Here is a 57,671-nt window from a genome sequence, read left to right as displayed (position 1 = left end):
TAAGATTCCGATTGAAGTATTTGAAAAAGCTCAAGTACAGTCCAAGGGTTGGGATTAGAATTTTTAAAGTATATTAGTCATTCATTGCTTAAAGTGTTTATTTTAAGAGAAGCATTTTTCCTGATTTGGAAAAATGTTTTTTTATGATTCGGAATTATAGAAGTCCTCTGACTATTCCTTCTTAATATAAGATTATCTTATTATAATTTTAAACTAATTAATTTTATTAGAAAAGATTGTTCTTGTATAATAAAACCAATACATATTGATGTTAGAAAATTGAAAAAATATTCGGAAAAACGAATCCAATCCTTTGGAATACTACATTTACGTCATAACTCAAACGAACGAAAAAACAATAATTTATTGCAACTGAAAAGAAATGTAATGACATAAACAAAAATTACTAAACTGAACTATTTCTAATAATGTCGGTTCATTAAGGAGGCTAAAATGTTAGTCGGAGAAATTTTCAAATTTTATCGTGAGAAAAATGGAATCAGCCAATCAAACCTAAGCAAAGAGATTTGCTGTAAAACATATATTAGTAGATTCGAAGGTGGAAAGGTGAATATATCACCTGATATTTTATCCAAATTAACAGAACGGTTAGGGATTGATCTAAACAAAGAAATGAAAGCATTACACCATATTGAACAGAGGTTAAAAGATTGGGATCTTGCCATTATTATGCAAAATTCCATTCAAATTGAGGAGATAAAATTAGAATTAGAAAATATACCGTTTATCAAAGCTTCTAAATATGCAGTGTATTATCACTTATTAACAGCAAGGTACTATCTTCATAAGAAGATGTTACCTGAAACTAAATCGATAATCGAATATGCGGAAAAAAATTTCCAGACGATTTCTGATGTTGAAAAAAATCTTCTTCTACACATTAAAGGAATGTATTGTATTAGTACATATCGGACTACTACGAGTGAAGATTATCGAACTGCCGTTAAAGTTTTAAAACAAATTAATATAGAAGAATACAAAAATGAGGAATATTACTATCACTTAGCACTTGGCTATCATTATGCAAGGGGAAAAGTACTAGCTTATACCTATGCTCAAAAGGCAAACGATTATTTCATTAAAACACGTAACTATTTACAAGCAATAAATGCTCAAACTTTAATGTTAATGCAATTTGAAAGTGAAAATGATATCGATTTTAAGGAATTAATTGAAAGCTATATGAATTTAATTCATAATTGCGAAAGTATAGGCGCTAATGAAAAAAAACGTATTCTTTTAAATAATTTAGGTGTAGAGTTCTTTAAACGAAAAGAATTCGTACAAGCTGCACATTATTTTAAGAAATCATTAATCACGACAGAACATTCATCAATCTATTACTTACGACGATTCTACAATTACATTGAATCATGCTCGGAAGGACAGTTATTGAATAAAGAAAATCTTTTAGAGGAAGTAAAAAAAGGAATTGCTTTAGCTAAGAAACATAATAGCCCGATTCATCTCACGTTATTTAACCTCTTACTTTTGAATTGTAAAAATAATCGAAGTGGGTATTATGACTATTTGGCAAAGGTTGCCATTCCGCAGTTTGCTTCAACAAATAGTGTTACTTATTATGAGCAGTACGGGAAAAAATTATATAAATACTATATGGAATTAGGTCAATATAAAGAAGCAATCGAATTGATTCAGTTCTTTAGGGATGCTGGTAATCAACGTAGTATTCCCATCGAAACCAATCAAGTAAAAGCGGAATTGAAATGGATTTAATCATAGAAATTTTAGGAGAAGTTTTAAATACTGGCTTCTCTTTTTTGTATATTAAGAAAGTATAAATTGGCAGCGGAGAAAAAACTCTACGTAGTTGCCAATTTTAGGAATTAAGTATAAGTGCAACTACGCCTCTGTCTTCGTCTAAAGGCTCGCCAATCGGCGAGTTTTCTTTATTTTGGTAATCATTGTAGCTAATTTATAAGTAGATTAGTTGATTTCTACCCTAGGTTGCTAGTTTTTAAGTGAGGAGGACGTTGAGATTCATTTAAAAATCACGACTCTAGATTCTCACATAGCCCGAAGCACCTAAAGTAAGGAGGTGAAAAAACTAGGGAAGTGTTATGACAAAACTTTCGAATAGTACAAGGAAAAATAAGACTTTATTATTAAATTTTTATAATTTTTAATTTTACCAGAAAATTCTAATTATTTATAATAATATCAATAGTTAGGGAAGGGGATCGAGTTAAGTTGGGGTTGGAAATCATGCTTTCGTTTTAATCCAAATTAGATAAAACCTCGTTATGTATTCGGATAATTTTTATAAAAATAAATAGGCACAGGGAGACTTTAGAAATGAAGAAAAAGAGTATGGTAATAAAAAGTTTTACTGTTATAGCATTAACATCAAGTTTTATAGTAGGTTCACTTGGACAAGTATCTCACAATACAAAAGCAGCTAGTCCAAGGAATGTAGACGAACTACTTGCAAATTTAACTTCGGAACAAAGAGCGGCCCTTAATCAACTTTCAACAAATGAAGAGACTGGTCTTCAAATTTCTTCAGATATTAACTTAAGCTCTTCAAATCTAACATCTGTCATTGTTGAATTTAACAATAAACCTGCTAAAATTGCTCAAATTGAAGCAAGTGTAGAGGGGCAATCATTATCTGAAACTGAAGCATCTAAACTGGTAGATCAGGACCATAAAACGTTTTCAAATGATGTAGTGAAAGTATTAACTAATGAAAATAATAAAAAAGCAAATTATAAGATTAATCGTTCATATAAACATGCTTTTAATGGTGTCTCGCTTAGTCTACCAGCAAATCAAATTAAGAATCTATTAAAATCCAAAGCAGTGAAAACAGTTTGGAGTAACGAAACATTTTCGATTGATCCTCCAACAAAAGAAGAAAATAATGAACAGTTAAAAACGGATGAAGCAAATGGTGCGAATTATACACCTTATGATGGTTTAGACCGATTACATGCTGAAGGGTATACAGGTAAAGGAATTAAAGTCGGAATTCTTGATACAGGAATCGATTACAACCACCCAGATTTAAAGGAGGCATACAAAGGTGGATATGACTTTGTTGGTAACGACAATGATCCGATGGAAACGACGTATGCCGATTGGGTAAATGCTGGAAAACCGGGAACAGCGGCGAACTATTATACTGAACATGGTACACATGTTGCTGGGATTATAGGTGGGCGTGGAGTAGCAAACAGTGAGTATAAAACAGTTGGTGCAGCACCTGGAGCAGACTTATATGCTTACAGAGTACTTGGACCTGGTGGTAGTGGTACAAGTGAAAATATTATCGCTGCGATCGATCGAGCAGTTCAAGATGGTATGGATGTCATTAATATGTCGCTAGGAGCATCAATTAATGATCCACTTTATGCAACTTCAATTGCTGTAAACAATGCTGTACTAAGCGGCGTAACTACTGTCGTAGCAGCAGGTAATAGCGGGGATCAAATGTATACATTAGGATCACCTGGTGCTGCCGCATTAGCGTTAACAGTCGGTGCATCATCAATCGCACTTGATATTTATCAATATGCAGGTGTGCAAGATGGCAAAAATTATACGTTAAGACAATTAGCAAGAAATTATAAAGATGATTTAACGACATTAAAAGGAAAAACGTACCAACTTGTTGATGTTGGTTTAGCAAATCCAGCAGACTTTAATGGAAAAGATTTAAACGGTAAGATCGCGTTCATTAAGCGTGGATCAATTGCATTAATTGATAAAATCAAAAATGCAAAAGCAAAAGGTGCGGTCGGTGTATTAATGTATAACGATGAAACAAACAAAGCTGAAGGACCAATTCAAGCATTCTTAGGTGAATCAGTCGATGCGATTCCTGCATTCTCCGTTTCAAATGATGATGGTATTACAATCGCAGCTGCAATTAAAGCTGGTAAAACAGACTTCACATTCGGCGATTTCACAAAATTAAAAACTGCTTCTGATGAATTAGCGCAATTCAGTTCTAGAGGTCCATCTCGAGTGAACTATGATATTAAACCAGAAATAACTGCACCTGGTGTATCAATCCTTTCGACTGTACCATTCTATGTAAACGATAAAACAGTTGATGGATCAAAACCAGAAGATTACAAATATGCGTATCAGCGCTTATCAGGTACTTCAATGGCTACACCTTATGTAGCAGGGGTTTCAGCACTATTACTTCAATCAAATAAAGAGTTAAATCCGGAAGATGTTAAATCAATCTTAATGAATACTGCAGATCCTTTATCAAAAGATTACAGTGTTTTTGAAGTAGGTAGTGGCCGAGTAGATGCTTATGAAGCTATTCACTCAAATGTAGAATTAGAGGTAGTGGACAAGACACCTACAATTATTAATGGAAAACAAAAATCCATTAAAGAATTAACTGGTGGAATGAGTTTTGGCTCATTTGGATTTGACAATCAAGATATCGCTGATTCACGTACAGTTACATTAAAAAATCGCAGTGAAAAAGCAAAAACATTCAATGTAAATGTTAAATTCCAAAGTGGATTAAGAAGCTCGAAGGATGCAGCTCAAAATAATGTGACATTAACTGGACCTTCAACTGTAAAATTAAATGGAATTAGCCAAAAATCAATTAAGTTCAACTTAAACATTCCAAAAACAGCAGAAAAAGGAACATATGAAGGTTATATCACTTTCACGAATACAGGGGATTCAACTGAAACATACCAAATTCCATTTGGTGGACGTGTTATAAATGAAGGTATCGATACATTTAAAATTGAAAATCCAATCTTTTCAGACGAAGGCGCTTGGCCACAAACTAGTTATCCAGATCTTGACTTTTCGATGAATCTAAAATCGCATATGAAGACTTTAGATGTCGTATTACAAGATCCAAATACAGGTGAAGATTTTGGACTTGTAGGAAGTTTTAATACACTTCTTCTAAATGAAAATCAAACATATTTTGTTGGACCAGCTTTTAACACATATTATTATCCATTTACAGATGATCCAAAAAATCCAATTAGCAGTGATCCTGTCAAAATAAATACGGGTCATTATAAATTAAGACTAGTTGGTTCAAATGAAAAAGGTAAAACATTCTCAGCGGCTTCTGATTTCTTATATGAAGTGGGAGCTCCAACAATAACTTCTAGCTTTGATTCGTTAGATCAAAAGGTTATCGAATATGATGAAAGTCAGTTAGATTCTAAGGGAGAATTTTTATATGATTTTAATATAAACGTAAAAGATCCTGAAGTTGAAGAAGCAAATAATTATGGTATCAATGTTGATCAATCAAGCAATTCAGTTGTTTCGTCTTACAATTGGGGTAGACCAACTTTACCATCATATACAGATAAAAATGGAAATTATGAGGAGAATCAAATTTTAGTTAGAAGTCAGATTCAACCTTTAACCGTTCAATTTTATGGATTAGACGCAGCGAGAAATGCAACTGCCGATGCTTCTGCTATGCTAAAAGTTGCTTTTGTTAAAAATACTTACCCTTACTATTATTTAAAAGCAAATAAAAAAACTGTAACTACAGGTGAATCGGTAAATTACAGTGTTCGTTCGAATAATATTAAAAACTTAAAAACAACAAAAATTACACTGCCAGTCGATACAAATTTAGCTGCAATTGAAAATGTTGTTGTAAATGATGCAGTTAAACAATACGGTGACGCACAAGTATCTGTGACAACTACTCCTTATTGGGATAGTGTATTAAATTATACGTTTACATTTACGTATTCTGGCACTAAACCATTACCAGAAGATTTGAAGTTATTTAATTTCGATATAAAAACACTCGATAAATATACGCGTTCAACTCCATTCTTATGGCATATAATGAATGCTACGACAATTGACCAATCAGATGTTCAGTCGGAAAATGTCTATTCTTATATGGAATGTTATACGACTAAATCGAATTTTTCATTACTAGAAGGCTCATTACAATTAGAAGGGGCGAAAGATCCGGCTACTGGTGAAAAGAATTATTCAATTGATCAAAGTAAAATCGGTGCAAAAGTAACGGTTACTTCATATGATGGAAAAACTGTTGTTGAAGCTCCTATAACATCTAAAGCTGGTAGTTATATTGCTGAAGGACTTAAAGCAGATAAAAATGCTTATACAGTAAAAGTAGATGTACCGGGTCACTTTACGATGCAAAAACAATTATATTTATCGAATGAAGTTCGTGGTGAAACAATTGGAAAGAGATTAAGATACTTACTTGAAACAGCATCAGCTGGTGATGTAAATAAAGATACTGTGATTGATATTTTAGATGCAATAGCTGTACAAACATATTGGGGGACAAATAAAGCATCTGCAGATTTTAACTTTGATAATGTTGTGGATAAGAAGGATATGGATTTCATCATAAAAAATTATGGTTTGCAAAATCCAACGGTAGCAAATGCACCAAAAGCGAAAACTTCTTATAAAGGTGTTACGTTAGACACAGTATTAAGTCAGTTAGGTTTAGAATAATAAAAATCAATTGGAAAGGGGAAGTCGTATAGCGGCTTCTCTTTTTTAATATGTCTGTTTTAGCAAAATAGGTGAAAATCTATTAATAAGATAAACTAATTTTCGACTTAGGATGTTCATTTTCTGTTGGCAGAAACTGAGCACTATACAATAAGCGAAATTCATTACGTATTTTTAGTATATTTTTCACAAAACATTTTATCAAAAAAACGTCAGTGCTGATGTGGAAATTATATCAATAAAGATTTGAGACACAAAAAATACTTCAAAAGTGTTATTTCAATTCGATAGAATACATTTCGCAAAAATAAGATTTAGTTATTAAAGTTTGATAATTTTTAATTTTACCAGAAAATTCTGATTACGTATAATGAAATCATTATATAGGGAAGGGGATAGAAACGAGTCGTAAATTGATAGATTATGCGTTCGTTTTTAAGAAAATTTGAGATAAATCGAACAATTTCTATCAAAATAAACAGTATATTTATAAGGAGATTGGAGAAATGGGGAAAAAGAGTAAATTGTTAAAAAGTTTTTCTGTTTTAGCTTTAACATCTAGTTTTATATTAGGTTCACTTGGACATGTAACTCAAAACACAAAAGCAGCTAGTCCAAGGAATGTAGATGATATTTTGGCAAATTTAACTTCTGAACAAAGAGCGGCCTTAAATCAGCTTACAACAAACGAAGAAACTGGTCTTCAAATTTCTAAAGACACTGACTTAAACTCTTCAGATCAAACTAGTGTCATAGTAGAGTTTAATAATAAACCAGCAAAAATTGCTAAACTTGAAGCAAGTGTAGAAGGTAAAACTTTATCTGAAACCGATGCTAATAATCTAGTAGATCAGGATCACGAATCTTTTTCAAATGATGTAGAGAAAGTATTAACTGGTGATGAAAATAAAAAAATAAATTATAAGATTAATCGCTCCTATAAGCATGCATTTAACGGTGTCTCAATGAGCCTACCAGCAAATCAAATTAAAAATCTATTAAAATCAAAAGCTGTTAAAACAGTTTGGAGTAACGAAAAATTTTCGATAGACCCTCCAGAAGTAGAAAATGATCAGCTAAAAACTGATGAAGCTAAAGTAGCAAATTATACTCCATACGATGGTTTAGATCGTTTACATGCGGAAGGTTTTACAGGTAAAGGAATTAAAGTAGGAATTTTAGACACTGGTATGGATTATAACCACCCGGATTTAAAGGATGCATATAAAGGTGGATATGATTTTGTTAATAACGATAATGATCCAATGGAAACAACGTATGCGGATTGGGTGAAGGCAGGAAAACCGGGATCTCAAAATGGAGCGGACTATTATACTGAACATGGAACACATGTTGCTGGTATTATTGGTGGACGCGGTGTATCAAATAGTGAGTATAAAACAGTTGGTGCGGCACCTGAAGCGGACCTATACGCTTACCGAGTACTTGGCGCAGGTGGTGGCGGGACAAGTGATGCGATCATTGCTGGGATTGATCGAGCAGTACAAGATGGTATGGATGTCATTAACATGTCGCTAGGAGCAACAATAAATGATCCACTTTTTGCAACTTCTATTGCTGTAAACAATGCCGTATTAAGTGGAGTTACGACCGTTGTAGCTGCAGGTAATAGTGGCGATAAAATGTTTACTCTTGGATCGCCGGGAGCGGCTGCATTAGCATTAACAGTTGGAGCATCTTCAGTTGCAATTGATATTTATCAATATACAGGCGTGAATAATGGAAAAAGTTACAATATAAGACAATTGACGAAAAACTATAAAGATGACCTAACTACATTAAAAGGAAAAACTGTACAACTTGTCGATGTAGGACTTGGAGATCCAAGTGGCTATCAAAATAAGGATGTAAAAGGAAAATTAGTGTTCATGAACCGAGGAGTTTATACATTAGACTCTAAAGTTGCATATGCCAAAGCACAAGGTGCTGTGGGTGTTATCATGGCTAACGATGCAGCAAACAAGGCAGAGGGAGCAATTCAGACATTCCTTGGTGAATCAATGAATGCGATTCCTTCATTCTCAGTTTCATTTGATGAGGGTTCAGTGATTTCTGCAGCATTAAAAGATGGTAAATCAGATTTCACTTTTGGTGATTTCAAGAAAATTCAAACGGCATCTGATGAATTAGCTACGTTCAGTTCGAGAGGTCCAAGTCGTGTTAACTACGATATTAAACCAGAAGTAACAGCACCAGGTGTTTCAATACTTTCAACGGTTCCGTTTTATGTAAATGATCGAACAGTAGATGGAACACATACAGAAGATTATAAATATGCTTATTCACGTTTATCAGGTACTTCAATGGCTACACCGTATGTCGCAGGTGTATCAGCATTATTACTTCAATCGAATAAAGATCTTAAGCCAGAAGATGTAAAGTCGATTTTAATGAATACAGCAGATCCACTATCTAAAAATTATAGTGTATATGAGGTAGGAAGTGGACGAGTAGACGCTTATGAAGCAATTCATTCAAACGTTGAGTTAGAAGTAAATGATAAAACACCTATGTTTGTGAATGGAAAACAAAAATTAATTACAGAATTAACAGGTGCAATGAGCTTTGGGTCTTATGGATTTGATGGTGAAGATATTTCTGACTCTAAAACTGTTACGTTAAAAAATCGTAGCGAAAAGGAAAAAACATTCAATGTTAATGTTAAATTCCAAACGGGATTAAGAGGATCAAAAGATGCAGCATCAAATGGCGTAACGTTAGAAGGACCAACTTCAGTTAAATTAAATGGAATTAGTCAAAAAACGATTAAGTTTAACTTAAACATTCCTAAAACTGCCGAAAAAGGAACATATGAAGGATATATTACTTTCACGAATTCCTCAGATCCGACTGAAACTTACCAAATTCCATTTGGTGGACGAGTTGTAAACGAAGGTATTGATAAATTTAATACCGATAATCCAATGTTTAGTACAGACACAGCATGGCCAGCAAATGCATATCCATTTTTAGATATTACATTTACGCTAAAAACACATATGAAGACGATAGATCTAGTATTACAAGATCCAACTACTGGCGAAGATCTTGGATTAGTAGGAACATTTAATGCGATGGCAGTAAATGAAAATCAAGAGTATTATACTCGTGCATTTAATACAATTTATTATCCATTTACAGGTGATTCGAAAAATCCAATTAGTAGACAACCTGTATTTGTAAAAACGGGTCATTATAAATTGAGACTAGTTGGTACAAATGATCAAGGGAAAACGTTCTCAGCGTCATCTGATTTCATTTATGAAGTTGGGGCACCAACAATGACTTCAAGTTTTGATTCGTTGGATCAAAAAGTTATTGAAGTTAAAGATAGTCAATTTGATTCGAATGGAGAATTTCTATATGACTTTAACATAAACTTACATGATCCAGAAACAGAAGAAGCAACTCGCTTAGGATTACCTGTCGATCAATCAAACAATTCAGTTGTTTCATTTTATAATGGCGGATTTCCTACAAATCCAATCCATACAGATAAAAATGGAAATTACACTGATAAAATTTTAGTGAGAAAACAAGCAGATCCATTACAAGTTCAGTTTTATGGTTTTGATGCGGCAAGAAACTTTAATGGTAATGCATCTAATATGTTAAGAGTCGTTTTTGTAGATCAAAATTTACCATATTTCTATGTAAAAGCAAATAAACAAACCGTTACAACAGGTGATAGTGTAAGCTATACCGTTCGTTCGAATAATGTAAAAAATTTAAAAACAACTAAAATTACAATGATAAAAGATAGTTATGCTTCAGTTGAGAATGTAGTTGTAAATGATGCAGTTAAAAAGTATGGTGATGCACAGGTTAGTGTAGAAAGTACACCAACGAAGTATATTTTTACATTTAATTATTTAGGTGATAAAGCATTACCAGAAGATTTACCGTTATTTAATTTTGACCTAAAAACTGCTAACAAATGGACAACAGATAGTATTAACTGGTTTGGTATGAGTGGAACAACAATTGATCAATCAAATGTTGTGACGAACAATGTTTATGCTTATATGGAAAGCTATAAAGTAAAAACAATGTATTCAAGATTAGAGGGAGCATTAAGACCAGAAGCAGCAGTTGATCCAATTAAAGGACTAAATTATGCAATTGATCAAAGTAAAATTGGTGCAAAAGTAACGGTTACCTCTTTTGATGGGAAAACAGTTGTTGAGTCTCCAGTTACAGATCGATATGGTAGCTATTTAATTGATGGACTTAAAGCTGATATAAATCCTTATACACTGAAAGTTGAAGTGCCAGGTTACTTTACGATGAATCAAAAATTTGAATTGTACAGTGATGTTCGTGGTGAAATCGTTGGAAAACGAATTAGATACAATTTACCAATTGCCGCAGCTGGAGATACAAATAAAGACAATGTTATCGATATTTTAGATGCTTTAGCTGTACAAACGTATTGGGGTACAAATAAAGCTTCTGCAGATTTTAACTTTGATAAAGTTGTAGACGCTAAAGACATGAACTATGTTGTTAAGAACTATGGTTTACAAAATCCAACTGTAGAAAATGAACCTAAAGCGAAAACTTCTTATAAAGGTGCAACATTAGATACAGTATTAAGTCAGTTAGGTTTACAGTAAAGATTTAATATAAGTGTTTGTACGCAAAGGGAAGCTGATAATTTCAGCTTCTCTTTTTTTAGAGAGTGTAAATCAGGACTGTAATAGATTACATGAAAGTGTTACCAATTTAAGGCAATGAGTAGATGCATCTCTGGCTTAGTCTAAAAGGCTCGCCAGTCAATGAGGCTACTTTATTTACTATTTAATTATAATCTGCTGATAAACCATGGGTTTTTCTTAACAAAGATAGATAAAAGGTAGGATCTAAAAAGTGATTTAGCATACTTTTTGAATTTAGGAAAAATTAGATTCTCTTATTAATCTTGAATTATTTTTAATTTTACCAGAAAATTCAGATTACGTATAATTAAGTCAATAAATAGGGAAGGGGAAAGAATTTAGTCGGAATTTGATAGATTATCTGTTCGATTCTATTCAATTAAAGAAAATCTATTAATAGATTTAGAATGATTTTCAATCAGTACAGATCAATAAACATGCAGGAGGACTGGAAAATGGGGAAGAAGTTTACAAATAAAAAAATTGTAAAAAATGCTACAGTTATTACATTAGGTGTAGGTTTGATTTCTAGTAGTTTTCATGCTTCATATTTTAATTCATCGTCAAAGGTAAAGGCTGCGACATTCGATACGAATGCAGAGTCGATTTTAGCTAATTTAACACCTGCTCAAAGAGAGGCTTTAACACAGATTTCGAAGAATGATCAATCCGGATTATTCTTAAATCCAGATGTTAATATAGATAGTTCAGAAGATGTTTCTGTAATTGTACAATTCAATCAAAAGCCACATAAAGTGGCGGTGCTTGAAGCAGCTTTAAAAGGTAATAGCTTATCTGATAGTGAGGCTAAAAGTTTAGAAGATGCCGATCATGAAACATTTGACAAAGACTTGCAAAAGCTATCAAGCGATGATGACACGACATATAAAATAAGTAGAAAATATAAAAATGCGTTCAATGGAGTCTCATTAAAGATTCCTGCAAATAAAGTTAAAACTCTTCTAAATTCAAAAGCTGTTAAAGCGATTTATAGTAATGAAACTGTTAAGGAAGATCTTCCAGTAGAAAAAGCAGAAGATTCAGCTAAAACACAAGGCCAAGGAATGGCAGACGAGCGATCATACCTACAAATCGATAAATTACATCAAGAAGGTTATACAGGTAAAGGGGTAAAGGTCGCTGTACTGGACACAGGGGTAGACTACAATCATCCGGATCTAAAAGGCGCTTTTAAAGGCGGGTACGATTTCATCAATAATGACAATGATCCGATGGAAACGACAAATGATGATTGGGTAAAAGCTGGAAAGCCGGGAGGAAGTTCTGGAGCAGCAAATTATGTAACTGAACACGGAACACATGTATCCGGAACGATTGTAGGACAAGGGAAAAATGCTAGCGAATTTGCAACTACTGGAATCGCTCCAGATGCTGACCTTTATGTATATCGTGTACTTGGACCTGGGGGCAGTGGAACGACGGATGGTATTTTAGCTGGAATCGATCGAGCAGTAGCAGACGGAATGGACATTATGAGTCTTTCTTTAGGTGCTAATTATAATGACCCAATGTATCCTACTAGTATCGCAATTAATAATGCAGTTTTAAATGGAGTAACAGCAGTTGTTGCAGCTGGAAATGCAGGTAATAAGATGTATACCGTAGGATCACCTGGTACAGCAGCTCTAGCATTAACAGTTGGTGCCAGCAGTGTTCCAATTACGACACTTGGAGGAAAAGGATCGATCGACAATGTAACTGCATCATTACTTTTGATGGCAAAAGGCGCTGGGGATGATATCTCAAAATTAAAAGGTGTTACGAATTCGGTTGTAGATGTAAATCTAGGTGAAGCATATACTGGTAAGGATGTAAAAGGTAAAATTGTTCTAATGAGTCGTGGAACTTATACATTAGATTCTAAAATCTCGGTCGCTAAGTCACAAGGCGCTGCAGCAGTTCTTATGTATAATGACAATCCAACTGAAGGACAAATTCCAACCTTCTTAGGAGATGGTGTTAATTTTATCCCAACGTTCTCGTTAACTAAAGCAGATGGACTTGCTTTGAAGCAAAAGCTACAATCAGGATCTGTTAACTTTACATTTAATGATATAGGTGAAGCGAAAACTCAGGGAGATACATTAGCAGACTTTAGCTCTCGCGGTCCTTCACGTGTAAACTATGATATTAAGCCAGAAATTACGGCACCGGGTGTGAGTGTATTATCAACTGTCCCAGGCTTTATAAACAGTCCAGATAATCCGTCTGATTATAAAAATGCTTATCAAAGAATGTCTGGTACATCGATGGCTACACCATTTACAACTGGAGTCGCAGCTTTATTAAAACAAGCACAACCTGATTTACAACCAGAAGATATAAAAGCAATATTAATGAATACTGCAGATTCATTAAGTAAGCCATATAGTGTATTTGAGCAAGGTGCTGGACGAATTGATCCTTATAACGCAATTCATTCAACTATCGAAATTAAAGTCAAAGAAAAAACTCCAACAATTATTAATGGAAAAGAAAAACTAATTAATGAAGATACAGGTGCATTGAGTTTTGGAAATGTAGCATTTGATGGTTCAGACTATTCAAACACACGTTCTGTTACGTTAATGAATAGAGGAGAAAAATCGAAAACATTTGATGTAAAAGTCAATTTCCAATCAAATCTGCGTGGTTCAAAAGATGCACAAGCAAATGATGTAACAGTTCAAACTGATTCAACAGTTACATTAAAAGGGATTAGCCAAAAGAAAACAACTATTACCTTGAATATTCCAAAAACAGCTGAAAAAGGAATTTACGAAGGCTATGTAGTGTATACAAACAAAGACAATCCATCAGAAACATATCGAATTCCATTTGGTGTACACTATATTGAGCAAGGATTTGATTACTTTAAACTTTATAAAAAATCAGTGCCTGAATCAGTTATTCAAAGTAGCCAAAAATGGAATCGAACTGATGCTGCTAACATTAACTTAAAATCACATATGAGAACAATTGACCTCTTCCTTTCGGATCCGAAAACTGGTAAAGATATTGGATATATTAATTCGTGGGACGGAGTGAACTTCAATGAAGGTGTGGATTATTCACTACCATTCGTATATTACGGCTACTACTATCCGTTTACAAATGATGCGAATAACCCAATAGATTTGAACCCAGATAATGTTGTCTTACCAAAAGCGGGGCAATATGTATTAAAAATGATTGGTACAGATGATAACGGAAAACAATATGTAATCACTCAAGATTTATTTGTAGATGGTTCAAAACCAAAATGGGATGTTCATGTAGACGGAGAGGTACCAGGAAAAACAATCGTTGAATATAAAGATGGACAAGCTACAGTCGGTGTAACAGGGCATATTACAGATGATAATGTCGCTGCAAAACAAGCTGCTGGAATTACTGCTGATCAGACACAAAATCAACTTTTACATTATTATAATTCATTTTTACCAACTGGAAATATGACACTTGATAAAGACGGTAATGCATCTGATGAAATCCAAATGACGCCAAATCAAGTATTAAGTGTGAAATTTGAAGGGATGGATGAAGCAACAAACGGTAATCTTCAAAGTCAATATTATTTCGTAAATGAGCATACGCCTTATGTATATGGTCAACCAAATGTTCCGTTAAACCAACATCGATTAGTAACAAAACCAGGGGACACAGTAACAATTACGTTAACAGCAAATAATGTAACTAAATTAAAGAAAGCGAACTATAAGTTCACAGATACTTCAGGTACAAAAATTACAAATATTTCATTGAATCCTGAAGCTCAAAAGCTTGGAGCGACATTAGACGTAAAACAAACTCCTTCAGGAAGCAATACATCATCTGATGTTACTGTAAATTTTGATGGAACTACTGGCGTTGATGGCGATATTCCAACGGTAGATTTAACTCTGAAAATTCCTAAACCGATTACGCCATCTCAAGCTATAGCGTTTGTCCCACTAAGTGCATTTAATAGCCCGGTTACATCAACGTTTACAAATGTAGATAATGTAACTTCAAATGCTTTTACAGACTTACCAGGAATGATGATCTTAAATGACCAAACTGAATTTGTAGGCTATATTCATGCAGAAGGATTTAAAACTGCTTCTGGTTCTCTTGATTCTACAAAAGATTACTCAAAAGCTGGGGCAACTTTAACAGTAATTGATAGTAACGGAAAAGTAGTAAAATCAAATGTAGTCGCAAAAAATGCATCATTTACTATTGCAGGAATTGATCCATCAAAAGATGACTATACGTTTATCCAAGATATTCCAGGTCATTTTACAACTTATTATAAAACGCTTAAAGCTCGTTTTGAATTAGATGGTCAATTATATGGTAACGGTTATAGAGTAGGTGTAGAAACGACTCCATATGGAACTGCTGGAGATGTAAACAAAGACGATGTAATCGATGTGATGGACGCATTAGCAATCCAAACATATTGGGGAACAAATAAACGAAGTGCAGATATTAACTTCGACGGTACGGTAGATGCGAAAGACTTGGCATTTGTTGAAAAAAATTATTTAATGCAAAACCCTTGGATTCCAGCTCCTCCAAAACCAGTTAAAAAGTATAAAGGAAGTACTTTAGAATCAGTTAAGAGTCAATTAGGAGTACAATAAAAGTAAGCCTGTTCTCTACATTTTGAGAACAGGCTTTTTCTAACATATAATACCATTAACATTAACTAGATATATTCATTTGAAATTATGTTAAAATATTACTAATGTAATATGAAGGAGAAGAAAATGAGTATCAACAGTACGAATATTTACAGCATGAATATACAAAAATTAGAGTATCTAGTTGAAGTTGCAAAAACCGGTTCCTTCTCGATTGCTTCACAAAATCTATTTGTAAGTCAGTCTGCTATTAGTCAATCGATTGTAAGTATCGAAAAGAAATTAGGGATAAAATTATTCGAACGAACAAGAGGAGGAAATAATGCGATTCCAACAATTGATGGAAAACAAATTATACCTTTAGCGAATGAAATCGTTCTAAAATATCAAGAATTAATCCAGAATGTACAATTAATTAATGATAATATGACCGGTAATTTAAAAATATCTACAGTACCGGGGTTTATTACACAACTTTTAAATCCAATTTCAGCTATAAAGGAAGAGCATCCTAATATCACAATTGATGTCTTTCTTAAACCGGGCCAAGAAATTATTGAAGATGTACTAGAGGGCCGTAGTGATATAGGGATTGTACCATTTATTAAACATTTACTAGAAAGTAATGAATCTCTAATTTATCAAAATTTATTCACAGCTAATATGAAGTTATTAGTAAGTAAAAAGTCTCCCTTAGCAAAAAAATCATTCGTTACGCCACAAGAAATCGTTAAAGAAACTCTTCTTGTATATAACGGTGTATATATGCAATGGTTTAAAAATAATTTCTATAAACAGTTTGGACAAATGAAGGAATTATTTACATCCACAAATGTTGATACAATTTTTAAGGCTATTAGTGATAACTTAGGTGTCTCATTTGTTCCGTACATTTCTGAAAATTACAACATTAACGAAGAGATTAAGGTTTTAGATATTGAAGGTTACGAGGATATACAAATTCAATATGTGTGGTTAATGTCTAGTAAGAAAAGATATTCAAAATTGATAGATGACTATATAACGAAATTAAAAGATGAGTTAAATGTAAATGATGATAATTAAGGAAGTGGATGATCATTCATCCACTTTTTTATTTTAGTCGATCAATTAAAGACACCCTGCCTCCTTAAAACCATTAATTATTTATTGCACAAAAATTCCACAGACTTTTTAGAAACAATGGAATTAAAAGATTTGAACAAAGAGAATCAATCGTCCTTTTCTAGATTGATAGATAAGTAATAATACCCGATTTTTTTACCACCAATGCAAAAAATTCCACTTAACGAATAAGTTAAGTGGATCAAATGAATAATTATTTAATGCCTAGTGATGTTTTAATATCTTGTAGTGTATTGCCTTTATACCTTTTAACTGGTACTGGTGCATTTGAGTACAATGACAGCCAACTCGATGCAAATGGCAAATATGAAATTGAGGATGCAAAACGCTTCGGCATTATGCAGGATCAATCACAAAACTTATTTAGCGGACTAGCTTTCAGACAGCCAATTTTCCCACGACCAGTTGGTCCAAACGGTGATGTACACGAGCAAGTGTTAGATGATAGCAAAAGTGCATTCTGGCCATTCTCATTATTTGGAATGGATGTCGCACAAAACCAAAGCGATATGGTCCGTGTCGTTTTTGCGAAAAATACGATACCTTATTATTATGCAAAAGCTAATAAACAAAATGTAACAACAGGCGATACAGTCAATTATAAAGTTCGCTCCAACAATACAAAAAACTTAAAAACATCGAAAATCACTATGACAATTGATAACGGTCAAGGAGTGATTGAAAATGTAAAAGTAAATGATGCTGTGAAAGCGTACGGAGACGCAACAGTAACTCTCCAAACGGCACCAAGTGGAACAGCAAATACAAACTATACAATGACATTTACTTATACAGGTGACAAACCGTTACCAGAAGATATGGATCTATTTAATTATGATCTAAGAACACTTGATAAATCGTATTTCGCAGCTGGCAATCCAGTTATTTCATCGACCGCGACAACTACGGACCAATCAAACGTGGTGACAGCAAATGCAAATTTATATGTTGAGTATTTTAATTACAATGCGACTGTATCACGTGTATCAAGTTATATGAATCTTGAAGGAACGATTGATCCAGCTACTGGCGGACTTAATACAAAAATCAACCAAAAAAATGTTGGGGAAAATGTGAGCATAACATCGGATGATGGGCAAATTAATTTGCAAACTCCGATAAAAAGTTCGGGTGGCGATTATACGTTTGATGGTTTAAAAATCAATCAAAATTATACAATTAAAGTAGATGTACCGGGTCATTTTACGATGTATAATACTGTGAAACCATATGATGTAATTCGTGGAGAAAAACGCGGGATTAATTATGTAATTACTAAAGACTTACTCCCAGCAGCAGCAGCAGGCGATACAAACAAAGATAATGTCATCGATATTATGGATGCATTAACTGTACAAACTTACTGGGGAACTAGTAATCCATCAGCTGACTTTAACTTTGATAAAATCGTTGATGCTAAAGATATGAATTATGTAGTGAAAAATTTTGGTTTAAAAAATAGTACTGTTTCAAATGCTCCAAATGCTAAAAAGACTTATAAAGGTGCAACGTTAGATAATGTATTAACTAAATTAGGATTAAAATAATTGATGTTAAATTACTGATATATATTTGGGGGAATAATAAATTTTAAGAGAATCCGATCTATTGGATTCTCTTTTTTTTGTCTATTTTAGTTTGAAAAGTAGTATGATCTGCCATTTAGTTATTTAAAAAATGAACAAATTGATTTTTAAATGAATCAGATTTGGTAATTTAACTAACTATGATTAAGTAATAGTTATTTTACATTGTTGAGTTTGATGTGAATTTCCTCCCTTTTAAGTGGATATATGCCCAGTCTGCTAGTAATTAAAAAGTCTAATTGCTATTTAATAAATATTAACAAATGACCTTACTAACTTAGAATAGTTACTTGAAATAAAATAATGAGAAGAATAATGGAGACACTAACTAAAAAAAGGAAGGAGTTTATTGGTGAACCACATAGAACAACAATCTACTTTATCGGTAAGTTTAAATAAAAACCTTAATCGTTTGAAAGAGCAACTCCATATTTCAACTGATTTAAAAATACGATTATTGACTATCTATGATGACATTGAACGGGATGCTGCTATTATCTATATCGATGGAATTACGAATACCCAAAATATACAGGAAAATATTCTCTCACCTTTGTTACAGATACATAAAATCGAAAGTATTGAAACGCTAATATGCCGTAATTTATCAATCATTGATGTTAGTTCTGTTACATCTTTTGATGAAATCTTGACTGGGTTATCTAAGGGTAAAACACTTGTCCTTATTGATGGTTTTAAAGAGGGAATTTTAGCGGATTCTTCAGATTGGCAAAAGAAATCAGTGACTGAACCTGATACACAAAGGGCTATAAAGGGTCCATTGATTGGATTCAATGAAGATCTGAAGGTGAATATTAATATGATTCGTAATATGTCTCAAACGCATAAGCTTAGTGTCGAAAATATACAAGTTGGAAAAGAGACAAAGACAGATGTAGCGATTCTCTATATGGAGGGGTATGTCGATGAAAAAGTTTTAGAGGAAGCGAGACAAAAAATAAAAGAAATTGATGTAACTTATTTAATGGAGTCACGAGTCATTGAGGATGCATTAGAAGGGAAAAAGACACTATTTCCACTTGCCTTTACGTGTGAGCGTCCTAGTGTGGTAGTTTCAGCGTTATTTGAAGGTAGAGTTGCCATAATAATCAATGGGACCCCTTATTCGATCATCGTACCCACTTTATTTCTTCATTATTTTCAACAACCGGATGAATACTATACAAAATCAGGGAGATACGCAAACAGATTGGTCCGTTTTTTAAGCTGGTTTCTGTCAATTATGTTGTTGGGTCTCTATGTGACGATGGTACGCTTTCATCATAACTGGGTTCCTCACCAATTTGTTGATTCATTTTTCAAAAAATCAGATACCGTCTTTCCGATTCTGGTGGAGATCTTTTTCGTAGCGCTGTTGTTCCAATTACTTGTAGAAGCCTCCTTACGAATACCTAAGTCAACCGTTATTATCGTCTCACTAATTGGAGCAATTGTTGTCGGACAAACTGCTGTAACTGCGAAATTGATTCATCCAATAACATTAATTATAGTAGGAGTTAATTTCTTAGCAAGCATAGCCATTGCAGCAGGTGGACTATACGGTACAGCGATGACAACTCGAACTGTATTTCTATTTTTAGGTTATTTTTTTGGTCTAACAGGGTTGATAGTTGGAACAGTGATTATGATTGTTTATATGGCATCTCTTAAATCACTTGGAGTTCCATATTTAGCGCCTTTTATCCCGTTTCGTCCAAAAGAAATGAAAGACGCTTTATTCCGAGGTGATTTGAAAAAGTTAATTAATAGTAAACATACATATCCACATAAGAATAAATGAAGACAATTAAAAAATTGCACCCTACCTCTTGAACGTAATACTGATTATCATTGCACAAAAATTGCACAGACTTACTAGAAACAATAGAAATATCAGACTAGTAGTGTATAAAATTACAATGACTACTTGATTTAATGGACTTAATCGACCTAAAATATTCAGTAATACTGAATAATCTTCGTACGCTGTAATTGACAGGGTAGGGGTCGCTGGTTCAAGTCCAGTTGGGAACAAACCTAAACCTCTTATATATCAAGAGGTTTTTTGTTTTATAACACAACTTTAATTTGAATGAAACAAACCTAATGGGGCAGATGTGGGGCAGAAAATAATTTTTTACTGTTTTTGTTTCATGAATTTGGTTTTGAAAATTTTATTATAAAAATTTTAGTTATTTTTGTCAGTAGTTAACCTATTCATCTTCTTCAACTTTTACGTCCACAAATAAAAGTTTATAATTTACTTTAAAATTTACAAAAATAAATATTGATTTTTTTATTGAATAATTTGGTTCCTTTACATATTTTTTACCGTATAAGATGGGAACTATGATAATAAATTTTTGAGATAAATTATAAATTTGTTAAAAAGTATGTATGTCCCCTAGTTTTTCTTTTGATAAATAGAATTTAATTCAAATATCCTAGCCAACTAAGGAAATTAAATTCGATTGGGGATAATTTTGATGACAAATTATAAGATAGATTTAAAGTTAATAAATGGAGATGCTTATTCAGAAATTAATAAGATTGCTAGTAATTCAGTTCATTTAATTTGCACAGATCCGCCATATTTTATATCTAGAAAGACAAACTTTAGTAAAGGAGGTGGTGATCAAAAAAAATTTGGTTCCATTTCAATGGAGTTTGGGGAGTGGGATTTAGAAGAAAATAGAATAAATTGGTTTAATCTTTTACAAGAATTTAAGAGAGTACTAGTTCCGGGTGGTACAATGATAATTTTTTATGATATTTTCAAAATGAGTGATATAAGGCTTAACGCTGAAAAATTGAAGTTAAAGCAACCAAGAATTGGAATTTGGGAAAAAACAAATCCTGTCCCAATTAATGCAAAAGTAAATTATTTATCTAATTCCAGAGAGTATTTTATTTCCTATACTAAGGGCAAGAAAAGAACGTTTAATGCCTATTATGATAAGGCTTATTTTGAAGCACCAATTGTAAGTGGAAAAGTTAGATTTCACCCTTGTCAAAAGCCTGTTACTCTACTAGAAAAAATTATCTCCACTCATACTAATGAAAGTGAAACAGTTTTAGATTGTTTTATGGGATCCGGATCCACGGGACAAGCTGCTATAAATCTAAAACGTAATTTTATTGGGATTGAATTAGATAGTATATATTTTAACAAAGCTTCCAATGTTTTGAACAAGGCAACAAAAAGTTGAAACTATTTCTTATAAAATGGTAAGCATTTGAAATATCACAATATAGCAATAAAAAGCTTTTTGTTTTAATAATAATTTAACCTCTCTAAAAAAGTTTAATAAAGAAATAAGCTATACTTTGTCTTATATCTAATGGCTTTGCATAAGTCAATTTGAAGATTTATTGCTATGAGTTGAAAAATACATTTGTATAAATCTTGTAAGCTCCAAACAAAAAGTAATTTTAAACCAAATGGACCGATTTGTTTTGGTAGATTGATATTTTCCCTTTATAGTAGACATGATAAAAAGCCAATCTCATAAAATGGATTGGCAGTCTACTATTGGGGGATTTTATTTTACCATCAAGGGAATAAAATTTAATCACTAATCAACTGAACTAAAACACAAGGTAGTAAAGCAATGAAAAATAAGTCTACTATCCATACCACACCACACGTAACCGAACCGCGGCGTACCTAACCGCACCCAACCATACCAGATTTGACCATATTCTCATCAGCAATAGGTAGGTCAATCCTATTGAACAGTAATCACTGTTTCGATATTTTACTGATATGTGCTCTCAAAATGGTAGTTCTATATTATTAATCCCTTTTTATTATATTATTATCTGCTTACTCACAGTTTACCATACCGTACCTTAATAACTTTAGCATATCAAAACAAAAGAATAACTTAAAAACATTTACTTTTTTAACTTATCCCTCCCAGGTATACTTTCTCCAATCAGTCGGGATAATTTCATCTCTCAAAGCACTAGCAATCATTCCTAAATGATTTTTATCATCTCTTAAAACATGGCATCTCCTACATAATGTCCTTAGATTCGTAAAATAGTTATTTGCGAATTTCCCACTTTTAATATGGTCTATATGACATTCATTAAGAGATAAATTTATTCTACATCTAACACATTTTTTTCCATCCCTTTTCCAAATGAGTGGTCTAACGTTATTTACCCAGGTTTCTTTAGGAACTCTTACTTTAGGCATTTACAATCTCCTCTTGTATAGTAAATGAACATATTTCAAATCTGCCATAACCTAATTTTCTTGCATCACCAATACCAGCAAAGAGACCTGCATCGATGCAAATTGATTGCATTTGATTTCTTGCGATTAAGGTAGATTCCCAGGCGATATCAAATTCAGCTTCCCAACCAGGACTTACTGCTAAACGATAACGAATGTTTTTTACTTTATTTCTAGTTACAGGACGTACATCAATATAAACATCTTTCTTATGATCATCATCTATTGCATCAATTGAAATATGTCTATTTATTAGAATTATTTCATCTAATATATGTAATGTAGCAGAAACGCTTGGCTCGAGTGAACCTAATCCTTTTTTTGTATGTTTTGCACCGGATCTTATAGAAGAAAATAAGTAATCGGGTTTTAAATAAAGTTGACCATTTGAGGTCGCTAAATACGTGTTTTTCCATTCCTCCGGATTATTTCCCGGAACTCCAGATTTTTCTTTTCGAAAGGGAGATATGGCATCTAACCTCATATTATTATAAAGTAGTGGCCTTGTACCTCTTATTTTTATTCTAGCCCTAAGAAAAGTCATTGTTTTTACCTCCTTTTAATACTTATAAGTATTAATATTGACATTTTTTTCTAATTTATACTACTGTAATCCTTTTTTTTACTCTTCTACCATAGAAGAGAGGTGAAATTTATGACCGAATTTTTAAACTTGGTAGGTACCAAAGTTCGATATTTCCGCAAACTTAATGGGTTAACTCAAGAAGAACTTGCTGAAAAGGCAGATGTTCATTATACCTATATCGGAGGGATAGAACGTGGCGAAAGAAATATTTCATTAGAAACCCTTGAAAAAATATGTATTGCTTTAAACGTTTCTCCATCCTTAATTTTTCATCAAGACAGTCTAAGTTTCTCTGCTAACGATTTGGATAGGGGCTGGCTTTTAAAGTTGCATATAGAACTTTTAGAATCCAGAAGTACAAAAGAAATAATGTTAATTCATGAAACAGTTCAAAGAATAGTTAATTTCATTGATAATAAATAATATATAACTGTTTTTATTTTTGAAAAATACAAAATTTTAACTGTTGATAAAAGCTCCTATTATTACTTTTTAAAATAATAAAAAAAATGAGCTAATTTTGGCGTGATGGCAATACACGGCCCGGTTAAAAACTATTAGAAAAGAGGAACCTTATCTTCGTCGATTTAACGAGTCTTAGGATAAGAAAAAATCCTAAATGACAGTATACAGATCAAAGTGGTGTTAATTTTTATCAATACTAAATTAATGAAAAAGTATATAACTATTACTTTTATTGGTCGTACTAATATATACATCTATAAAGATTTTATTATTTTAAATTCGTTTCAATTAAAAAGAGTCTAAAACATTAGATTCCCGTATTTCTTTTCAGTATTTCTTAATTCTACTCAGGGAATATATTGAAATTTTTGGTAACCCTAACTAACTAAACTAACAATTAGTAAATAAAAGACTGCAGATGCAGCCTATCGATGTTCAACTAATGCATGCATTAGTTGCTTAAGAAAATTAACAACAACAATAAAAGTCACTGCTCTTGAGCAATGACTTTTTCTCATTTCATTCTCTAATACCAATTGTTATGTTACTTATATTTCTAAATCAAAATATTGATATTTTTTAAGTTTTATCCCCATCATTTGAACCCGAGTGCTTTTTTAGATATAAGTAACAATTTTCAGACTAAAATCAGTCGTTTTACGTTGTCAAAACTCTCGCCGAAACCTAAAATTCTCCTGAGTTTTAATTGATGATAGCTGTTTAATGATTAATTTCTGATCCCTCATACGCTCTAAAATTTGTTGTTTTAATAGCTCCTGACCTTGGTGGTAACCATCATTAAATCCTTTTTGATAACCGGATTGGTAAGAGTTTTGCACGAAATGTTTGTTCTTATCGTCCATTAATAACCGCCCCTTATAAAAAATATATGTTCTTTTTTAAGAGTCCACTCTACGACTTGATAGATAGGAATTTAAAGAAGTCATAATACGCTTGTTATGAAATCTTTCTAGGATTTGTTGCTCAACATCTAAAGGAAGTAAGTGAAATGAAAGAAGAATGTCTATGACAATCCTGTATTGATCAAGATCTCGTTCAGACAAAATTCCCTTTAATATGTACTCTTGCAACTTTTCAAGGGAAACCTGTCCATAATTTATTAATAATTCAGCACCCAAATCATTAAATATCATATTGGAGTCATATACAGGTTGGCATTTAACGAGAGAAAGGCTCCCATACTTAAAGTTGATTTTTTTTTCTTTTTGAAGAATTGGACAATGTAACATTCTTTGCTTGGCCATATCATAAAAATATTGCATTTTCTTGTGGATTTCATAGAACCTGTTAAACAAAACAGCAAGACTATCTATATCCAAATTTTCAAAGGGAGCAATACTATGTGCAATTATATCTATTCTTCCCTCAGGCTTCAAAGTAGGTCTTACATAGAATGTATCTTTTTGCCGGAAAGGTTCTAGCTGTTTTACTAAATTCGGATTATCTTTAATACATTTATGAGAGATCTTTATAACAGCAGGAAGGATACCTATGTTATGCAAATAATCATTTAAAGCAACTTGATCTGTATAATGATATTTTTTTCTTCGAGTAAACTTCGCCACCAAATTATGTTTGATAAATTCAAATCTGCTCCCCTCGTAAGTATTTAATCGATTACGGAATTCTTCCTTTATTATTTTTAAATGCTTTTCAGCTTCCTTGTATTCCTGAAATATCCCCTGTTCAAGTAATTGTAAAGCGATTTGTTCTGCATTTAATTCCATTATAATTAGCCTCCCTTTCTTTACTCTTAGAATAACCGAACGTATGTTTTTTATTCTGAAAATAAGAACGAATGTTTCTAATGGTTCATTAAAAACAATTTGATGGTACTAATTAATTTTGATCAATTACTCAAGGAAAATAGGGGTAACTTTTGTTTTTCCGCATAGATTGTTCCGTCTGTGAAACGCGTAAGCCATTCTGTTTGATCCGCAAAATTGCTCCACTTTTATGGTCATAGTTGTTGATGCCGGATTTAGAAAAAATGGAGCGAATAGAGTAACAACATCTTACAGTTAAAAACTTAAAATTCAAAATATAGAGCCATAAAACAGAATGGTCCAATTTCTTTAAACAGATAAATCATCTTTATCTTAAAGTCAACATATTACAGCTTTCAAATCATCAATATGAAAAAACTTTTGACTATCCTTACTATTATTTATGTCGTAAGTATGCAATTTACATGGAAAATTATTTTTTGCAATTTGGTAGTTAAGTGAAGTTCGAGGAATATTTATATATTTAGCAGTTTGAATAATATTTAAGAATGGTTCTTCTTTTCCCTTTAATCTACCAATAATATAAGATAAACAATTAGACTTAGTAGCACCCGTTAGTAGTGATAATAAATCTATTCCTTTATTTGTATACTCACTTAAATTTATCAGATAAGGGGTCGTATCAATATTATTTTGAACATTCGAATGGATATGAATTAAGTTAAAGGCGTCATACGATTCACTATTTAAAAAGATTGTTTGTAATTCATATTGGATTTTAGCGTCAACAGAAATTGGATTAAACGATTGTAGAAATTGTTTTTCTGAATGAGAAATGAAAAATTTAACCCTTTTTGTTACAGTTGGATAACTAAAGGTCTGTTTTTCTTTTAGAAACAAAGCTACTTCCTTTTCACTATCTTTAAGGTATTCTTGCAGTACAGCTAATTTTCTACTCATGCTTTTAAATTCATACATAAGTATAATTTTACATAAATGAATGACATCTCTAGTACGATAAATATATAATTCTCCATATTTTGTTACAGTTACTTTCACATTAAACTTTTCTTCTAAGAATTCAGCTAGCCAAATTACGCCTGCTTCGTCATCTACAAACAACTTTTGCAATGAAAAAACCATATTCAACGAACCATTAACTAGTTTCAAATGTCCATCATCATAAAATAATATAGACAGTGAAAATTCATCAAAATATGCTTTAATGAAGTCTCTAGGAATGACTTTTTTCCACCTTACACGTGAAATGTTTTTTACTGTTACATACCATGAATCATGAAGAACCGTAAGATACTTACTTCGTAATGACTGAATTTCAACTGCTTTATAAGTTTTTTTTTTCTTAGAATGATGACAATCTCTTTCATTAACGATATTATCTTTATTTTGAAGAGGAATTAAATCAGGATAATTTTTAATAAAATCAAGTTTTTCCAATATGTATGCTTTATCGGACGCAGTATGTTTTACATAATATCTTGCACTATGTGTAGGTTTTGCTCGGTTTAAATTTGAATCTCCAATTAATCCTCCTGCCATAAAGCTGTTGATTTTATCGTTGTTTGTACCAACTTGTAAAATGTTCTTTAGTATCATATTAACGCCCCTAAACTTTTTAAGAACAGTCTAGACGGCAATGTCATTCTATATACCTTTTTCAAAAAAATAGTTGTAAATAGAAAAACCTTACAATTTGTAAGGTTAAATCAATCAAATTGCCTTTCTTTCAATGATGATTAAATAAACATATGGATAAAATATTGTTAAATTTAGACAAATGTTCAGAAGTTTAAAAAACACTTTTAATAGATTTGTAACAAAAAATTTTGTGTGGGTATTCTCATTACCACAATAAACACTTAATTCGGCATTATCCTTCGATTAACTTATCATTATAGTAATTTTGCCAAGCAGCGGATAATAACATTAGAAAATTCTCTCCAATAATCCTTTCTTAAAAATATTATTGAAGAAAATCTTAATTAAAAGCCCGTTTGATCAGTTCATTGCTGCTTTTTTAATTTAAGTATTTGGCAGTAATGTTTATAAGCAAGTCGTAGATTCATAGTAGACCATTACTACGCATCAAAGTTCTTAATAGATGATTTTTCTGCTCCACTTTGAAAGGGAAGAGAAGCAGATGATAGGGAATTGATACATTAGAAAATAATAGTGAGGGAGGGATATAGGGAATTTGGTGATTTTCTAAGAATGAATTATCCCATTTGGTAGAAAAATCTGTAAAAGATTATATTAGTCGGTGGAGGCGATTCTTAACATAGGTTTATATAATGGAGAAACAGAGCTTACTCCTTGTTGATGGAGCGAACTTGATAGTCATAAGGTATACTATAAATTGCAGAACATTAAGAAAAAGGAATGAGGTTAAGTTATGTCAGATGAATTTGAAATAACTAACGAAATCGCTGAGAGGAAAAGAGAAATTGTAAAAGCAATGACAGATGTTGAATGTTACCCTGCCATTATAGAAGAACAGATCTGTGTAGCTAAATACACAAAGCTGCCTCTATCGCGAGTTACAACACTCGGTACAGCCTTTGAACCTTTGACAGCGGCTTTTCGAAATGTCATAAATGGTGGTGGAACTACAAGCGGATTATATCAAGTAACGATACCAAAAGGTGCTCACCTAGCAGAATTCAAAAATGGTTCTGGATACTTAGGAAGTGTTTTGAAGGAAAACGGTGCAGTAGGTGGCGGACAGGCTGTGTTGAATCCTCTTGTCTTTAATCCAACAATGCTGTTTATGGCTACGACTCTAGCCACCATTGACAAAAAACTCGACAACATCCAAGAAATGCAGCGAGAAACCCTTGATTTTCTTGTACAAAAAGAGAGGTCCGATCTTAGAGGTGATCTCAATTTTTTGACGGATGTTCTTAGTAATTATAAATACAATTGGAACAACGATAAATATATAGATAGCAATTATAATAGTGTCCTGGGTATCAGGCAGGGGGCAGAAAGAAAAATTGAGTTATATAGAGAGCGGATAACAACTAAAATAAATAAAAAGTCTTTTTTTTATTGGGATCAATGGGTAAAAAAGCAACTTGAAGAATTTTACTCTGAGTTTAAAGACTACCAACTTGCTTTATATTTGTATTCCTTTTCTTCGTTCCTTGAAGTAATTCTTTTAGAAAACTTTAAGCCTGAATATCTTGATGGTATTTCTAAAAAAATAGAAGATTATTCACTTAAGTATAGTGAACTCTCCACTGAGTGCTATGACCAAATAAAAAAATATGCTCAGTCCTCATTACAGTCCAAAATGCATAAGGGATCGATAAGCGTTAGCAGAGGAATAGGAGATAATTTAGCAAAGGACGGAGACATTAAAAAAATTTTTGGTATGACCACTGTGTTGATCAGCAACAAACTGGAAATGAAACGTTCAGAGAGAACAGAGCAGACTATGAAAAATTTTAAACAATTTATAGAAATGCAGAACGATTACATCCGACCTTTCGTTGAAAACATTAATACAGTTAACAAACTATATAATCAGCCAATCGACCTCATTTTTGATAAAGAGAACATATACATTGGAACGACAGAAGTGCAATAACGATTGTTTTATGTTTAATATGGACAACGAAATTATTAAGGCTTTAATCTAGAAGTAATTCTAAAACAAGGTCATTGCTGAACAGTACCAAAATACTAGCTATACACAAGCATTATGAGACGATTAGCCCGAAAGTAATCGTCTCTTTCTTATTCAAAGGATAAAATTAAAGACAAAAAAAGGTCCATACTCACTCAGTTGGTATTTTTGCTGTTTGTATAGGTAATCCTTAGTTACTAATAAGAACTAAGGAGAGTTGATTATTATGAATCTAGGTGAGCAAATATTATCAGATTTAGTTGCTACTTTAAAGATTTGTATCCTAATATTGAAGTGGAAACTACAAAGAATAAATTATCTACTGTTCTATCAGAGTATTATTTTCAAAGAGTTGAGTTAGGTGAGGTACATCCTGACCTTGAGGATAAAATACAATTGTTCATCTCGGCAAAAAAACTAGAAGGTTTAAGTTCTATTACTCTAGACAACTACCTCATGGAATTAAGTATGTTTGCTGATATCGTAAAAAAGAAGGCAGAGGACATAACTACAGCAGATGTTCGAATATATTTAAATCAAGATGGGACCTTGAAAACGAGCACAATTAGAAAGAAATTATCTGTTTTAAAGAGTTTTTTTAGTTGGTTAGCTTCAGAAGAATATATCAAACGTGATCCAACGACCAAATTAAAAGCTCCAAAAGAGGAATACCGACTTCCTAAATCATTATCAATTCAAGAACTAGAAATGCTAAGGGAATCCTGCGATACAGTCAGGCAGCGTGCTTTTCTAGAAATATTATATGCGACGGGTTGTAGATTGTCTGAAGTTCATGGATTAGATACAGCTGATATTAATCTACAAAATATGAGCACATTAGTTATTGGTAAAGGTGATAAACAAAGGGAAGTCTATTTTTCGATTAGAGCAATGTATCATTTAGATAAATATTTAAAAGGAAGAAATGACAACTGTGATGCTTTGATGATTACGGAGAGAAAACCTTACAGAAGGTTATCAAAACGAGGAATACAAAGAGAAATAGGTATAATCGCTCAAAAAGCAGGTTTACAAGACAAAGTAAGTCCCCATGTTTTAAGACACACTTTTGCTACTTTAACCTTAAATAATGGTGCTGAATTGGTTGCGATTCAAGAGCTCTTAGGTCATAGTTCACCTGATGCGACACTATGGTATGTAAAGATTACTCATGAGCGAAAGCGAGAGCAGCATAAAAGATATCTAATTCAATAATTGACATTAGACCATTACTACGCAACTACGTTATATATAAAAATGGAAAGTGTTAACAACAATTCGTTTTCTTCAGGTAATGCAAAAGGAATTACATACTGTGATACAACATAAAAAGTTTTTTGAAGCAGATACTTTAAGATTAGATGCTTACCAACTGTTTAGTGAAACATTATTGTATCAATCGGAAACAGTGGCGGAACTTTGTGAAAAAATAGTTGGAGAACAAAGGCAGTTATTATTAGAACATGACTGGTACAGAGAAGAAGTTGAAATAGGAGAGAAAAAAGAAATTAGAGAGAAAATAGAGCTTCATAGAGAAAGGCTTGAAGAATTGCGAAAAGAATTGTTGGAGATAATGAAGGAAGAATTGACTGTTGGGTATTATGAAAATCCTGAAAAGAAATCGTTATAAAATTCAAAGAGGAACCTTAATTGGCTCCTCTTTTTTTTATTTGGTTACTTCTTTTATAGGTAAGTGTTTTTCAAGCACTTCAAATGTTGCCTTGATACTTCTAAGCAATCCAATCATTGCTGCTTTAATTTCACTTGAAGTTGTGTATTTCCCCACACCAAAAGTAGTTACTCCATGTGATTTTCTTATTCCTGAATCTATGTGGTATGGAGGGTGATTGTGTGCAATGTCATTCCTCATTTTCACACCAATTTGGAAGTCATTAGAGTATTTAACTTTGTTTAGGTCTTTGTACAATGCACGGTTCACGTTTTTTAGTTTAAAGATTGCACTGTTGAAACTCACTTGGTCTCTTGGATCGACCTCATTGATTTCAAAGTCGTAAAGTTTGAACAACAAATGTCCAATCGTTTCATACAAGGTGTAAGCCTTTAGAAAGAACGTGTCCACAAAGTAAGTGAAGTTGTAAAAGGTACTGTAATGTATTTCTTCAAAGTGAGGGTAATATTGGACGGACTTTCCGTTTTTCCCAGGGGACATATACCATTCAACATCTGGAATGCCTTTGTAATAGTAAAACATTGTGTAACCAAAATTGCGATCCACCGAGAGCAACCTATTTTCCAAGACTGTTTCCCAATGTTGTGTGTCCCAATTATCTAAGTTCATTAAATGATCGTCTTCTTTTTCAAACATTCCTTTTGGAAGTTCAAAGTCTTTCAAGGGACTCTCTTTTGTACACTTATTGAGATCAACTTCTGTTATTCCTTCAAATGGATTGATATTGATTTTCCCCATATTACTCCCCATTTCTTTTTGTTTTCTTGATTCAATGATAGTTGAACAAACCAATTTATTCCATTAAAAACTCACACTTTCTTTTCAATGTTGTTACTCTAAATAGGAGAATCAAATGTCCTCATAAATTGTACCAAGGAGGAGACAACATGGAGAAGACTATCATTGAGGGATATACGAACGGAAAAGAAGATTCAGAGGAACACACGTTTGAAGGTGTTGGAACGGTGAAAGTATTTGGAGAAATAGACGTGGAAAAGTTAGTTCAAAAATTATTCAAAACGAAGTGTATTTACCTTTTGGTTATTTCCTCTTAGTAATTCATAGTGAATAATATTCTCGTTGTTAAGTTAAAGGGGGCTTATGTTTAACAAGAAAAATGAAAAACAACAGATCTAGTTGCTGCACAGTACAAAGATACTGTTCAGTAGTAAATAAAAAAGGAAGATACTATTTCACCTAATATTACTTATCAGGAGGTGAATTTTTATAAATACGATGATGGTTCGGGATATGTTTTGGAATTTGAACTTTGGATTGATTTTAAACAAAGCTTTTTAATTATCTCTGTGAAGCAATATTGGGATTACAAAAAAAATAATATAATGTATTTTACAATCGAAAATCTACATGTTTTATAAATTTCGTTGTACAACTAAAGCATTGTATTTTTTATATGAGTGCCTAAAGTTTGTCTAATTTGATAGCCTTTTTTCATTTGAACAATCAACATTTTAACTTAACAGAGCCTTAAACTAAACTGCCATTTTTTAAAGTTTCAGAAGCAACCCATCTTACTCATATGCAAATTCGCTTTATTGGGTTCTACCGATAATATATCTGTATCAGTGCACATCTTACACTTTATGGTAGGAAAGTTGACCATCTCGTTTATTGAACTTTGAAAAATTTTGTTCCTATGTGAAAATTCATTTGTTCAAAAAACAAATAAAAATAACTTTATTAACTATTATTGTATTTCAAATATTATTTAAACTCTATAAAGTAGCTATTCGAGTAAGTTATCTTGATTTTGACTGTTTATATTTATTTAAGGTAGCGTAAATAATGAGGAAAAAAATTATTAAGAAGATAAATTAAAGAAAAATTTGTAATATTTGTTGTGTGAACCTATCTTGTGTTTTACTTGTTTTTAAATTAAATTTGATTTCTATGAAAGGAAATAAATAAGTAATAACCTTATATTCTCATAGGAAATTGAAATGAAAGGTTGCGAATTCCCTATTATAAATTTGAAAAGTAATGTGATAATTGCTATGTAAGACAAATGCCTGTTTCACTTTTCCGAAAAAAAGAATGGGGTAGTTGGGTTGATATTAAGCAGAGTGCCCCTACTATTTTAGACAAAGAATTGAAAAAGGCTAAAAGCAAAGATAAAGTAACTATTTTTATGTCTTCTAGCACAGATCCATATCAACCGATTGAATTTAAAGAAAGATTGACTAGAAGTCTATTAGAAGTCATGCTGCAAAATCAACCAGATTTTTTATTCGTTCAAACTCGGAGTCCCCTTGTAAAAAGAGATATTGATCTCTTAAAGCTTTTTAAGGAGAAAGTACGAGTAAGTATGACGATTGAAACTGACTTGGATGAAATAAGAAAGTCTTTCTCACCAATTGCACCTCCTATTAATGCACGACTTAAAACGATCGAAGAACTTGTAAAAGCTGGAATTCCAACCCAAGCTACAATCACTCCTATTCTGCCTAGTAGCGAGGATTTTCCAAAAAAGTTATCAGAAATTGTTCATAGAATCTGTATCGATGATTTTTTCATGGGTGACGGAAGCGGAGGGAAACGAACAGGTCGCCTTGGTATTGAAGAAAAATATACTGAGCTTAATTTACAAGAATGGTACGGTCCAGAAGCTTATCTAGTAGTTTATCAGCGCTTTAAAAAGTATTTTTCAGAGGATCAGCTTTTTATTAGTCAAAAAGGTTTCGAGCCATATACCAAAAATTAAAAAACACCAATTCATAAAAAAAGATAGAAAATTGTGGTATTTTTATAGTAGAACGTTTTTTGTGAATGGAGAGATAAAAGATGGCAGAAGTAAAAATAATGAAGAGTAGTTCGGATATTTTGAAAACGTTTCAAACAGTCAGTCAATTACGTCCACATTTAAAAGAAGATGAATTTGTTAACACGATTAACAGATTAATCAACACAAATAATTATCATCTTGTGGCAGTGATCGAAAATGATGAAGTAACAGCTGTTGCTGGTTATCGTATAACAGAATCATTAGCTTGGGGGAAATACTTTTATGTTGATGACTTAATTACAAGTGAAAATCATCGTAAAAAGGGCTATGCACAACTTTTGTGGAACTGGTTAATTAATGAAGCAAAACAAAATAATTGTGAACAATTCCATCTAGATTCAGGGGTACAACGTTACGATGCTCATAGGTTTTATCTTAAAAATAGTTTAAATATTACTTGTCATCATTTTCAATTGAATTTTTAATTAAATTAGTGTGAACTCAACTGCTTCAAAATTAGGTTAACAGATAGATACGTAATACATTGAGGCTGTGAAAACAGTCTCTTTTTTGTTAGTTAGTTAAAAAAACTTTACTAATATGAAAAAAATCACACAAGGCCAAAATTTTTTAATATTTTGGCTCTGTTAAAGTAAATTGTTGATTATTTATTCAACTAACTGGCAAAAGGACTTGTGGCTTGGTGCCGGTTGGGGGTTTTATTTGATGAAGAAAATCCGGTTCAGCTATCGTAAGCACTGGTAAAGGTTTCTAATTAAATCCTGTTGATGTAGACTTCGAAACGGTAAAATAAAGCATAAAGAACGGAGTCTGTTACTCCGTTCTTTATAGAATACGGGAGAATAAAATATGAAAATATCTAAAATAATAGTTGCATGTTCTCTATGTTTAAGTTTGCTAACGATGTGTAGTTGTGAAAGTAATGTCACAAATAGCAACACAAAATCAGAAGCGATAGGCTCTAAAACAAATTCAAATACATATAACTCTATATATGAATATGTAAAAGATGTAAATAGCGATAACTTCAAAACAAATGAATACAAACTTGAAAAGAATGGAAATATCTTAACATTTTCATTAAATGTTTCTATTAATGAAAAACTAAGAGAGAAAATGATACATACGAAAAAACCATTTTACTTTACCTTTGCTCCAATTATCGAAACAGATACACTTAATAACGTATTTGACCGAGCTGCAGAACCAATAGAGATTAAAGTAACGAAAAATAAATCAGAGTATGTCTTTAATCAATCGATAGAAACGATATCGAACTTATCAGCGGTTGATGAAAAAGAGAGTAAACGAATTGAAAACTACGAACTAATGATATTAAATGAAGATAAAAATGTTATTTCACATTTCTTTGACCTGCAAGTTCAATAACATATTTTTTAATAAAAGATTTTTTTGTAGTTGTTACCGTGGAATTGTAGGTTCATTTTCAACCAACTAGTTCATCTTAAAATCATATTCGAAATAAAAATACCCTTCTCTCTTAAGAAGAAGGGTATTTGTTTTATAATTTAATTGAATTCCAAAGGTAAATAAAAATTATTAAAAAAGACTGTTTTGACCTGATATTTAAAATTGATTTTAGAAAATAGATTAAAGGAATGATATACTATTTTCAAATAGATACAGGAGGCTTTTAGTAAATGAAAGAAAAGAATTCAAAACGGCTAGCCAATATTTCACTTATAGTGGCAACTTGTGGTTTCGCTGCAACAATGCCGTTTCAATCTAAATTATTTCAAATCCTTTCTGGTGGATTTGAGGCAGCTTTAGTAGGTGGTCTTGCGGATTGGTTTGCAGTAACTGCAATGTTTCGTCATCCTCTTGGTATACCGATCCCACATACAGCTTTATTGCCTAAAAATAGAAAAAAGATTACCGAGGGGATTTTAAGCACACTTAATAATCAATGGCTAAGTAAGGAAAGTTTAATTGAAAAGGTAGAAGAACGTGATTGGATTAATCAAGGTATTAATGCGTTTGAAAAGATGCTTGAAAATGATGAATCAAAAAATAAAATGGTTCATTCAATCAAGCAGTTTGGTGCATCTATTCAGGATGATACAATCAAAAAATTTTTATTAAATACATTTAAACCGACAATTGATTCCATATCATCTCAGAACTTATTAAGTAAAGCTGTCGATACAGTTATTGAAAAAGAATGGGATGCAAAGACATATGAATTTTTAATTAATAAAATCGAAGAAACAGTTAGCCTACCACATATTAAGGAATTAATTGGCAAAGAAGTTATACAGTTTATCGAGCGAAAGTTTTTTATGATTAAAGCTTTTCTACCAATGATTGGAGAAGAGAAAATAACAGAATTTATACATAGCGGATTAATCGATTTACTAACCGAATTAAAACACCCTAATAGTGACAGACGGAATTTCATTTTATCGTTTATTCGATTGGAAGCTGAAAAAAATAAATCGAATGAAAACATTATTCGCCAATTAGATGAATGGAAAAATAAAGGCTATGAATATATTGTAGATCAAGCAATTAAAATGTTTAGAAATAAAATTGAAGATGAAAAATTTATTTTAAATGCCATCGAAAAAACGATCAGCTTTATTAAATATTCGAATTGGATTGATAATGTTGAGCAAAGTTTTAAGAAACTATTAAATAATACAGTTGAAAAATATCATCACAAAATTAGTGATTTAGTTAGATTCAATATTGAAAAATTATCTACTGAAGAAATAACTGATTTATTGGAAAATAAAATTGGTAAGGATATTACTTGGATTCGTGTAAATGGAGCTGTTTGTGGATTTATTATTGGTTTAGTTTTAACTAGCCTAAGATTGATTTTCACATAATATTTCATTCTAAAGCCTTAATTAACTTAAAAAGTTAATTAAGGCTTTTTTTCACTTGAAAGTAAATTGGTAGCAGAGAGGAAAAAACGACTAGTTACCAATTTTTGGAATTAAGTATAAGTGCAACTACTCCTCTGTCTTCGCCTGAAGTCTCGCAAATAAATTAAAAAAATCCAATAAATAGAAACATAAGCATTTTATTGGAAAGAAAAATTTTTTTCATGTATTATAGGTTTGGGTAAAAAATATTTTCCGAATAGATGTTGGAATGAATTATTTGAACTAAAAATAGCTCTAAATAAAATTAAGGATCGTTTGAAAATATATTTTTTATTAACAACTATTTAAAAGTTCGACTAAGAGGAGGTTAAGTTAATGGATTCTATGTCATTTGTATTGTTCGGAGCCACTGGCGATTTAGCAAAACGAAAAATTTTTCCTGCTTTATATAATTTATATATTGACCAAAAGATGCCTGAGTCTTTTTCAATCATTGGAATTGGTAGGAAAGATTTTTCAAATGACGAATTTCAGAATCAAGTAATGCAATCACTAAATACTTTTTCAAGACGTTCTTTAGAAGATCAAAAAATGGTCAAAGAATTTCTAGATTCAATTCGTTATCAACAGCTAGATATTACGAATAAAGAAGGATTCGTTGATTTATTAGAATTAGTTAAAGAAAGAGAACAGGAATTACTGATTCCTGAAAACAGATTATTTTATTTATCGGTAGCACCAGAATTTTTTGAAGTTATTGCATCAAATATTAAGGAAAGTGGACTAGGTACGACAAAAGGTTGGAAGCGTCTAATCATTGAAAAACCTTTTGGACGTGACTTAAAGACTGCTAGAGATTTAAATGAAAAATTAAGTAAGTCTTTTAAAGAAGATGAGATTTTCCGAATTGATCATTACTTAGGCAAACCAATGGTTCAAAACTTAGAAGCTTTAGAGTTTGCTAATCCAGTTTTACAAGCGTTATGGAACAATCAATATATCGCAAATGTTCAAATTACGGCAAGTGAAACAGTCGGAGTTGAAGAACGAGCGGGTTATTATGATAAATCTGGAGCAATTCGAGATATGTTCCAAAATCATATGTTACAAATGTTAATGATGTCTGCTATGCATTTAACTAACCAAAATACTGCAAGTGATGTTAGAGCTGAGAAGAAAAAGGTTCTTGAATCTCTTCGACCTCTATCAAAAGAAGAAGTAGTTTCTCATGTCGTTCGAGGTCAATATGGTTCTGGTGAACAAAATGGTAAGAAAGTAGTTGCATATAGACAAGAACCAGGAATTGAGTTTTCATCACAAAATGATACTTATGTAGCAGCAAGAGTATTAATCGAAAACGATTTTTGGAAGGGAATCCCATTCTATATCCGTACAGGTAAAAGAATGAAAGAAAAATCTACTCGAATCGTATTTGAATTTAAAAGCCCGATTCAAAACCTTGCTAAAAAGAACAGAACTAATAATGGACCAAATTTATTAGTTATTGAAATTAATCCAAATGAAAGAGTTTCTTTCTATTTAAATAGCAAAAACGTAGAGGGCAATATTGAACCCGTACAAGCTGAGTATTTTGCAAATAAAGAAGATCGTCCAGAAGCGTATGAGTTATTAGTTTACGATGCGTTACGAGGCGATTCGAAATTTTTTGCTCATTGGAATGAAGTAGAATTATCATGGCAATGGGTTCAACCAATTTTAGAAGCATTTGAAGAAAATTTAGTACCACTTCATACTTATAAATCCGGTTCATTTGGTCCAGAAGCTGCTGATGAATTATTAGCAGAAGATGGTTTCAAATGGTGGTTAGATACAGATTTTGTACAAGAAAATGAAAACAACAAAACAGATCTAAAAAGGAGTATTTAAATTATGAGTTCGATTTCTACATTATCAATTAATACAATCCGTACACTTTCAATTGATGCGATTAACCAAGCTAATTCTGGTCATCCTGGTTTACCAATGGGTGCAGCGCCAATGGCATATGCATTATGGGCAGATCATTTAAAGCATAATCCAAAAAGTTCAAAATGGTTTGACCGTGACCGTTTTGTATTATCTGCTGGTCATGGTTCAAGTATGTTATATAGTTTACTACATCTTGCAGGTTACGATGTTTCAATCCAAGACCTTAAAAATTTCCGTAAACTAAATAGTAAAACACCTGGACATCCAGAATTTGGACACACAGATGGTGTTGAAGCTACGACTGGCCCATTAGGACAAGGTATTGCTACTGCTGTTGGTATGGCAATGGCTGAAGCTCATTTAGCAGGTAAATTTAACAAAGATAACCTTTCTATTATTGATCACTTTACTTATGCATTAGTTGGTGATGGTGATTTAATGGAAGGTGTTGCATACGAAGCAATGTCACTTGCTGGCCATATGAAACTTGGAAAGTTAGTTGTATTATACGATTCTAACGATATTTCATTAGATGGTACATTAAATCTTTCTTATTCAGAAGATATGAAAAAGAGAGCTGAATCATTTAACTGGCAATATTTAAGAGTAGAAGATGGAAACGATCATGTAGAAATTTCTAAAGCGATCGAACAAGCTAAACAAAACACAGACCAACCGACAATAATTGAAGTTAGAACAATTATTGGTTACGGAAGTCCAAAAGTGGCTGGTACAAATAAAGCCCATGGTAATCCATTAGGTCTTGAAGAAGCTAAAGAAACGAAAAAAGCATATGCTTGGAACTACGAAGAAGATTTCTTTGTACCAGAAGAAGTTAAATTACATTTCAAAGAAATACAAGAAAAAGGCAGTGAAAAAGAAGCTGAGTGGAAACAATTATTTAATGCATACCGTGAAGCTTACCCAGAATTAGCAGCTCAGCTTGAAAAAGCAATTAAAGGTGAAGTTTTAATCGAAACAGAAGATTTATTAACTTTTGACGAGAATAAAACAATCTCTACACGTGTTGCAAGTGGAGAAGCAATTAATCACTACATTAAAACTGTTCCTGAAATTTTCGGTGGAAGCGCAGATTTATCTCATTCAACAATGACAGATATTAAAGATGAAAGTAAGTTTGCTGTCGAATCATTTGCTGGACGCAATATTTATTTTGGTGTACGTGAGCATGCGATGGGTGCTGCTGCAAATGGTATGGCATTACATGGTGGAGTTAAGCCTTTTGTAAGTACATTCTTCGTATTTAATGATTATTTACGTCCATCAATTCGTTTAGCAGCATTACAAAAATTACCAGTAACATATGTATTCACTCATGACTCAATTGCAGTTGGTGAAGACGGCCCTACACATGAGCCAGTTGAACATTTAGCTGCTTTACGTGCAATCCCTGGTTTAACAGTTATTCGTCCGTCAGACGCAAATGAAACAGCTAATGCTTGGGCATATGCGTTACAAAATACAAATGGACCAATCGCTCTAGTATTAAGTCGTCAAAATTTACCTGTATTTGAAGAAACAGCATCTAGATTAGATAATCTTTCAAAAGGTGGATATGTTTTAACTGAAACGAACGATCAACCAGACTTAATTTTAATCGCTACAGGTTCAGAAGTGTCACTTGCAGTGAATAGTAAAAATGAGTTAGAAAAAGAAAACTTATCAGTTCGTGTAGTAGCAATGCCAAGTTGGGAGCTATTCGATCAGCAAGCAGATGAATACAAAGAGTCTGTTTTACCATCACATTTATTAAACCGTGTTTCAATTGAAATGGGGATTTCTCTTGGATGGGAACGCTATATTGGTTTCAAAGGTAAAAAAATCTCAATTGAGACTTTTGGAGCATCTGGAACAGGTAATGAAGTAATGGAATTATTTGGCTTTAGTACTGAGAATGTAGTAAACGTAAGTAAAACTTTATTAAATTCTTGATTAAATAATATTTAATTTATTTTTTTATCATAAAAATTTTTACTTAGAGAAAAACATTAATATTACTGTAGATAATATGGGAGGATAACGTAATGAAAGTTGGTTTAATTGGATTAGGAAAAATGGGTCTAAACTTAGGTCAAAATTTAATGGATCATAATCACGAAGTAGTAGCATTTGATTTAAATACTGCTGCTGTAGAGGAAATGAAAGGCTTTGGTGCTGTCGGTACTTCAAGCTTAGAAGAATTAGTAAAAAATCTTGATACTCCAAGAGTTCTGTGGATTATGGTACCACATGGAGTAGTAGATTCTGTCATTAATGATGTTAAACCATTCTTATCAGAAGGGGATATTATCATTGAAGCAGGAAACTCACATTATAAAGAGTCTATTAGACGTTATGATGAATTAAAAGAACATGGTATCCGATTCATGGATGCTGGTACTTCAGGCGGTATGGAAGGCGCGCGTAACGGTGCTTGTTATATGGTTGGTGGAGACCAAGAAGCTTGGGAAATCGTAGAACCAATCTTTAAAGATACTTCAGTAGAAAATGGTTTCCTATACGCAGGTAAAATTGGTAGTGGACATTTCCTAAAAATGGTTCATAATGGTATCGAATACGGTATGATGGCTGCAATCGGTGAAGGATTTGAAGTATTAGAAAAAAGTGACTTTGATTATGATTATGAAAAAGTTGCGAAAGTATGGAATAATGGTTCTGTAATTCGTTCTTGGTTAATGGAATTAACTGAAAATGCATTTTCAAAAGATGCTAAACTTGATGAAATTAGAGGCGTAATGCATTCATCTGGCGAAGGAAAATGGACAATTGAAACAGCTCTAGACCTTCAAGCTGCTACACCAGTTATTGCAATGTCATTATTAATGCGCTACCGTTCATTAGATAACGATACGTTCACAGGTAAAGTTGTTGCGGCTCTTCGTAATGAATTTGGTGGACATGCAGTTGAAAAGAAATAAATAAAGTATAAAATAGGAAATATCCCTAAAAATTGGAGGAATTTAAAAATGAAATTTTTTATTGACACAGCTAATGTAGAAGATATCCAAAAAGCTTATAAATTGGGCGTATTATCTGGAGTAACGACAAATCCATCTTTAGTAGCAAAAGAAGGAGTTAAATTCGAAGACCGTATCGAAGAAATTTTAAAATTAGTACCTGAAGTAGAATCAGTTTCTGCTGAAGTAACGCCAAACGCAGTTTCTGCTGAAGAAATGATTACTGAAGCTGACGAGCTTATTAAAATAAATGGTGGAGATAAAAATATTACAATTAAATTACCAATGACACTTGCTGGTTTAGAAGCTTGCCGCTACTTAACGAAAAAAGGTGTTAAAACAAACGTAACATTAATCTTTACTGTTAACCAAGCATTATTAGCAGCTAGAGCAGGTGCTACTTATGTATCTCCATTCTTAGGTCGTTTAGACGATATTTCTGAAGATGGCGTATTATTAGTTGCTAAAATTGCTGAATTATTCCGAGTTCATAATTTGGACGCTCAAATCATTGCTGCGTCAGTTCGTCACCCAGACCATGTTACTCGTGTAGCATTAGCTGGAGCTCATATCGCAACAATTCCTTACAGTGTAATTGAGCAATTATCTAAACACCCATTAACAGATCAAGGTATTGAAAAATTTGCTGCTGACTGGGCAAAAACATCATTATAATCTGTAACAAACTTTAAATCTAATAAGTATAAAGCCCCCATCTTCATTGAAACTCATTTTGTAGCTATGAAATGGGGGTATTTACATAAAAACAAGGAATAGAGGAGGAAATAGTAATGAATTCGAATCAGAAATTTGTTGGTTATGTAGGTACATATACAAAAAGTGAAAGTAAAGGTATTTATCAATTTACACTTGATACAGAAAAAGAAAGAATAACTGATGTTAAACCGGTTGCTGAATTAGAAAATCCAACTTATTTAGCAATTAGTGTAGACAATAAGAATCTATATGCTGTTGAAAAAGAAGGAAACTTAGGTGGAATTGCTGTTTATTCGATTGATGAAAACAGTGGAGAGCTTAAAAAATTAAATGAACAGCTTAATGAAGGCGCTTCACCTTGTCATATTAGTGTTGACTCAGCTAAGCAAAATATTGTTACAGCAAATTATCATAAAGGTACAATTGAATTATATAAAATCAATCAAGAAAATGGTTTTGCTAGTGATGTTAAATCGATTATGCAACATGAAGGAACAGGTCCGAATAAAGAACGTCAGGAAAAACCTCATGCCCATTTTTCTGGTTATACATTAAATGAAAAATATGTTGTTGCAATTGATTTAGGAATCGATCAATTAATTACATATAAAATTGAAAACAATTCTTTAATTGAAGTAAGCAGTCTATCGGTAAAACCTGGAAGTGGGCCACGTCATATCACATTCCATCCGAATGGAAAGTTCGCTTATATTATGACGGAGCTTAGTTCAGAAGTAATTGCGCTACAATTAAATGAAGATGGAAGCTTTACAGATTTACAATATATTTCTACAATCCCTAGCGATTTTACTGAAAACAATCAAGGAAGTGCCATCCATATTTCAAAAGACGGTCAATTCATATATGCGGGAAATCGTGGTCATAATAGTATTACAGTATTTAGTGTAAATCAAGATACTGGTAAACTTGAATTAGTTGAAATTACTTCAAGTGAGGGTAATTGGCCAAGAGATTTTGTTTTAGATCCATCTGAGAACTATTTAGTTAGTTCAAATGAAATGTCAGGGAATCTAGTTTTATATACAAGAAATAAAACTACTGGAAAATTAACAGTGCTTCAAACAGACGTACAAGTACCTGAAGCAGTATGTGTGAAATTTTTAAACGTTTAATCTAAATTAGGAGACTTTTAAGATGGATTTTAAAATAACTGATGCAGCCAAAGAAATACTTGGCGCAGTAGATCAAAATAAAATACTTCAATTAGAATTTGACCGTGGAAGCTGTGATGTAGTTAATAACATTTATGAGATAAAAGTTATTAATAAAAGAGAATGTGGTCCTAATGAAAAAATGATAATTGGAGACCAGTTTGAATTTATGGTAAATAAAAATTTTGAAGATGTATACGAAGACCAATTAGTAATCGATTATGTTGATGGATCATTTGTTTTCAAAAATCGAAATCAAATTTTTAATAATCGAATCGGCTTAACTTATATTAAATAGGTTTTATATCAATGTTTTTTTAATTGCAAGATTGGAGATGCGATTCTTTGAGGGATAGCGTCTCTTTTGTTTTTTTTAAAGAGAGGGGTACTTGCTTTATGTTGGTGTAATGGCTGGGAGTCGAACCTATTCCTTCCATTTTAAATGGTTGTTCTATCGTTAAACTACCTTTACATCTATTAATCAAATCTTAATCGATGAATACTTATTGCTTATATCCGATATTTTTATAAAATTAACAAATTACATTGTTCTCATTCCTTTCAATAAAAGTTTTTTATAGGAGAAAAATAATCTCTTCTATTCTTGTTTTAGTCGATTTGCTTTAATCTGTTTGGTCATCCAATGTTTATCTGTCTGCACATGGTTTTTTCGAACAAACTTTGAAACCGAGTGTTTAAAATCATCGTATTGAAATCCATCAGTTAATCGTATAATGTATCCTTCTTGTTCTCCGCCTAAATTTGACTTTTTTGTATAACAAGCTTTTATAGCTTCTTCATTAAATACACCCTTGTATAAAACCGGTGCCGTTTTTAGACCTAATAATTTGGACCATAAAATCGTTTCTTCCCAAGATAGACACTTATTTTGTTCGTCCCAGATCGAAAAAACATAAAAATAACTATCTAGTTCCTCATAAAGAATCGAATGCATTGCAAATACATTTTCCCTACAAACTCGCCATTTTTCGGGGATTTGATAACCAATCGTAGCTTGTAGCATTTTAACCCAATGTCTGGATGGATGGTCTAGGCTATCAGTCGATCTTGCGTGAATCCCATCTCGGTAAATCGAGCAATTTTCACCATCTATTTTTTCTGTTACAACAACTTCTTTTCCAATAAAGTGGTCAATATTATGAAGGGTTTTATCATCAGAAGTTTTAGATTCTGACCAAGGTAAATGAAATGTCTTTGGATACTTAATTTTCATCATCTAACACCTCACTTCGCAAACGTATCTGCTTCACGAAAGAAATAAAGTTTTGCGAGTAATTCATCCCCAAGTAAGTGATAAATTTCAGTTGCTCCTTCGTTACCACCGTAGTTAATTAACATGTGCATTTCGATGATTCCAACTACAGCTTGAATAAATTCATCTTCAAACCTTAGCTCCGTTAAAAAATGAAATGCAATTTGTGAAGAAACTTTTTCATGACCAAAGTATGAATAATACCCTTTGGTAACCTTATACGTCTTACAGAATACCTTCCCAACATCATGAAACAGAGCTGCCATTTGCAGAATTAGTTTATCTTTCTCTTCGTACATTTCATTAATGTACTCAATAAGTCCGTATGTGTGTTGACATAACGTCATTGAATGAAACGGATTCTCTTGATCAAAACCTTTCATTGCTTGAAAAAACGGTACTTTATTGAGCTTATCGAATAACTCTTCATATGAAACTTCACTTACTAATAGATTTGTTAATTCTTCTTTCGTCATTTCATATGAAAATGGCTCATGAACTGTATGGATGATATCCCATCCTTCATTTTTTAAAGGAAAATCAAGATTCTTCCTCATCTTAACAAGAATTCGATCTTCTACAACACGCTTTCTCTTGTTATTACGGTCTATACAAACCTCATACGGCACATCCATGTAATAGCACTCTTTGTGAACATCTACGAATTTACTTAATGCTTTCATTCGTCTTTCACGTTCAATATTTGTAGCATCAATGAGAACACTTTTCCCTTCAGCAAGTAAACGATTGGCTCTTTTGTATAATTCCATATACAAAAGATTCGTCCTTTTTTGCTTATTCACATTAAAGAATAGTGTTTGACGTAACTCATCAGTGGATAAAATAATGGCTTTTTCTTTGTTGGCGATTTGTTTTGCCATTTCACTTTTCCCACTACCAGGAATTCCAATCATATAAATCAATTTTTGCATTTTACTTCCTCCTTTATCTAACTTGGCAGATAAATAAGGAATTACGATTTGATGGAGTGAAAGTTCGAATCGAACAATTTCACACTTTATATTATATATTCGAATGAAGGCTACTGATAGCAAAATTTTACTTATTTTGAATAATCTACCGTATTTCACAATCGAAATTAATTAGTAAGTGATATAACTTCGTAAACTTTTAGTGCTAACTTAATTTTAAAAAAGTTTATCGAAAGTATAGAGTTTATTGAATTTTAAATTTAAAATAGATTGAAACGTGAGAGGGGAAAGGTAATGGATAATTTAGGGATACTGGAGTTTTTCGTCACTATTGTATTGTTAGTGTTGGTTTATCAAAAGAGAGAAAATAAAGAAGAGACGAAGATGGGTTGGAAAATATTTGGATATTGGTTTTTAGGTACTTTCAAATTTTATATAAATACTTTTAGCATACCTTTAGGCTTTGTCTTATATTTATTGGTAATGCGTCCTAAAACCAACATAAAAACTAAACGCTATGCAGCTTTGATTGGTCTTGCAGGATTTATTATCAATCTATTTTTATAATTTCCGAGAACATTGGATATTGTAAATACTAGCCCGCCAAGGTATTGAATTGACCTCTTTAGTATTTTAAAAGATGCTTTTTCCATGAAGAAGTAGGATACGGGAATAATTGGATAGTTTGTGATATGATTTAAAATAATAACATACACTCTAGTGATGTATATTTTTAACACTTTAGGGGATGGAGAAATGAAATTTGAGATGCAAAAAGCGAATATGTTGGCTGAGGATATAAATGATTTCGTTAAATTAGTACATAATAGTTATGAAAATAGTAAATACACATCTACTAATAATAAAGACAAAATATATCAAATAAAACTATTAATTGAAGAATTTAGGTTCCAAGTATTGGCAGATGAACTGTTCAGAATTAATCGGTTCGCATGGGATGGAAAATATACATATTTATTAATCGAGAACTTTATAAAAGGAATTAGCATTATTGATGAATACGTGGAAAATAATTATAATCAACTTTATATTTTCACAGCAAAACTCTACACTTTAAAAAATGCAATCATTTCATTTAATAATAAGTAATGTTATGCGACAAAAATATTTCAATAAAAATAAAAAATGCTATTTCCTCTTCAGAAGGTAATAGCATTTTAGATTGAAGTTTGTTAAAGCTTTTTAAATCTAATTGGACTAACCATTAAGAAAGCAAGAATTAAAGTAATCCATGCATTACTATAAAAAAACATTCCCATACCAGCTAAAGGTAAACCAGCGGCAGGAATAGGTAAACCCTTAAAATAACCTATGGTTGGTTTAGCACTAAATTTTGCTAATCTTAATGCCCCCATCGTAGGAAAAAGGATAAATGCAAGCGAGGTTAAGATTGATGGTGCCGAAATGGAATGAAATAAAAGCGCAGGGGCAACGCCGAAACTAACAATATCCGCTAAAGAATCTAGCTCTACACCAAATTCACTGTTCACTTTTAGTTTCCTTGCAACTCTTCCGTCAAGAAGATCAAAAATAGCAGCGATAAAAATAAAAATTGAGGACAACATTATTAAACCACTCATATTAAGCGTAATTGATAGAACACCACAAACTAAATTTCCGATTGTAAGTAAATTAGGTATAGATTTTACGACCTGACTAAACAAAGTATCCCCCCTGAACATTAAAAACCTTTCAATAGTATTTTCTAACTATTTACACTTTATTCTTTAATCTCACATAGTTATTTATCAAGTTTGTAAAATTAAAAAAGGGTAAAAATACCAAATACCGAATAATAAATACATAGGAATATATTAAAAAAAGATTAAAAGATTATTGGAGGCATTAAATGAAGGCATTATCCGTTTCACTTGGACTAATACTAGAAGTGATTAGAATCATATTGATCTTTGGGTTACTTGGTGCTTTATTATCAACAGTTGTATCAGAAATATATAATGAATTTGGTGTGAATCTTACGCATACTGGATGGTGGTGTTATTTTGGTATACTTGTTTTACTATTTGTCATGTATCGAAATAAAATACAATTCAGTGGATGGTATAATGGAAAAGGAAGGGAGAAATTAACTAAAATAGTCACAAATTTATTAATTTCTTGCTCAATCATTATGATATTAATACCTGGAATAATCGAATTAATTCATAGGTTATAAAATAGTCAACATAGCAGTATTATAAATGAACTTTAACAACAGGATCGACGGTTAGTCGATTTTTATTTTGCCTATACAATTGATGATAGGAGTGATTGAAATGACACTATTTGGCTATCTATTTTGGGGGTTTATAGTTGTAGCAATTTCATTTGGATTCTTTATGCAAAAAAAGTACGGAACAAAAGCGCCAGATAAAACAGAAAGTCAAAAATTACATGAAGAAATTACTAGACAGACACATAATAATGATCGACCAAGATTTTAAATCACGGGTGTGGTTATTGAATTGAAAAAAGACCAACACATTAAATTGATTCTAATCAATTTTCCGAGAAGTTAAAGCTTGAAAAAGTTAATATAATAGAGAAAGTAGTACTTTTACAGAGAAAGGAAAATATCATGAAAAAGATTGATGAATACTTTGAAACAATGTTGGAAGCTTGGAGCATGATGCAAAAAACGACGGATGATGAAGGAGCAGAATGGGCAGAAAGATTCGAACGCTACTTCTATGAATTTATTGATGAAATGAAGAAATGGTGGGAAACGCTTGATCCAAAACCAACAAATATAGAAGATGCTGAAGAGTTACCTGAAGTTAAAAAATGGATGGAGCAAATTCCAGGTCCAGTCCAATTAAATTTTTTAACTGAATTAGAAGACATATTGGATGGTTTTGATACAGTACGGTTTGATTAAAGAGCAAAACATATGACTGAAAAAAATCCGGATAAAAATTTGATGTAAATTCTAAATACTATTTCAAAAAGTCACATCGAAAGTATGATGTGACTTTTTTTATTTATTCAGTATGTAATCCTGCAAATATTACCCTTAATCCATATAGAAATTGTTCTTCAAAATCAAAACTATAATGATACTGTTCACCAAAAAATGATGTAAATGCAGTTACTTCTTCGGGAGTGTATGTGAACTGTTTTGCACGATGTTCATCTGCTACAAATGATAAAACATAATTGTTAAAAAGGTTACCCGCAACTAGACAGTTTTGATCAGATACACCGTATTTAGTTAAATTTTCTAAAGTGAATTTTACTGCTTTTAATCTACTCGGTGTAGTTGGCATTGATTGCGCAAAAACTTCAACTGCATCTCGTGTCTTTAATAAAACTCTTCGCACTTCAAATGCTAGAGCTGTTAAAGCTTCCTTTGCATCATCTAATTCTTCAGGTAGGACAATTTCATTATTTAAGTGCTCAGCAATTAAATCATACAAAGCTTGTTTATCTTTAATATGCCAATATAAGGATGCAGCTTTGATCTCAAGCTCCTTTGCCAAAGTACGCATCGATAAATTACTTATTCCGTCACGATTTAAAATATCGAGGGATGCTTTTACAATTGCTTCTTTCGTTATCGCCATAATATCTCTCCAAAAATTTAATAATTGTCATTGACTCTAACAGTGTTAGATGTTAATCTAACGATGTTAGATAACTAACGTTGTTAGACGTTTTTGTTCTCTTATTGTACTAGAAATATAAACCACTTTAAAGTTCAAACAAATTACCTACTAGCTAAATCTAATAAATTTAAATAATAATGCTTGTGAACAATGCTTGTGAACAATGATTGATAACATTAAAAAGAGATAGGGTGGAAATGATGATGAAAAATATGCGCAAGAAAAAAGATGTTGGAATTTATGGGTATACAGCAAAATGGTATGACAAAAACTCACGAAAAAGTCGCCTAACACAAATGCAAGAATATGCATCCGAAATTAAATCTTTAGTTCAAGAAGGTGCAAGGATTTTAGAAGTAGCTCCTGGACCAGGATATTTATCTATTGAGCTTGCAAAAATGGGTTTTGAAGTTACAGGAGTAGAGTTAAGTCCAGATTTTGTTAACATCGAAAAAAATAATGCAAAGGAAGCAAATGTTTTAGTAGATTTTAAAGAGGGTAATGCATCAAATCTACCTTGTGATGATAACACATTTGATTTTATTGTTTGCAGTGCAGCATTTAAGAACTTTATGGATCCAGTAAAAGCACTCAAAGAAATGTACAGGGTATTAAAACCAGGTGGAACATCTCTTATAATCGATATGAATTTTAATGCAACTTCACAAGATATTGAAGGTGAAATTAAAAAAACTGGAATGACGGGGTTTGATAAGTATTTTGTAAAATTTGCATTTAAAACTTTCCTGAAGAAAGGTTCTTATACAAAAGAAAATTTTGAGATGTTTATAAATGAAACTGAATTTAAGAATTATAACATTAAACAAGAGGATATTAGTTTATATGTATATCTTTATAAATGAGAAGAATAACTATTAATCTATAAAATAATTAAGAATTAAAAAGTCGATNNATCGACTTTTTAATTCTTAACTATCATTTATTATTCATAAAATTTTGCTGCTCTAAATATTCTAGAACTGTTTGAGAATATTCATGATGAGATTCTTGTGTATACTTTGCAATCGTATAAATTTGAGCTAAATTCTTTAATCCTAGTCGTTCTGTCATTTCTTTAAGCTTCGGAACGTCCATGTAACGTTGCCAGCCTTTTTCATTTCTTTCTTTATAGATTTCAAGAATATCTTCATCTGAATAATCATTATATTGTTCATAATGAACTAGACCTTGTCTTGGAAGTCGGTCACGTAATGCCGGAGTTTCTTTTGGATAGCCTAATGAATATCCTACAACTGGTACGACATTTGGTGGTAAGTTAAGAATTTCTCCAATTTGATTACAATTTGCAAGCGTAGAGCCCATATAACATAGACCAAGTCCTGCGTTCTCAGCTGCTAAAGCACAGTTTTGGGATGCCAAAGTAGCATCTATCGCACCAATCATGAAGCTCATGAAATTATCAAAATGTACGGGTGCATCATTAAGTGTAAGCCATTTTCTCATTCGATTAAAATCCACACAAAAAGTTAAAAGAATAGGTGCATCAATAACCATTGATTGCTCCATATGAGCAGAATATAATTTCTTTCTAATTTCCTTGTCTTTTGTGACAATAATCGAATAAGATTGCATATTGCCACTTGAAGACGCACGAATACCTGCATCTAATATTTGATCTAACAGTTCTTGACTTACTTCCTTATCCTCATATTCTCTAATTGATCTGTGCCCATGTAATACATCGTTAAATTCCAAAGCTTTCACTCCTCATATCAAAAAGATCTCATTAGAAATAATAAAAAATATACGAAATTTCGACATATAAAATAAAATTGTAATTATTTCTGAATAATCAAATTATAATGTAAACATATCATAAAAAAACGTTACCGTACATAAATTTGTACTTTTTAAAAATTTTTAGTAAAAAATACTCAGTTTAACATTTTTTTAGAATAGTAGAGATTTTGGTCATTGTCTAAAAATGTCAAAAAATTACTTTTCAGTAGATTAAGGGTTAGTAATAGATGTGTCTAAATAAACAAAAAGATAAGGATATAAATCGAATTTAAAAAATAAATTAAGCTCAGCATACTATTTTAGACTGAGCTTAATTCTTTTTTTATCAATCAAGTTCTTTATTCTAGCTTTAAATTCTTAAATTCAATTCGATACAAATCACGACGTCGATCGCGTAGTTGACGGACTGATCCAGTATTTCGGGAACGTCTTAATTTTTCAAGGTCAACATCTCCGACTACGACAGTATCAACATTTGCATCACATTCACCAACAATGCCATCTCTTGCGAAGCCAAAATCAGAAGGGGAAAAAATACCAGATTGAGCATATTGAATATCCATGTTTTGAACATGTGTTAAGTTCCCAACTGTGCCTGCGATACAAGTATATACTTGGTTCTCGATTGCTCTTGCTTGAGCGCAATAACGAACACGGAGATAACCTTGGCGATCATCCGTACAAAATGGAACGAAAATGATATTTGCCCCTTGATCAACTGCAATACGAGCAAGTTCCGGAAATTCGATATCATAGCATATTTGGATAGCGATTTTTCCACAATCTGTGTCAAACACATGGATTTCGTTACCTTCTGAAATTCCCCACCATTTTCTCTCATTAGGAGTTGCATGAATTTTTAATTGCTTTTCAATCGTACCATCGCGTCTAAATAGATAAGCAACATTGTAGATATTACCATCTTCCTCAACGAAGTGAGATCCCCCTACAATATTGACATTGTAGCGTACAGCAAGTTCTGTAAAAAGTTCAATATATTGCTCAGTATAGGTTGCTAGCCTACGAACAGCCTGATCAGGGCGTTTTTCTTCAAGAAAAGACATCAATTGTGTTGTAAACAACTCTGGGAAAACAGCAAAATCGGAACCGAAGTCAGCGGCGACGTCAACATAATACTCAATTTGCTTCGTAAAATCAGAGAATGAATCGATTTTTTTCATCATGTATTGTATTGCGCAAATTCTAACTGGGAATGATGCACGATAAACACGTTTAGATTTTGGAAGATAGTCAATATTACTCCATTCCATCAAAGTGGCAAATGAATCTGATGCCTTATCATCGGGAAGGTAACGTGTATTAATCCGTTTAATTGTAAAGCCTTCCATTAATTGGAATGATAAAACAGGATCATAAATACTATGCTTTTCTACTGCTGCTACATATTCACGTGGTGACATTTCATCTCTATGCTTATGATAATTTGGGATTCGACCACCAATGATAATGCTTTGAAGATTTAATTGTCGAGCCAATTCCTTTCGTGCTTCGTAAAGACGATGGCCAATTTTCATACGACGGTATTCTGGATCAACCATAACTTCAATTCCATATAAATTAAATCCATTCGGATCATGGTTTGTAATATAACCATTATCAGTTATGACGTTCCAAGTATGCTGGTCATCATATTCATCGAAGTCAACCATTAAACTTGAACAAGAACCAATAATTTTATCTTCATACTCTACACAAAACTGGCCTTCAGGAAAAATGCGAATATGACTTTCTAATTGTTCTCTTTTCCATCCTTCCATACCTGGAAAACAACGGTTTGATAACTTCATAATTTCACTAATATCTTCCATACGTATATTTCGAACTTCAATTTTCTTCTCGTATTTTGACATATCTGTCTCTGACATAATCTCACGTCCTAAATATAAATGTCTAGCTTACTAAAGGACCATAATAAATGGTCTATGGCATTCGATTCTAACAGTTAGGATACCCACAATTTACCTTTTCAATATAGTCTAAAAAAATGAAAAGGAATAATTTCTATTTACAACAACTTATTGAAAATAAAAAAGGAACCAAATAATTGGCTCCTTTTGAACTACTTAGAAATATAAATTAAAAATTTTACTTAGTACGATGATTACGAAATGCATTTGGTGAAACTCCTACAATTTGCTTAAAAACTTTACCATAATGATTTTGATAGTTAAAGCCCACTGCAATCGCTACATCTAAAATAGACTTATCGGTATGAAGTAGTAACTTTTTACTTTCGTTTATTCTAATTTTATTTAAATTATCATTAAATGACATACCTGTTTCTTTATTTAATTTTTTTGAAAGGTGAGAAGAACTTATATTAAATTCTTTGGCTACATCTTGTAAAGTAATATTTTCATAAAAGTTTGCATTCAAATAAAGAATAATTTTTTTTGTTAGACTTGAGTAATTCGGATTAGAAAAATGGACAATACATTCTGAAAATTTTAAGATCATTTCTTTCATTAATTTAAAAATATCAAGTTTCGAAGTTAACCTTTCAACTAAATTAATATATTTATCCGCTAAAGTTCTTGCATATTCATTATCTGAACCAGAATCAATTGCATATTGGGAGATTATTCCACAAGCGGCTATAAAATGATTTTTCATTGATCTTAAAGAGTCTCCTTTTGCTAACTCGATTTGATCGATTGATTCAAGTACCTTAGTAAAATTAAATCGTTTTTCTAATTCCCCCAATTTTCCTCCTACCAATATCGATTTAAATTCTTCAAATTCCTCGGTGGTAGCATGTAAAGATTCATTCTCATAATAAAGTTCAATTAAAGAAACGTCGGGAACAAAAGGAGGTTGATGTCCTTCTTTTCCTTCAAGATGATACTGTTCTGGTTCAGTGAAAGCAACAGTAGAATAAGGCTCGATGATCCATTGTAATAATTTCAAAAAATGCTCCGATTTACTATACCAATCTGATTCTGATGGCAAATCTATACGACGATCTAATCCTATATCTGAGCCAAGAATAATTAGCAAATTTTCATTTTCGTTTTTGATAAAAAAAACATGATATAAGAGAATTTCTTGCCAATAAAGTTTAAAATAATTATTTTTAGTTTCTAAAATAGAATCTAATTTCAATTTAATTGTTTCAAGTGAATCCATTAGGAAATTATGATGGTCATTTTTATGATTAGATGAAGTAAAAGAAAAAACGATATTGAAATCAAAATCAATGCCTATAACGTCTAATCCAGACACAATATGGAAACTGTTTGCTTTTATTTTTAGTTCAGATATGTTTATGAGTTTATAATTTTTCAAAGAAGTACCTCACAATTTTGAGCAAGATTTTATCAAAATGCACAAAAAAATATCAAATTACTCTTTTCGATTATTATATATTTTAGATACAACAAAATGAAAGGGTTTTCAAGGTTTGACAATTATAATATTTGAAAAAAAGTGGATTGTTAAACCGAAAAGAATACCCAAAAATTTAACAATGAAAGCAGGGGACTTTATGAATTTAATACCAAAGATCAACGGTAAAATCGAATTAAATGAAAAGAATTGTTTCGCTATAAAAGAAACACTTTCGATTAGAAATAAAGACTTCATTGATGCTGGGATCGAGGTATTTTCGGATAGAATAAAGTCAAAATGTGACATTTTAGTGTCGGAAACCGATTTAAATACAAATGCTGATATTGAATTAATAAAGGATCCAACAGTTGAAGAAAGTGGTTATAAGATTGATATTTCTATTGATCAAATAAAAGTATTCTCAAATGATGACTCCGGAATAAAAAATGCTCTTACTACTCTATATGTATTAATTGTCGAAGTAGTCAAAACTTCTAATCGAAAACTAGACGGAGTTATTTTTACAGATTATCCGAAATATAAGCATAGAGGATTACTTGTAGATGTTAGTAGAAATTTCTTCGACGTGGATGTAATGAAAAAGATTATCGAAGAAATGTCGTTAAATAAATTAAATGTGTTGCATTGGCATTTATCCGATGACCAAGGCTGGAGAATTGAATCTAAAGTATATCCTAAATTAACTGAAAATCAGGAGTATTATACGCAAGATGAGATAAGAGAAGTTATCAAATATGCGCAAGCTAGAGGGGTAGAAGTTATACCAGAAATCGATATGCCTGGACATGTCACTGCCATGTTAATTGCTAATCCAAGTCTTAGCTGCTTTGAGGAAAGAGTAGAATTAGCAAGTAGTGCTGGTGTGTATAAGACAGTTCTCTGTCCTGGAAAAGAATCAACATATACTTGGATATTTAATCTATTAGATGAAATCGTTCAGCTGTTCTCTTCATCAAAATTCCATATAGGTGGAGATGAAGTACCAAAAACAAATTGGAAAACCTGTCCTCATTGTTTAGCACTTATGAAAAAAAATAACATCGATAGTTATGATGATCTGCAATATGCATTTACTAAACGAATAACAGCTCATTTAAATCAACATGGTAAACAGGTCGTTTGTTGGAATGAAACATTAAGATCTAAAGAAGTAGAAAACAACTTGATAACACAATATTGGGTTGAATTTACTGAGGAAAGCTATTGCAAGCCATACTTTGAAAATGGACAGGAAGTCATTTTCTCTGAATTGTTTAATTGCTATTTTGATTATCCGTATTCAATTGTAACATTACAGAAAACTTATGAATATCAACCTAATCCTGCGTTAAATGCTTCAAATGTGTTTGGAATTGAAGGGGCAATTTGGACTGAAAGAGTAACTAAACCAGAAATATTGGAATTTATGATTTCTCCTAGAATAAATGCAATTGCAGAATCAGCATGGACGATCGAGAGAAACTATGAAGATTTCCTATCACGTTTAAAAGTATATATGGAAGATTTAAACTTAATTACTTTAAATCATGCTCCATTTGAAGCAGCAACAATTAACGGCCAGGCTGCTCAGGAAGAAGCGAAACAGTTCTTGATGATGATGTTTCAATTTCTTCAAAATAGCGATGTTGATATGGGGTTAGATGAAAAAGAAAAACAAGTGATGATCTCTAAGTTTTTAAATAATATTTTTGACGAAAAAACAGCAGCGGAACTATTAAAACAAACAATGTAATCAGTAAGATATGGGGAGTGGGAATATGGGGAAAAATTCAGTTGTAAATGAACGAATAATTATAGAAAAAAATGCTAAACCGAAAAATGCCTTTGTTACAAAAAAATCAGAGCGTTTCATGTACAGCTCATATTTCTTTGGGCAAAATATTATTTTCTTCATTGTATCTTCATTTTTAGCAGTTTATTATACTAGTGTTTTAGGAATCAGTGCAACAACTGTAGGTAGTATTCTTTTACTAGCAAGAATTTGGGATGCATTTGTAGATCCAACTCTCGCAACAATTATCGAACGACTAAATTTAAAAAGTGGAAAATTTAAACCTTGGATAAATCTAGCTTCAATTACTGTACCTATTATGACTTTTCTTTGTTTCGGATTTAGTCATCAATTACTTGCAGCTTCTGAAGGTGTACGTATTGGTTATGCAGCTGTCACATATTTAGTATGGGGTACACTTTATGCTGCTGCAGATGCTCCTGCATTCGCATTTTCAACGGTGATCACACCAAACCCTGAAGAACGAACAGTTTTACTTGCAAACAATCAAATTACTGGTATTGTCGGTATACTTGTTGCAGTAGCTGCATTCCCAAGCGTTTTAAAGGCAACTGATAACAATTACATGATTTCTGTATTAATTTTTTCAATCATTGCATTTGTAGTCATGTCAATGACAAGATTTGTAAAAGAACGAGTTAAATCAAATAAGAAAGAACCTGCAATTAAAGAAATCTTACATTCACTATTTAATAACAAATATTTAAAAACAATCGTAATCGTAAATATCATTGCAAACGGAGTTAACTTTACAAACACTTTAGCACCTTTTGTGGCTACTGATATTTATAAGGACGCAACTAAAGTTTCACTTATTCTTGGAATTGGAATTTTACCTGTAGTTCTTGTTGCTCCATTTGTTCCAAAGTTAGTAAACAAATATGGAAAAATTAAACTTATGTCTTTTGCTTTAGCTGCAAATGCATTACTATCAATTGTCACATACTTTGTTGCATACGAAAATTTCGGATTATTTTTAGGTGTTTCAGTTCTTAAAGCAATGTTAATAGCACCGCAGCTTGTTATTTTTCCAATGTTCTTTGCTGATTCAGTTGAATATGATTGCTATAAAAATGGTACACGTTTTGAAGCAGTTATATTTGCAACACAAACATTCAGTTCTAAAATTATTGGAGCAATATCCGGAGGACTTGGAATGTGGATCATCGGTATTGCAGGCTATAAAGCAGCAACAAATGGACATGCCGTTACTCAAACTGCTACTACTCTTAAATCCTTATGGGCGACATTTAATCTAGGTGGAGCGGTTGGATGTTTAATTGCATTATTCATCTTCCTTAAGTTCTATGACTTAACTGAAGAACAAGTTAAAGAAATGGCACTTGCTAATCAAAGTAAAAACTGAGAGTTTGATAGTTATACAACCTAAATATGATGTAATTGGTAAAAAGGACATTTTTTTAAGTAAAATGTCCTTTTTATTTGTATTGAGTTTGTATGAAGCGATCGAATTGTTTTATTTTCTCCTTATTGAAGTAACGGGAAAGGTATGAGCAAGAAAAAGAGCATAAACGTGAAAAGTAGTTACTCATAAAGGGGCATGAGGAAGTAAACCAGCAAAAAACTGAAATATAGTAACTCATAAGAG

General features: G+C 32.1%; 44 protein-coding genes and 1 pseudogene. 32 read left to right on the top strand and 13 right to left on the bottom strand.

Features of this window, described 5'->3' with window-relative positions; translation table 11 throughout:
- Positions 1-453: 453 nt before the first annotated feature.
- The 8 genes from COI44_RS00210 to COI44_RS00175 all read left to right on the top strand — a co-directional run bounded on the left by COI44_RS00210 (position 454) and on the right by COI44_RS00175 (position 21,725).
- Positions 454-1,758, top strand: a complete 1,305-nt coding sequence (locus COI44_RS00210) for a helix-turn-helix domain-containing protein (protein WP_098426134.1) — start codon at positions 454-456, stop codon at positions 1,756-1,758.
- Between the two features lie 579 nt (positions 1,759-2,337).
- Positions 2,338-6,498: a S8 family serine peptidase gene (locus tag COI44_RS00205; protein WP_098426133.1), complete on the top strand. Its 4,161-nt coding sequence runs from the start codon at positions 2,338-2,340 to the stop codon at positions 6,496-6,498.
- A 506-nt stretch (positions 6,499-7,004) separates the two neighbouring features.
- On the top strand, positions 7,005-11,135 hold the full coding sequence (locus tag COI44_RS00200; protein ID WP_098426132.1) for a S8 family serine peptidase: 4,131 nt from the start codon (positions 7,005-7,007) through the stop codon (positions 11,133-11,135).
- 497 nt (positions 11,136-11,632) lie between these two features.
- Positions 11,633-15,805, top strand: coding sequence for a S8 family serine peptidase (locus COI44_RS00195; RefSeq protein ID WP_179886949.1), 4,173 nt, complete (start codon positions 11,633-11,635; stop codon positions 15,803-15,805).
- A gap of 126 nt (positions 15,806-15,931) precedes the next feature.
- On the top strand, positions 15,932-16,870 hold the full coding sequence (locus COI44_RS00190; protein ID WP_179886948.1) for a LysR family transcriptional regulator: 939 nt from the start codon (positions 15,932-15,934) through the stop codon (positions 16,868-16,870).
- Positions 16,871-17,115: 245 nt separating this feature from the next.
- Positions 17,116-18,477, top strand: a complete 1,362-nt coding sequence (locus COI44_RS00185; protein WP_098426129.1) for a dockerin type I domain-containing protein — start codon at positions 17,116-17,118, stop codon at positions 18,475-18,477.
- A gap of 391 nt (positions 18,478-18,868) precedes the next feature.
- A complete protein-coding gene (locus tag COI44_RS00180) occupies positions 18,869-20,317 on the top strand; it encodes a spore germination protein (RefSeq protein WP_179886947.1) in 1,449 nt (482 codons plus the stop codon).
- A gap of 685 nt (positions 20,318-21,002) precedes the next feature.
- A complete protein-coding gene (locus COI44_RS00175) occupies positions 21,003-21,725 on the top strand; it encodes a DNA-methyltransferase (protein ID WP_098426127.1) in 723 nt (240 codons plus the stop codon).
- 701 nt (positions 21,726-22,426) lie between these two features.
- Here COI44_RS00175 and COI44_RS00170 read toward each other — a convergent pair.
- Together COI44_RS00170 and COI44_RS00165 are read right to left on the bottom strand one after the other, a co-directional pair.
- Positions 22,427-22,720 (bottom strand): HNH endonuclease, encoded by a 294-nt coding sequence (locus COI44_RS00170; protein ID WP_098426126.1) that lies wholly within the window; start codon positions 22,718-22,720, stop codon positions 22,427-22,429.
- Entirely contained in the window at positions 22,713-23,303 is a 591-nt protein-coding gene (locus COI44_RS00165) for a hypothetical protein (protein WP_098426125.1), read from the bottom strand. The genes COI44_RS00170 and COI44_RS00165 overlap by 8 nt, the downstream gene beginning before the upstream one ends.
- A 111-nt stretch (positions 23,304-23,414) precedes the next feature.
- On the opposite strand from COI44_RS00165, the gene COI44_RS00160 reads away from it, so the two are divergent.
- The gene (locus COI44_RS00160; RefSeq protein WP_098426124.1) at positions 23,415-23,768 is read left to right on the top strand and encodes a helix-turn-helix domain-containing protein; all 354 of its coding nucleotides are present in this window, start codon (positions 23,415-23,417) and stop codon (positions 23,766-23,768) included.
- Positions 23,769-24,475: 707 nt separating this feature from the next.
- Here COI44_RS00160 and COI44_RS00155 read toward each other — a convergent pair.
- From COI44_RS00155 to COI44_RS00145, 3 genes are all read right to left on the bottom strand, one after another.
- Positions 24,476-24,673: a FliH/SctL family protein gene (locus COI44_RS00155; RefSeq protein WP_098426123.1), complete on the bottom strand. Its 198-nt coding sequence runs from the start codon at positions 24,671-24,673 to the stop codon at positions 24,476-24,478.
- Between the two features lie 36 nt (positions 24,674-24,709).
- Positions 24,710-25,558: a hypothetical protein gene (locus tag COI44_RS00150; protein ID WP_098426122.1), complete on the bottom strand. Its 849-nt coding sequence runs from the start codon at positions 25,556-25,558 to the stop codon at positions 24,710-24,712.
- A 378-nt stretch (positions 25,559-25,936) separates the two neighbouring features.
- Positions 25,937-27,175 (bottom strand): hypothetical protein, encoded by a 1,239-nt coding sequence (locus COI44_RS00145; protein ID WP_098426121.1) that lies wholly within the window; start codon positions 27,173-27,175, stop codon positions 25,937-25,939.
- Positions 27,176-27,971: 796 nt separating this feature from the next.
- Between COI44_RS00145 and COI44_RS00140 the strand changes: the two genes are divergently transcribed.
- From COI44_RS00140 to COI44_RS00130, 3 genes are all read left to right on the top strand, one after another.
- Positions 27,972-29,168, top strand: coding sequence for a hypothetical protein (locus COI44_RS00140; protein ID WP_098426120.1), 1,197 nt, complete (start codon positions 27,972-27,974; stop codon positions 29,166-29,168).
- Between the two features lie 435 nt (positions 29,169-29,603).
- A complete protein-coding gene (gene xerA, locus COI44_RS00135; RefSeq protein ID WP_286163675.1) occupies positions 29,604-30,422 on the top strand; it encodes a site-specific tyrosine recombinase/integron integrase in 819 nt (272 codons plus the stop codon).
- A 100-nt stretch (positions 30,423-30,522) separates the two neighbouring features.
- Complete coding sequence (locus COI44_RS00130) at positions 30,523-30,837, top strand: hypothetical protein (RefSeq protein WP_098426119.1); 315 nt, start codon at positions 30,523-30,525, stop codon at positions 30,835-30,837.
- Positions 30,838-30,873: 36 nt separating this feature from the next.
- Here COI44_RS00130 and COI44_RS00125 read toward each other — a convergent pair whose 3' ends face one another.
- Entirely contained in the window at positions 30,874-31,635 is a 762-nt protein-coding gene (locus tag COI44_RS00125; RefSeq protein WP_098426118.1) for a Cthe_2314 family HEPN domain-containing protein, read from the bottom strand.
- 149 nt (positions 31,636-31,784) lie between these two features.
- Between COI44_RS00125 and COI44_RS23965 the strand changes: the two genes are divergently transcribed.
- From COI44_RS23965 to COI44_RS00075, 12 genes and pseudogenes are all read left to right on the top strand, one after another.
- Entirely contained in the window at positions 31,785-31,952 is a 168-nt protein-coding gene (locus tag COI44_RS23965) for a hypothetical protein (RefSeq protein WP_179886946.1), read from the top strand.
- Between the two features lie 117 nt (positions 31,953-32,069).
- Complete coding sequence (locus COI44_RS24915) at positions 32,070-32,276, top strand: DUF7668 domain-containing protein (RefSeq protein WP_483295447.1); 207 nt, start codon at positions 32,070-32,072, stop codon at positions 32,274-32,276.
- Positions 32,277-32,899: 623 nt separating this feature from the next.
- Positions 32,900-33,619, top strand: a pseudogene (locus tag COI44_RS00120) (SPL family radical SAM protein); the annotation flags it as partial.
- Positions 33,620-33,699: 80 nt separating this feature from the next.
- Positions 33,700-34,125, top strand: a complete 426-nt coding sequence (locus tag COI44_RS00115) for a GNAT family N-acetyltransferase (protein WP_098426116.1) — start codon at positions 33,700-33,702, stop codon at positions 34,123-34,125.
- A 385-nt stretch (positions 34,126-34,510) separates the two neighbouring features.
- A complete protein-coding gene (locus tag COI44_RS00110; RefSeq protein WP_098426115.1) occupies positions 34,511-35,050 on the top strand; it encodes a hypothetical protein in 540 nt (179 codons plus the stop codon).
- A gap of 272 nt (positions 35,051-35,322) precedes the next feature.
- Positions 35,323-36,513, top strand: coding sequence for a DUF445 domain-containing protein (locus tag COI44_RS00105; RefSeq protein ID WP_098426114.1), 1,191 nt, complete (start codon positions 35,323-35,325; stop codon positions 36,511-36,513).
- Positions 36,514-36,888: 375 nt separating this feature from the next.
- A complete protein-coding gene (gene zwf, locus COI44_RS00100; protein ID WP_098426113.1) occupies positions 36,889-38,400 on the top strand; it encodes a glucose-6-phosphate dehydrogenase in 1,512 nt (503 codons plus the stop codon).
- The gene (gene tkt / locus COI44_RS00095; protein ID WP_098426112.1) at positions 38,401-40,395 is read left to right on the top strand and encodes a transketolase; all 1,995 of its coding nucleotides are present in this window, start codon (positions 38,401-38,403) and stop codon (positions 40,393-40,395) included. It abuts the gene before it with no gap.
- Positions 40,396-40,487: 92 nt separating this feature from the next.
- The gene (gene gnd, locus COI44_RS00090; RefSeq protein WP_098426111.1) at positions 40,488-41,381 is read left to right on the top strand and encodes a phosphogluconate dehydrogenase (NAD(+)-dependent, decarboxylating); all 894 of its coding nucleotides are present in this window, start codon (positions 40,488-40,490) and stop codon (positions 41,379-41,381) included.
- A 48-nt stretch (positions 41,382-41,429) separates the two neighbouring features.
- Complete coding sequence (gene fsa, locus COI44_RS00085; protein WP_098426110.1) at positions 41,430-42,095, top strand: fructose-6-phosphate aldolase; 666 nt, start codon at positions 41,430-41,432, stop codon at positions 42,093-42,095.
- Between the two features lie 116 nt (positions 42,096-42,211).
- Positions 42,212-43,270 carry a lactonase family protein gene (locus COI44_RS00080; protein ID WP_098426109.1) on the top strand — a complete coding sequence of 353 codons (1,059 nt, stop codon included), beginning with the start codon at positions 42,212-42,214 and terminating at the stop codon, positions 43,268-43,270.
- A 22-nt stretch (positions 43,271-43,292) separates the two neighbouring features.
- Positions 43,293-43,607: an iron-sulfur cluster biosynthesis family protein gene (locus COI44_RS00075; RefSeq protein WP_098426108.1), complete on the top strand. Its 315-nt coding sequence runs from the start codon at positions 43,293-43,295 to the stop codon at positions 43,605-43,607.
- Positions 43,608-43,907: 300 nt separating this feature from the next.
- Here the strand turns inward: COI44_RS00075 and COI44_RS00070 are convergent, their stop codons facing one another.
- Positions 43,908-44,543 carry an RNA ligase family protein gene (locus COI44_RS00070; protein ID WP_483295446.1) on the bottom strand — a complete coding sequence of 212 codons (636 nt, stop codon included), beginning with the start codon at positions 44,541-44,543 and terminating at the stop codon, positions 43,908-43,910.
- Between the two features lie 11 nt (positions 44,544-44,554).
- On the bottom strand, positions 44,555-45,514 hold the full coding sequence (locus tag COI44_RS00065; protein ID WP_098426106.1) for an AAA family ATPase: 960 nt from the start codon (positions 45,512-45,514) through the stop codon (positions 44,555-44,557).
- Positions 45,515-45,808: 294 nt separating this feature from the next.
- On the opposite strand from COI44_RS00065, the gene COI44_RS00060 reads away from it, so the two are divergent.
- Together COI44_RS00060 and COI44_RS00055 are read left to right on the top strand one after the other, a co-directional pair.
- Positions 45,809-46,081, top strand: coding sequence for a hypothetical protein (locus COI44_RS00060; RefSeq protein WP_098426105.1), 273 nt, complete (start codon positions 45,809-45,811; stop codon positions 46,079-46,081).
- A gap of 189 nt (positions 46,082-46,270) precedes the next feature.
- The gene (locus tag COI44_RS00055) at positions 46,271-46,624 is read left to right on the top strand and encodes a hypothetical protein (RefSeq protein ID WP_098426104.1); all 354 of its coding nucleotides are present in this window, start codon (positions 46,271-46,273) and stop codon (positions 46,622-46,624) included.
- A gap of 83 nt (positions 46,625-46,707) precedes the next feature.
- On the opposite strand, the gene pssA is transcribed toward COI44_RS00055, so the two are convergent.
- Entirely contained in the window at positions 46,708-47,199 is a 492-nt protein-coding gene (gene pssA / locus COI44_RS00050; protein WP_069032136.1) for a CDP-diacylglycerol--serine O-phosphatidyltransferase, read from the bottom strand.
- Positions 47,200-47,384: 185 nt separating this feature from the next.
- Between pssA and COI44_RS00045 the strand changes: the two genes are divergently transcribed.
- The 3 genes from COI44_RS00045 (at position 47,385) to COI44_RS00040 (ending at position 48,413) form a co-directional block, all read left to right on the top strand.
- On the top strand, positions 47,385-47,711 hold the full coding sequence (locus COI44_RS00045; protein WP_098426103.1) for a hypothetical protein: 327 nt from the start codon (positions 47,385-47,387) through the stop codon (positions 47,709-47,711).
- Between the two features lie 100 nt (positions 47,712-47,811).
- On the top strand, positions 47,812-47,979 hold the full coding sequence (locus COI44_RS23960) for a hypothetical protein (protein ID WP_179886945.1): 168 nt from the start codon (positions 47,812-47,814) through the stop codon (positions 47,977-47,979).
- Between the two features lie 134 nt (positions 47,980-48,113).
- On the top strand, positions 48,114-48,413 hold the full coding sequence (locus COI44_RS00040) for a hypothetical protein (RefSeq protein ID WP_098426102.1): 300 nt from the start codon (positions 48,114-48,116) through the stop codon (positions 48,411-48,413).
- 103 nt (positions 48,414-48,516) lie between these two features.
- On the opposite strand, the gene COI44_RS00035 is transcribed toward COI44_RS00040, so the two are convergent.
- Positions 48,517-49,098 (bottom strand): TetR/AcrR family transcriptional regulator C-terminal domain-containing protein, encoded by a 582-nt coding sequence (locus COI44_RS00035; RefSeq protein ID WP_098426101.1) that lies wholly within the window; start codon positions 49,096-49,098, stop codon positions 48,517-48,519.
- Positions 49,099-49,307: 209 nt separating this feature from the next.
- Here COI44_RS00035 and COI44_RS00030 point away from each other — a divergent pair, with 209 nt between their 5' ends.
- Positions 49,308-50,003, top strand: a complete 696-nt coding sequence (locus tag COI44_RS00030) for a class I SAM-dependent methyltransferase (RefSeq protein WP_286163674.1) — start codon at positions 49,308-49,310, stop codon at positions 50,001-50,003.
- Between the two features lie 73 nt (positions 50,004-50,076).
- Here the strand turns inward: COI44_RS00030 and COI44_RS00025 are convergent, their stop codons facing one another.
- The 3 genes from COI44_RS00025 to COI44_RS00015 all read right to left on the bottom strand — a co-directional run bounded on the left by COI44_RS00025 (position 50,077) and on the right by COI44_RS00015 (position 54,207).
- Positions 50,077-50,856, bottom strand: a complete 780-nt coding sequence (locus COI44_RS00025) for a nitroreductase family protein (RefSeq protein WP_098426099.1) — start codon at positions 50,854-50,856, stop codon at positions 50,077-50,079.
- Positions 50,857-51,239: 383 nt separating this feature from the next.
- A complete protein-coding gene (locus COI44_RS00020; protein ID WP_069032142.1) occupies positions 51,240-52,787 on the bottom strand; it encodes a bifunctional GNAT family N-acetyltransferase/carbon-nitrogen hydrolase family protein in 1,548 nt (515 codons plus the stop codon).
- A gap of 220 nt (positions 52,788-53,007) precedes the next feature.
- Entirely contained in the window at positions 53,008-54,207 is a 1,200-nt protein-coding gene (locus tag COI44_RS00015) for a helix-turn-helix transcriptional regulator (protein WP_098426098.1), read from the bottom strand.
- 199 nt (positions 54,208-54,406) lie between these two features.
- Here COI44_RS00015 and COI44_RS00010 point away from each other — a divergent pair, with 199 nt between their 5' ends.
- Positions 54,407-56,002 carry a beta-N-acetylhexosaminidase gene (locus COI44_RS00010; RefSeq protein ID WP_179886944.1) on the top strand — a complete coding sequence of 532 codons (1,596 nt, stop codon included), beginning with the start codon at positions 54,407-54,409 and terminating at the stop codon, positions 56,000-56,002.
- Between the two features lie 25 nt (positions 56,003-56,027).
- Positions 56,028-57,428, top strand: a complete 1,401-nt coding sequence (locus COI44_RS00005) for an MFS transporter (protein ID WP_179886943.1) — start codon at positions 56,028-56,030, stop codon at positions 57,426-57,428.
- The last annotated feature ends 243 nt before the right edge of the window (positions 57,429-57,671 follow it).

It is taken from the genome of Bacillus sp. AFS088145, from assembly GCF_002564465.1.
Classification (GTDB): Bacteria; Bacillota; Bacilli; order Bacillales; family Bacillaceae_G; genus Gottfriedia.
The sequence above is the reverse complement of the archived record's forward strand: the minus strand, read 5'-3'. Positions and strand labels throughout refer to the sequence as shown.

Bases quoted from the DNA above. Each gene is read 5' to 3' on its own strand.
- COI44_RS00105 (WP_098426114.1), top strand. From the start codon at position 35,323: ATGAAAGAAAAGAATTCAAAACGGCTAGCCAATATTTCACTTATAGTG.
- COI44_RS00115 (WP_098426116.1), top strand. From the start codon at position 33,700: ATGGCAGAAGTAAAAATAATGAAGAGTAGTTCGGATATTTTGAAAACG.
- COI44_RS00020 (WP_069032142.1), bottom strand. From the start codon at position 52,787: ATGTCAGAGACAGATATGTCAAAATACGAGAAGAAAATTGAAGTTCGA.
- COI44_RS00055 (WP_098426104.1), top strand. From the start codon at position 46,271: ATGAAATTTGAGATGCAAAAAGCGAATATGTTGGCTGAGGATATAAAT.
- COI44_RS00205 (WP_098426133.1), top strand. From the start codon at position 2,338: ATGAAGAAAAAGAGTATGGTAATAAAAAGTTTTACTGTTATAGCATTA.
- COI44_RS00040 (WP_098426102.1), top strand. From the start codon at position 48,114: ATGAAAAAGATTGATGAATACTTTGAAACAATGTTGGAAGCTTGGAGC.
- COI44_RS00160 (WP_098426124.1), top strand. From the start codon at position 23,415: ATGACCGAATTTTTAAACTTGGTAGGTACCAAAGTTCGATATTTCCGC.
- COI44_RS00005 (WP_179886943.1), top strand. From the start codon at position 56,028: ATGGGGAAAAATTCAGTTGTAAATGAACGAATAATTATAGAAAAAAAT.
- COI44_RS00065 (WP_098426106.1), bottom strand. From the start codon at position 45,514: ATGCAAAAATTGATTTATATGATTGGAATTCCTGGTAGTGGGAAAAGT.
- zwf (WP_098426113.1), top strand. From the start codon at position 36,889: ATGGATTCTATGTCATTTGTATTGTTCGGAGCCACTGGCGATTTAGCA.
- COI44_RS23965 (WP_179886946.1), top strand. From the start codon at position 31,785: ATGGAGAAGACTATCATTGAGGGATATACGAACGGAAAAGAAGATTCA.
- COI44_RS00045 (WP_098426103.1), top strand. From the start codon at position 47,385: ATGAAGGCATTATCCGTTTCACTTGGACTAATACTAGAAGTGATTAGA.
- COI44_RS00200 (WP_098426132.1), top strand. From the start codon at position 7,005: ATGGGGAAAAAGAGTAAATTGTTAAAAAGTTTTTCTGTTTTAGCTTTA.
- COI44_RS00125 (WP_098426118.1), bottom strand. From the start codon at position 31,635: ATGGGGAAAATCAATATCAATCCATTTGAAGGAATAACAGAAGTTGAT.
- COI44_RS23960 (WP_179886945.1), top strand. From the start codon at position 47,812: ATGACACTATTTGGCTATCTATTTTGGGGGTTTATAGTTGTAGCAATT.
- fsa (WP_098426110.1), top strand. From the start codon at position 41,430: ATGAAATTTTTTATTGACACAGCTAATGTAGAAGATATCCAAAAAGCT.
- COI44_RS00110 (WP_098426115.1), top strand. From the start codon at position 34,511: ATGAAAATATCTAAAATAATAGTTGCATGTTCTCTATGTTTAAGTTTG.
- COI44_RS00155 (WP_098426123.1), bottom strand. From the start codon at position 24,673: ATGGACGATAAGAACAAACATTTCGTGCAAAACTCTTACCAATCCGGT.
- COI44_RS00080 (WP_098426109.1), top strand. From the start codon at position 42,212: ATGAATTCGAATCAGAAATTTGTTGGTTATGTAGGTACATATACAAAA.
- COI44_RS00035 (WP_098426101.1), bottom strand. From the start codon at position 49,098: ATGGCGATAACGAAAGAAGCAATTGTAAAAGCATCCCTCGATATTTTA.
- COI44_RS00175 (WP_098426127.1), top strand. From the start codon at position 21,003: ATGACAAATTATAAGATAGATTTAAAGTTAATAAATGGAGATGCTTAT.
- COI44_RS00060 (WP_098426105.1), top strand. From the start codon at position 45,809: ATGGATAATTTAGGGATACTGGAGTTTTTCGTCACTATTGTATTGTTA.
- COI44_RS00165 (WP_098426125.1), bottom strand. From the start codon at position 23,303: ATGACTTTTCTTAGGGCTAGAATAAAAATAAGAGGTACAAGGCCACTA.
- COI44_RS00140 (WP_098426120.1), top strand. From the start codon at position 27,972: ATGTCAGATGAATTTGAAATAACTAACGAAATCGCTGAGAGGAAAAGA.
- COI44_RS00190 (WP_179886948.1), top strand. From the start codon at position 15,932: ATGAGTATCAACAGTACGAATATTTACAGCATGAATATACAAAAATTA.
- COI44_RS00145 (WP_098426121.1), bottom strand. From the start codon at position 27,175: ATGATACTAAAGAACATTTTACAAGTTGGTACAAACAACGATAAAATC.
- COI44_RS00170 (WP_098426126.1), bottom strand. From the start codon at position 22,720: ATGCCTAAAGTAAGAGTTCCTAAAGAAACCTGGGTAAATAACGTTAGA.
- COI44_RS00070 (WP_483295446.1), bottom strand. From the start codon at position 44,543: ATGAAAATTAAGTATCCAAAGACATTTCATTTACCTTGGTCAGAATCT.
- COI44_RS00210 (WP_098426134.1), top strand. From the start codon at position 454: ATGTTAGTCGGAGAAATTTTCAAATTTTATCGTGAGAAAAATGGAATC.
- gnd (WP_098426111.1), top strand. From the start codon at position 40,488: ATGAAAGTTGGTTTAATTGGATTAGGAAAAATGGGTCTAAACTTAGGT.
- COI44_RS00150 (WP_098426122.1), bottom strand. From the start codon at position 25,558: ATGGAATTAAATGCAGAACAAATCGCTTTACAATTACTTGAACAGGGG.
- COI44_RS00010 (WP_179886944.1), top strand. From the start codon at position 54,407: ATGAATTTAATACCAAAGATCAACGGTAAAATCGAATTAAATGAAAAG.
- COI44_RS00185 (WP_098426129.1), top strand. From the start codon at position 17,116: ATGAATAATTATTTAATGCCTAGTGATGTTTTAATATCTTGTAGTGTA.
- COI44_RS00075 (WP_098426108.1), top strand. From the start codon at position 43,293: ATGGATTTTAAAATAACTGATGCAGCCAAAGAAATACTTGGCGCAGTA.
- COI44_RS00195 (WP_179886949.1), top strand. From the start codon at position 11,633: ATGGGGAAGAAGTTTACAAATAAAAAAATTGTAAAAAATGCTACAGTT.